This is a genomic window from Nocardiopsis sp. NPDC057823, from assembly GCF_042797335.1.
Taxonomy (GTDB): Bacteria; Actinomycetota; Actinomycetes; order Streptosporangiales; family Streptosporangiaceae; genus Nocardiopsis; species Nocardiopsis changdeensis.
Genome location: NZ_JBHVLR010000015.1, coordinates 4,021 through 60,869, shown reverse-complemented (window position 1 = coordinate 60,869; position 56,849 = coordinate 4,021). Strand labels below are relative to the sequence as shown.

Below are 56,849 nucleotides of genomic sequence, written 5' to 3'. Positions count from 1 at the left end.
TCTCCTCACCGGGCACGGGAAGGCGGCGCACCAGGTCCAGCCCCTCGAACGCCGACTCCAGCCAGGCCCCCGCCAGCGCGGGCGGCGCGAACCGGGCGACCGCGCCCATCGCCCCGCTGCCGCCGACGATCCCGCCGCCGGAGCGGTGCACCGCCCCGAAGATCCGGCGCGGCCCCGGCCACACGTGCGGGATCCGCTCACCGGAGGAGTCCCGGGTGGCGGTGACCACGGGGGTGCGGCTGCGCAGCTCGGCCGAGCGGACCGGCAGCGGCCCCCGCGGACCGGCCAGCAGCTCCCCGTAGCGCCGGTCGAAGGTGCGGGTCACCGACAGGGGTTCGAGCAGGTGGTCGCCGATCCGCTGGACCCGGCCCACCGCCTCCTCGGGGTCCGAGGGCGGCGGCACCTCGTCGTCCAGCCAGGTCAGCGTCCAGTGGTACAGCCGGTCGCCCAGCGGGGCGGGCCAGCCGTTCATCGCCCACCGCTTGGCCAGCGCGTGTTCCTCCGGAGGGTGGGGCCACCAGCGGTTGAGCAGGCCGTGGCAGTCCTCGGGACGGATCGGGCGCGCCGTGTCGGCCCGGTCGCGCAGGATCACGGTCCATCGTCTCGGCACCGGCACCACCGTCCATTCGGGGAACGCGCCGTGGTCTTCTCTCGGACAGATGTTTTCTCTCGGACAAGTATTTCGGCAGGGGTCAGGAGCGCGCCATCTCCGCGAGCCTGAGCACCGTCCGCCAGTTGCGCCCGGTGACGAACCCGTCGGCGTGCCGGGCCACCACGTCGGGCAGCCGCGCGAAGCGCAGGCCCTCCTCGTGGACGGTGTACGCCTCGGTCGCGGTCGCCGCGAGGCGCTCGCGCGGGTACTCCGCCGGGTCCAGCGCGGACAGCGCCGCGGTGTCCAGCGTCCCCGAGCAGAACAGGACGAGGAAACGGGAGGGGTCGACCACCTCCAGCGGATTGGCCTCCACCGCGGCGCCGAGCGCCTCCGCGGTGCGCACCACCACCGGCACCTCCAGCCCGAACCGCTCGCGCAGCCCCGCGCCCACCGCCGCGGCCACCGCCTCCGGCCCCTCGTCCCCCGAGGCGACCACGGCGTTCCCGCTCTGCAGGTGGGTGGCGGCGTCCCGGTAGCCCAGGTCGCCGAGCAGGCCCCGCAGGTCGGCCATGGCGATCCGGTTGTGCTTACCGACATTGACCCCGCGCAGCAACACCACGTAGACACCCATGGGGCCATTGTGCCGACCGGTACCGACGCCCCGGCCCGTACCCTGGGGAACGCCGCGCTGTTGCACCGAATCCCGGAGACGCCGTGACCCGCCTGAGCCATACGTTCGACCTCGCCCCCGCCGACCGGGGAACGGTGGACCGGATCGTCGCGGGCCTGTACGAGATGGCCGCGGCCTGCCGGTTCGACGGCCGCGGCTGGCTGCTGCCGCCCGCCGAGGAGGACCTCGCCCCGCTGGTCGAGCGCGCCGGGGAACTCGGGCTCGTCGACGTGCGCGAGCGCGCCGGGCGGCTGGCCCGGCGGGAGGCCGCCGCCGCGGAGCTGCGCGACGGCTCGCCCGACCCCGAGCGCCGGAAGGCGCTGGAGGCCCTGGCGGCCCGGTCGGGGCTCCAGCTCCAGACCGGCCGCCACCTCCAGGAGCGCGCCCACTACCTGGTCGCCGAGCTCTCCCCCGACGGGGTCCCCGTCGAACCCGGCGACGACGAGGACAAGGGGTGGAGCAGCACCGGGGTCACCGTCACCTCCTGGGACCCCTGGGGCCGCGCCTCCGTCGAGTACGCCATGCCCGACACCGCCGGCACCGGCGACGCCCCGGTGACCTGGGGCTCGGTGTCCCACGACGGGGCGGCCGGCACCCTGGACTGGACCCTGGACGTCCGGCTGCCCGGGCGCGGCCCCCGGCTGCGCTCGGCCTCGGCCTCCCTGCACCTGGACCTGGACGCCTGGTACGCCGCCCTGGAGGACGGTCCGGTGCCGCCGGTGCACCTGACCGCCACCCACGCCATGGCCCGGGTGGAGGGATGGGTCGAAGCGGCGGCGACCCCGGCGGGGCGCTGGTCGGTGAAGGTCGTCCTGGACGTGCGCGGCCGGGGCCTGTACCGGCCGTTCGTGGCCGCTGCCCTGTGGGCGACGCGCACCTCCTTCCGCAGGCGGGACGCCCGGATCCGCCGGGAGGGCGCCGACGAGCCGACCGTGGCCGACCGGCTGGAGCAGGCGGCCCGGGCCTGGGACGCCGCGGCGCGCTCCGCGCCGGAGATCCCCGCCCTGCTGGCCGACCTGGCCCGGGCCCTGGAGCGGGCGCGCCGCCCCTGACCCCCTCCCCGGGCCCGGCCCCGGGCGCCCCGCGGTCACTCCTGGTCGGCGCCCCAGCCGGTGAGGGAGCGCACCCGCAGCTCGGTGAACCGGGCGCTGTTGCGCTCGGGCGAGAGCAGGCTGCCCACCACCGCGCAGGCGAACCCGACGGGCACCGCGATCAGCGCCGGGTTCTCCAGGGGGAAGAAGCCGATGTCGACCCACGACGGCAGCACCGACAGGTTCTCCCCGGTGACCGGGTCGGTCTTGCCCGACATCACCGGCGAGAACAGCATGAGCAGCAGGGTGGACGCCAGACCGCCGTAGATGCCCCACTCCACGCCCTTGGTGTTGAACCGGCGCCAGAACATGGTGAGCACGATGACCGGGAGGTTGGCCGCGGCCGCGATGGCGAAGGCCAGGCCCACCAGGAACGCCACGTTCTGCTCCTGGGCCTGCACGGCCAGCGCGATGGCCACCGCGCCGATCAGGCACGCGGAGAACCGGGCCACCGCCACCTCCTGCGACTCGCGCGGGCGCCCCCACATGAGGATGTGCCCGAACAGGTCGTGGGCGATGGAGGAGGACGAGGCCAGGGTGAGGCTGGCGATGACCGCCAGGATGGTGGCCAGCGCCACCGCGGAGATCAGCGCGAGCAGCACCGCGGCGCCGACCGGCCCGGCGGTGAGCCGCCCCAGCTCCTCGGCGAGCATCGGCACCGCGCTGTTGCCGGAGGGGTCCAGGGCGAGGATGCGCTCGGAGCCCACCAGGGCGGCCGCACCGAACCCCAGGGCGAGGGTCATCAGGTAGAAGGCCCCGACCATGAGGATGGCGCGGTTGACCGAGGAGCGCGCCGAGCGCCCGTCGGGCACGGTGTAGAAGCGGATGAGGATGTGCGGCAGGGCGACCGTGCCCAGCACCAGTGCCAGCCCCAGGCTGATCAGGTCGAGCTTGTTGAACATGGTGGTCGCCGGCTCCCCCGGCACCTCCACGCCGAAGCCCAGCCCCGGCTCCAAAAACGCCGGCCCGTGGCCGCTGGCGTCGGCGGCGGCGCCCAGCAGGGCGCGCGGGTCGAACGAGAACATGGCCAGGACCAGGACGGTGAGCAGCCCGGTCGCGCCCAGCAGCACGACCGCCTTGATGATCTGGAGCCAGGTGGCGGCCTTCATGCCGCCGTACATGACGTAGACGATCATCAGCACCCCGACCAGCACGATCGCGCCGGTGCGGGCCTGGGCGGCGTCCACGCCCAGGAAGGTGCCGCCGTCGTGCAGCCCGAGCAGGACCGACACCAGCGCGCCGGCGCCGACCATCTGGGCGACCAGGTAGAACACGCACACGATGACGGTGGAGACCGTGCAGGCCAGCCGCACCCGCATCCGGCGCATCCGGAACGCGGGCAGGTCGGCCATGGTGAACCGGCCGGTGTTGCGCATCAGCTGGGCCATGGGCAGTACCAGCAGCCAGGCCACCAGGAAGCCGATGGAGTACAGGAACCCGTCGTACCCCTGGAGGGAGATCATCCCGGCGATGCCCAGGAACGAGGCGGCCGACAGGTAGTCGCCGGTGAGCGCCAGGCCGTTCTGGGTGCTGGAGAAGCCGCGCCCGCCCGCGTAGTAGTCGACGGCGCCCCTGGTGGTGCGCCGGGCCCGGATGGTGATGGCCAGGGTGACCAGGACGAACAGGGCGCACAGCCCGATGGTCCAGGCGTGCGCGACGCCGAACCGGCCGTCCAGCGCGGTGGGCGCGGCGAGGAGGTGGGCGGCGCCGTCCCCCGTGACGGCACCGATCACCCCGGGCGCGCCGGCCGCGGTCATGGGCGCACCGCCGCGCCGTCCGCCCCGTCCCGCGCGGCCGGGTACGGCCGGGCGCCGCCGGCGGCGCGGTCCCGGACCTGTGCGGCCAGGGGGTCGATCGCGCGTTCCGAGAAACGGCCGAACGCCCAGGCGAGCACGAAGGTGAGCAGGAACTGCCCTATTCCCATGACCAGGGCGACATTGACGGATTCGGCGATCCGGATGCTCATGAAATCGCGCGCGTAGGCCGACAGCAGCAGATAGGACATGTAACTGCCGAGGAAGGCGGCGACCAGCAGGCCCGCCTGAATCGCGAATCTCCTTCGTAGTCGAACGAAGCCCGGATCGACGGACATGCGTTCGCAGGCGTGGGCGATATCGGCCTGTGCGCGCCGCCGCGCCGCCGCCGACCTGCCCGGGGGCGCGTGGAGTTCCCCTCCGGGTTCCGGCACGCGCCTTCTGTAGACGCCCTCCATGTAATCGACCACGGCCCTCCCCCTGAATTCACCTTCTCCCGGGCACCGCTCCCCCGCGGCCCCGCCACCGCTCGGCGCGCCGTCCGCGGCGAACGTGTGCGAACCCCCGCACCCGCCGCGGGCGCCCCCCTATTTCCGAGCGGTACGGGCAACACCCTAGCCACGGTTTCCACCCCGTGTTCATCAAATGCGCAAATCGACTGGGGGAAATCACCGGACACCGTTTCAGGAACGGACGAAGAAGAAGTCGCGACTACAGGCGGCACCAAATCGCCGCACATCACGCGACCCGGATCACACGTGCGCGGAAGCGGGGAAGGCCCTGTTCAACGCGGGCACGCCGGAGCCGTCGGGCCGCAACGGTCCCCGGTCTTCGCTAGGCTTCGGGGCGACCCCGAACCCTTGCACGGCGAACCCGGTGAACATCCGGCCGTTTCGTTCGTACAGGTGTATGATCAGGGGGTCCTGCACTGTTCAACGCGATACCGAAGGGAAATCCCCGCCGTGGTCACCGAGGTCTTCACGCGCAAGTACTGCGATCCCCACGCCGTCCGCGAGGAGAAGGTCGAGGCGACTGAGGTCATCCAGTTCGCCTGGGACGGCACCGTCCGCGAGGTCGACGCCTGCGCCGACTGCTTCAAGGAGCACGAGGCCCGCTTCGAGCCGCTGGTCGACTACTCGCGCCCGGTCAAGAAGCGCCGCGCCACCAAGAAGTCCGCCGAGACCGCGGGCGCCGAGGCCGACGAGAGCGGCGAGTAACACCCGCGCCCGGTCCGGCACCGCCCGCGACCGCCCGCGCACCCGAGCACTCCTCCACGGACGAGCGCTCCCGTGCCCCAGGAGACGGCCTCGACGCGTCGAGCACGAACGGGGGTCGGCGACACCCCCGGTGCCGTCGGCCCCCGTTCCCGTGCGGACGGTCAGCCGCGGCCCATGAGGCGGGCCAGGCGGCCCTCCCGCTCCCCGGAGGGGCCGGACTGCAGGGCTTCGGCGACCGGGAGCCGCGCGTGCACGTAGGAGCCCTCCTGCACCCGCACCGAGGCGCCGGAGCGGCCCATGATCCGCAGCATCGCGGTGTTGGACAGGGTGGTCTCCGCCCGCACCTCCGCCAGCCCCCAGTCCGCGGCGACGACGGTCAGCGCCCGGGCCAGCGCGGTGCCCACACCGCGGCCCTGCCAGGCGTCCTCCACCAGGAACGCGATCTCCCCGACACCCGGGTCCAGGGTGTACATGAGGTGGCCCAGGGCCACCGGCTCCTCCTCCCCCTGCGGCCGCACCGCCAGCGTCAGGCCGCGTTCGGGGTCGCAGAACACGCGGAGCATCTGCGGGGTCGGCTCGGCCAGCCCCGCCAGGTAGCGACCGCGCACCGTCTCGGGGGTGCAGCGGCGGTGCAGGTCCACCACGGCGGGCGCGTCCGCCTCGCGCACCTGGCGCAACGACAGCGGGACGCCCTCTCCGGTACGGACGATCCGGTCGGTGGGCACCGGGCCGGCGGAGGGCATCACCGAGCGCACCAGGGCGTCGGCGCGGCTGGACTCGGTCCAGGTGAAGGGGCGGGAGGCGCGGCGCACCAGCACCCCGCGCAGCGGGCCGACCGGCACCAGCAGGGAGGTGCCCGGCTCCGGGCCGCCCGGGCCCTCGGCCCGGGTCAGGTTGGTCCAGCGGGCCCCGTCGGCCGCCAGCAGCTCGGCCAGCGCGTCGGGCAGCCGGTTGGGGTGGGCGCGCAGCCGCGCGGTGAGCAGCAGGGCCCGGGTCACGTCGTCGCCGACCTCGCGCCGGTGGGCGGGGACCGCCGTCACCGTCCCGGTCGGGCAGTGCTCCTGGAGCGCGCGCAGCGCCGCCCCGGGGTCGCCCGGGATCTCCGCCACGAACTCGTCCACCACGCCCGAGACGTCGGTGTGGATGGACAGCCCCACGATGTCGCCGCCGCACCCCGCGAGGGCTCCGACGAGTCCGGCCAGACCGCCGGGCCGGTCCTCGACCGCGGTCCTGATGCGCCACAGACCCACAGCGCCCCCTGGAGAAGATGTTCCCGCCGCCGCGGGGACGACGCTGTCCCCGCGGCGGCGGGACGCGCACCGACGTGATCCCAGGTTGGGGGACGCAGGTTTCCGGGACGTTAGGCGCCCGTTGAGTTCTGCGCCCCGCCGCTCCGAACGGGGCTCAGGGGCGGCCGTGGGCCAGGACGCCGTCCTTCCACACCGCGGCGACCAGGGGGACGCCCGGCCGGTAGGCCAGGTAGAGGTGGTTGGGCGCGTCCAGCAGCACCAGGTCGGCGCGGGCGCCCGGGGACAGCCGGCCCACGTCGGTGCGGCGCAGCGCCAGCGCCCCGCCCGCCGTGGCCGCCCACACGGCCTCGTCGGGGGTCATCCCCATGTCGCGGACCGCGACGGCGATGCAGAACGCCAGGCTGGAGGTGAAGCACGACCCCGGGTTGCAGTCGCTGGCCAGGGCCACGACCGCGCCCGCGTCGATGAGCGCCCGCGCGTCCGGGTAGCTCTGCCGGGTGGAGAAGTCCACCCCCGGCAGCAGGGTCGCCACGGTCGGCTCGGGCCGCCCGCCCGCCTGCGCCAGCGCGTCCACGTCCTCGGCGGACAGGTAGGTGCAGTGGTCCACCGACGCCGCGCCCACCTCCACCGCCAGGCGGACCCCCGGGCCCTCGCCCAGCTGGTTGCCGTGCACACGGGGCAGCAGCCCCCGCTCCATCCCGGCGGCCAGCACCCGGCGCGAGGCCTCCTCGTCGAAGGCGCCGCGCTCGCAGAACACGTCGATCCACCGCGCGTGGGGGGCGCACGCGTCCAGCATCGGGCCGGTGACCAGGTCCACGTACCCCTGCGGGTCGTCGGCGTACTCGGGCGCCACCACGTGCGCCCCCAGGAAGGTGACCTCGTCGGTCACCCGCCCCGCCACCCGCAGGGACCGCGCCTCGTCGGCGACGGTCAGCCCGTACCCGGACTTGACCTCCAGGGTGGTCGTGCCCTGGGCGCGCGCCTCGGCGACAAAGCCGCGCGCCCGCCCCAGCAGCTCGGCGTCCGAGGCCGCCCGGGTGGCCGCCACGGTGGTGCGGATGCCCCCGGCGGAATAGGGGGTCCCGCTCATCCGGGCGGCGAACTCGCGGCTGCGGTCGCCCGCGAACACGATGTGGGAGTGGGAGTCCACGAAACCGGGGAGGACGCACCTCCCGGCGGCGTCCACCCGCGCGTCGGCGGCCGGGGCCCGGCCGCGCGGACCGGCCCACGCCACCGTCCCGCCCTCGATGACCAGGGCGGCGTCCTCGACGGCGCCGACCGCCCCCTCCCCCAGCCCGGGGTCGTTGGTGACCAGGGTGGCGATGTCGTCGATGAGGATGCTCTCGGGCACGTCGGTCACTTGAGGGTCTCCTTGTTGGCTTCCTCCTCCTCGCGGGCGAGGAGGATTCCGACCGGGCCGTGCGGCCCGGTCGGCGCTGTCCGCCTCACGGCGGCAGCCGGTTCCTGCTTCACGGACATGGCATCCCAGAGGTCTCCGCAGGCTGGCACGGTTCACCCCGGTAAGGGGATTTCTGCCCATCCGCGCACAAGGGTGTTCTTGGCCGCGTTGACATCAGCGTTCTCCCGGTGCCCGCACACGGTGCACCGGAAGCTCGCTTGGCTCTCGCGAGACTTCGGGTCCACATGTCCGCACGGATGACAGGTCTGCGACGTGTACGCGGCATCGACCTCCACCACACGGGTCCCCGTGCGGCGGGCCTTGTTCTCACAGGCGAGCTTGAAACCGTGCCAGCCCTTGGAAAGGATCGCCTGGTTCAACCCCGCCTTCGCCCGCACGTTCCGCCCCGGCATCTCGACGGTGCCCTTGGCGGAGGCGGTCATGTTCGCGATGCGGAGTCTCTCCAGCACCACCACCGCGTTCTTCGCGCACAGCACGGCCGCGGTCTGCGCGCAGAAGTCGGCGCGGCGGGCGCGGACCCGCCCGGTAAGCGCCGACAGCGCGGCCTTGGTCCTGGCCCGGTTGCCGGATCCCCGGCACCGGCGGGACAGCCGACGGCGCAGGCGGCGCTCCCGCTCGTGCTCTTTCGGAGTCTGGAAGGTGCGGTCGAACAGGTCTCCGTCGCTGGTGGCCACCGCCACCGCCACCCCCCGGTCCACCCCCGCCGCGCTGCCCGGAACGGCATGGATCCCGGGAGTGTGCTCGCCGTCCTCGCACAGCAGCGACACGTACCAGTGTCGACCGTCCAAAGAGACGGTCGCCGAACGGATCGTGCCCTGCGGGGCACGGGACCACCGGAATCGCACCCACCCCAGCTTGGGCAGCTTCACCCGGCCGTGCTTGCGGCCCAAGCGCTCCACCGCGATCCGCGGCCCGTCCGGAAACCGGAACGACGGTTTCCACCGGCCCTTGGCACGCCAGCGCACCTTGAACGTGCCGTGGCGACGGCACGCGAAGTCCAGGTCCTTCAACGTCTGCTGGAGGATGTGCGACGGCGCGACCCTCAGCCACTCCTCTTCGGCCTTGGCCTCGACCAGTTGCGCGGCTTGCAGCCGGTAGCCGCAGAACGGGACATCCTGCCCGCGCCGCCACCGCCGGAGGACCTGACGGCGCTGGTCCAGAGCGGTGTTCCACACCGCACGACAGATCGCCCCGTACTCGACACACCGCTGTGCCTGCTCATCGGTCAGCGACAACCGGTACCGGTACGCGGTCAACATCGGCGGGAACACCCCCTCTCTCTTCAGAACCGAATCTTAGGAATCACCGATGACAATCCGTATTCGCTCGAATACCCGACAACCCGAGCAGGGGGCGCTCAAATCAGCGACTTGATCACCGTGTCGAGGTCGCGGGCGAGGTCGGGCATCCGGGTGTGGACGCCGTCGCGGACGGTCCAGCGCCCGTCGGCCATCACGTTGCGCACGTCGGAGGCGTCGGCGGCGAACACCACCGCGTCCACCCCGCGCGCCGGGTCCGCGCCGGCCAGCCGCACCCCCTCCAGGGGCACGTTGACCAGGTCGGCGCGGGACCCCGCGGCCAGCGCGCCCGCGTCGTCCCAGCCCAGGGTGGCGTGGGCGGTGGCCGCGCGCAGCAGGTCGCCCGCGCCCAGGGTGCCCCGCCGGTGGGTGCGCAGCCGCTCGTGCAGCTCCACGGCGCGCGCCTCCTCGAACATGTCGATCCGGGCGTGCTGGTCGCTGCCCAGGCTCAGCCTGCGGGCGTCCAGGTCGCCGGTGCGGGGCAGGCCGTCGGCCAGGTCCCGTTCGGTGGTGGGGCACAGGCACACCACCGAGCGGGACCCGCGGATCGCCGCGACGTCGCCGTCGGTGAGGTGGGTGGCGTGCACCAGGCTGGTGCGCTCCCCCAGCAGCCCGGCGTCGCCGAGCACTGCGGTGGGGGTGCGGCCGTGGGCGGCCAGGCAGGCCGCGTTCTCGGCGGGCTGCTCCGACAGGTGGACGTGCAGCGGGCCGCCGATCCCCGCGGCGGCGGCCGCCACCTCGGGCAGCTCCCGCACCGGGACCGCGCGCACCGAGTGGGCGGCCGCGCCCAGCAGGGCGTGACCGGGCAGCGGACCGAACGAGCGGACCCGCTCGGCCCAACCGGCGGCGTCGCCGTCGCCGAACCGCGTCTGGGGCCCGGCCAGCGGCCGGTACGTCCCGTCCGGCTCCAGCCCGCCCGCCAGGTAGCAGACGTCGAGCAGGGTCAGCCGCACCCCGGCGTCGGCGGCGGCCGCCACCAGCGCCCGCCCCATCTCGTTGGGGTCGGCGTAGCGGACCCCGCCCGGGGCGTGGTGCAGGTAGTGGAACTCGCCGACGCACGTCACCCCGGCCAGGGCCATCTCCGCGTAGACCGCGCGGGCCAGGCGCAGGTAGGTGTCCGGGTCGAGCCGGTCGGCCACCCGGTACATCACCTCGCGCCAGGTCCAGAACGAGCCGCCGTCGGCGTGGGTGCGCCCGCGCAGCGCCCGGTGGAAGGCGTGCGAGTGCGCGTCGGCCAGGCCCGGAAGGGTCACCCCGGGCAGCACCTCGGCGTCGGCGGGGGCCGCGGTACGGGCCGTGACCGCGGTGAACCGGCCGCCGGCGACCTCCAGCAGCACCCCCGGTTCGGGGGTGCCGTCGGCGGAGCCGGTCCAGGCCCATTCGCACCACAGGCGGGTCGGCGCGCTCATCGGACCGCCTCTCCGGTGAGCAGGTCGGCCAGGACGTCGGCCAGGGCCGCCACCCCGGCGTGGCAGTCGTCCGGGCGCGCCCACTCGTGCGGGGAGTGCGACACCCCGGTGGGGTTGCGCACGTACAGCATGGCGGTGGGGACGTGCGCGGCCAGCACCCCGGCGTCGTGCCCGGCGCCGGTGGGCAGCACCGGCACCGCCGGGCCGTCCCCGGCGAGCACCGCGCCGAGCCGGTCGCGCAGGCCCTCGGTGAAGGCCACCAGCGGGGTGCGGGACTCGGCGGTCACCGCCACCCCCACCCCGTGCTCCAGAGCTGCGCGCTCGGCGGCCCCGCGCACCCCGGCCACGACCGCCTCCAGGGCGGCCTCGTCGGCGGCCCGCGCGTCCAGCCAGGCGTTGACCAGCGACGGGATCGCGTTGGTGCCGTTGGGAATGACCCGGGCCTTGGCGACGGTGGCGCGGGCGCCGTGTGCGGCCGCCATCTCGCGGGCGGCCAGAATGGTGTGCGCGAACGGCAGCATGGGGTCGTTGCGGTCCTCCAGGCGGGTGGTCCCCGCGTGGTCGGCGCGGCCGGTGAAGTCCAGCCGCCACCGGCCGTGCGGCCAGATGGAGGAGCCCACGCCCACCGGGTGCGGGGTGTCCTCCAGCGCCCGGCCCTGCTCCACGTGCAGCTCCACGAACACGTCGAGCAGTCCCAGGGTCGCGGGGTCGGGGCCGGCGGCCGCCGGGTCCAGCCCGGCCCGCTCCATCGCCGCCGCCCAGGTCGTCCCGTCGGCGTCGGTCAGGCCCAGGGCCCGCTCCGGGGAGATCTCCCCGGTGCTCAGCCGGCTGCCCAGGCAGGGGACGCCGAACCGGCCGCCCTCCTCCTCGACGAACACCGCCAGGGCCAGCGGCCGCGCCGGGCGCACCCCGCGCCGGCGCAGCTCGTCCACCGCCGCCAGTGCGCTCACCACCCCCAGCGGGCCGTCGAAGGCCCCGCCCGAGGGCACCGAGTCCAGGTGCGAACCGGTGGCCACGGCGCCCGGCCCCGGCGCGCCCCACCAGGCCCACAGGTTGCCGTTGCGGTCGGTCCGCACGTCCAGTCCGCGGGCCTTCGCCTCCTGGACGAACCAGGCCCGGGCGTCGGTGTCGGCGCCCTCCCAGCTGAACCTGCGGTAGCCGCCGTCCGGGTCCCGGCCCACCGGGGCCAGGTCCGCCCACATCCGATCGAACGCCCCCGCGTCGGGGGCGGTGCCGTGCTGCGCCACCGGGACCCTACTCCCCCTCGCGCATCGGAACGCGGATGCCGTGGGCCCGGGCGACCTGCTCGGCCTGCTCGTACCCGGCGTCCACGTGGCGGATGACGCCCATGGCCGGGTCGTTGGTGAGCACCCGCTCCAGTTTGGCGGCGGCCAGGTCGGTGCCGTCGGCGACGCTGACCTGGCCGGCGTGCAGGGAGCGGCCCATGCCCACGCCGCCGCCGTGGTGGATGGACACCCAGGAGGCGCCCGAGGAGGTGTTGACCAGGGCGTTCAGCAGCGGCCAGTCGGCGATGGCGTCGGAGCCGTCCTTCATGCCCTCGGTCTCCCGGTAGGGGGAGGCCACCGAGCCGGTGTCCAGGTGGTCGCGGCCGATCGCCAGCGGGGCGGAGATCTCCCCGGCCGCCACGAGCTCGTTGAACCGCTGTCCGGCGGCGGCCCGCTCGCCCTGTCCCAGCCAGCAGATGCGGGCCGGGAGCCCCTGGAACGCCACCCGCTCGCCGGCCATGCGGATCCACCGGCCCAGGTGCTCGTTCTCGGGGAACAGGTCCAGGATCGCGCGGTCTGTGCGGGCGATGTCGGCGGGGTCGCCCGACAGCGCCGCCCACCGGAACGGCCCCTTGCCCTCGCAGAACAGCGGCCGGATGTAGGCGGGCACGAACCCGGGGAAGTCGAAGGCCCGGGTGAACCCGCCCTGGCGGGCCTCGTCGCGGATGGAGTTGCCGTAGTCGAACACCTCCGCCCCCGCGTCCAGGAACCCGACCATCGCCTCCACGTGCGCGGCCATCGACTCGCGGGCCCGCACCGTGAACTCCTCGGGCTTGGCGGCGGCCAGGCCCTTCCAGTCCTCGAACGCCACCCCGGCGGGCAGGTAGGCCAGCGGGTCGTGGGCGGAGGTCTGGTCGGTGACGATGTCGATGGGCGCCCCGCGCGAGAGCAGTTCCGGGAACACCTCGGCGGCGTTGCCCAGGACGCCGATGGACAGCGGGCGGCGCTGGTCGCGGGCGGCGGTCGCCAGCTCCAGGGCGTGGTCCAGGCCGTCGGCGCGCACGTCCAGGTAGCGGTGCTCGATGCGGCGGTCGATGCGGCTGGAGTCGCACTCCACCACGATCGCCACTCCGTCGTTCATGGTCACCGCGAGGGGCTGGGCGCCGCCCATGCCGCCCAGGCCGGCGGTCAGGGTGATGGTGCCGGCCAGCGTCCCGTTGAAGCGCTTGGCGGCGACCGCCGCGAACGTCTCGTAGGTGCCCTGGAGGATGCCCTGGGTGCCGATGTAGATCCACGAACCGGCGGTCATCTGCCCGTACATGGTCAGCCCCTGGGCCTCCAGGCGGCGGAACTCGGGCCAGTTCGCCCAGTCGCCCACCAGGTTGGAGTTGGCGATGAGGACGCGGGGCGCCCACTCGTGGGTGCGCATGATGCCGACCGGGCGGCCGGACTGCACGAGCAGGGTCTCGTCGCCCTCCAGGTCGCGCAGGGACGCGGTGATGCGGTCGAAGCTGCGCCAGTCGCGGGCGGCCTTGCCGGTGCCGCCGTAGACCACCAGCTCCTCGGGGTGCTCGGCGACCTCGGGGTCGAGGTTGTTGTGGAACATGCGCAGGGCGGCCTCCTGCTGCCAGCCCTTGGCCGACAGGGTGGTGCCGCGGGCGGCGCGGACGGTGCGCGGGGTGCTCATGGTGCCGTGTCCTCCTGGGGGTCTCACTGCAGCGGGGTGACGGATTCGGCGGCTGCGAGGACCGAGCCGTCGGTGATGAGTTCGCCGACCCGGGCGATCTCGGGGGCCAGGTAGCGGTCGGGGCCGGGGCCCTGGACGTGCTCGCGCAGGGCGCGCACGACGGCGCCGGTGGCCGGGCCCGGCTCCAGCGGCGAGCGCAGGTCCAGGGCGCGGGCGGCGGTCAGCAGCTCGACGGCCAGCACGCCGGTCAGGCCGTCGACGGCGCGGCGCAGCTTGCGGGCGGCCGACCAGCCCATGGACACGTGGTCCTCCTGCATCGCCGAGCTCGGGATGGAGTCGACGCTGGCGGGCACCGCCAGGCGCTTGAGCTCGGAGACGATGGCGGCCTGGGTGTACTGGGCGATCATGTGGCCGGAGTCGACGCCGGGGTCGTCGGCCAGGAAGGCGGGCAGCCCGTGCGAGCGGGACACGTCGAGCATGCGGTCGGTGCGGCGCTCGGCGATGGACGCCACGTCGGCGACCGCGATGGCCAGGAAGTCGAGCACGTAGGCCACCGGCGCGCCGTGGAAGTTGCCGTTGGACTCCACCCGGCCGTCGTCGAGCACCACCGGGTTGTCGATGACGCTGTCCAGTTCCCGGCCGGCGACGGTGAGCGCGTGGGCCAGGGTGTCGCGGGCGGCGCCGGCCACCTGGGGGGCGCAGCGCAGCGAGTAGGCGTCCTGGACCCGGCTGCAGTCGGGGCCGCGGTGGGAGGCGACGATCGGGGAGCCGGCGAGCAGGGCGCGCAGGTTGGCGGCGGAGGCGGCCTGCCCGGGGTGGGGGCGCATCCGCTGGAGGTCGTCGGCGAACACCCGGTCGGTGCCCAGCAGCGCCTCCACGCTCATGGCGGCGGTGATGTCGGCGACCTTGAGCAGCCGCTCCAGGTCCGTGCAGGCCAGGGCGAGCATGCCGAGCATGCCGTCGGTGCCGTTGATGAGCGCCAGGCCCTCCTTGGCGCCCAGCTCCACCGGCGTGATCCCGGCCTCGTGCAGGGCGGTGAAGGCGGGCTTGAGCTCCCCGGCGGAGTCGCGCACGTCGCCCTCCCCCATCAGGGCCAGCGCGACGTGCGACAGCGGGGCCAGGTCGCCGGAGCAGCCCAGGCTGCCGTACTCGTGCACGACGGGGGTGATCCCGGCGTTGAGCAGGGCGGCCAGGGTCTCGACGGTGGCCACCTCGACCCCGGTGTTGCCCGAGGCCAGCGTGCGCAGGCGCAGCAGCATCAGCGCGCGCACCACCTCGCGCTCCACCTCCGGGCCGGCGCCCGCGGCGTGCGAGCGGATGAGCGAGCGCTGCAGCCGCGCCCGCAGGTCGGGCGCGATGTGGCGGGTGGCCAGGGCGCCGAACCCGGTACTGACGCCGTACGCGGGGACCTCGCCGCGGGCCAGGGCCTCGACCCGCTCGCGGCCGTGCCGGACGGCCTTGCGGGCCTCCTCGGTGAGGGTGACGTGGGCGCCGTGGCGGGCGACGGCCAGGACTTGGGCCGGGGTGAGCGGGGCGCCGCCGACGGTGACGGGAGCAACTGCTGTGGACATGCCCCCATTCGACACCCCGCGCCACCACCGCCGCAGGCCCGACACGGCCATTGTGTCTGAGATACCGGACAGACGGCCTCCGGCTAGCGGATGACCCTCACCTCACAGCGCAGTCCCGGAGCCGCGGCGAGTCGGGCGTCCGCGGTGACCAGGGCGCAGTCCAGCGCTTCGGCGACCGCCGCGTAGGCGGCGTCATAGGCGCTGACGTTGTTGCGCAGCTCCCAGACGCGCTCGGCGATCGCCCCGACCACTTCGACGTAGCCGATGGTCTGCATCCCGTAGAGCTTGAGCGCGGCCTCCGCGTCGGGCAGGGGGATCTTGTGCCCCAGCACGAGCCCCCGCATCGAGCTCAGGAGTTCCACCGGCTGATGGCTCGGCGCGTACCACTCCGGGTCGCTGCCGAGGACTCTTTGCGCGACTCCGGAACCGTGTCCGGACACTCCGAGGTAGAGGTCGACGAGGGCCGAGGTGTCGACAACGATCACGCCACTTCACTTCCGGACTCGGGGGCGCCGTCTCCTCGGGCCTCGCGCACCGCGGCGACGATCTCCTCCACGGTCAGCTTGGCTCCGGGCAACGGCGTCTGCTCGACGATCGCGCGGTTGCGTGCGAAGCGGGCCTCTTTCTCCAAAAGAGCGAGCAAGTACGCCTGGAGCGATTTGCCCGACCTCTTGGCCTCCGCGGCCAGGGCCTCTCTGACCTCATCGGGGACGTCTTTGATCTGGATAGCGCTCATGGGGTCATCATAACCCCGGTTCAGCTGATTTGAAGTTATTTCAGCGCCACTATGGCGCCAATGCGTATGCAGGATTCCGTGGCAGACTCGGGGCATGAGCATCGTCCCGGCGGCGACCCGCGCCCTGCGGCTCCTGCGGTTCCTGGCGACGCGCCCGGGGCCGGTGTCGGCGGCGGCCGCCGCCGCGGAGCTGGGCATCCCGCGTTCCAGCGTCTACCAGCTGCTGGAGGCGATGGCCGAGGAGGGGTTCGTGACCCACCTGCCGGAGGAGCGGAGGTGGGGGCTGGGCGTGGCCGCCTTCGAGATCGGCTCGGCCTACCTGCGCCACGACGGTATGGAACGGCTGGCCCGGCCGCTGCTGGCGCGCCTCACCGAGGCCACCGGAGCCACCTCGCACCTGGGGGTGCTGCACGGCGCCGACACGCTCTACCTGCTCAAGGAGCAGCCGCCGCACGCGCCGTCGCTGATCACCGGGGTGGGGGTGCGCCTGCCCGCGCACCTGACCGCGTCCGGGCGCGCCATGCTGGCGCTGCTGCCGCGCGCCCAGGTGCGCGCCCTGTACCCCGGGGCGGCGGCGTTCACCGACCGCACCGGGCGCGGCCCGGGCGACCCCGCCGAGCTGCGCCGGGTGCTGGCCGAGGAGGCGCGGCAGGGCTGGTCCATGGAGGACGGCCAGGTGACGGAGGGGTTCGTGTCGGTGGCCGCCGCGGCACTGGACCACAACGGGCGCCCCGCGGCGGCGATCAGCCTGACCGTGCCCAGCGCCCGGCCGGTCACCCCCCAGGCGCTGGCCGGCCGGGTGCGCGACGCGGCCGCCGAGCTGACGCGCAGGCTCGGCGGCCGCACCCCCTAGGCCGCCTTGGGGCGGACGCGCTGGACGATCCCGGGGAAGGGCGCGGTGTTCTCGATCATGCGCAGGATCTTCTCCTCCAGGTCCTTGGGCACCTGGACGTAGAACTGGGTGGCCGCCTCGGGGTCCTCCTCCAGGCCCAGGGCGCCGGCGCTCTCGGCCCAGGAGGGCAGTTCGGCGTCGGTGCGGGGGGTGTCCAGCGAGAACTCGATGAAGTAGGTGGTCCGGTGGGCCACCACGGTCTCCTCGCGGATGCGCCGGATCTCGGGCCAGGCGATGAAGGTGCCCTCGCCCGGGAACCACCACTTGCGCTCCTGGAGCACCGTGACGCCGTCGCTGTCGGCGCTGATCCCCTGCCGGGTGATGCGCTGGGGCAGGCCGCGCAGCACGAACACGTTGCTCACCGGGCCGATGAACATCATCGTCAGCGACGCCGAGACCCACAGGGCCACCGACCCGACCGTCGTCTCGTCGTTGAGCACGTGCCAGAACGTGGAGCCCAGGACCACGAGGAAGCCGAGGGTCAGGGTGGCCGAGAAGTAGGCCACGGCGATCCACATCCGGGCGTTGGGTCCGCGCAGGCTGACGTATCTGCGCAGGTGGGAGACTCCGGTGGGCGGATGGGTCAGGTCCGAGGGGACGCCCCGTGTCACAGGGACGTCCGAGGGGTCGGGGGAAGCCATGGGTCCATTGTCCCCCTCCCCCGCCGTGCTCGGTGCGTCCGACATGCCCGCTTCTGCCGCTATATAGGCGGTTCGGTACCGAACGGACCGGAACGATACGGTGAAATCCCGGGTGGGGAGGGGAGCGGGCCGTTAGAGTCCGACCCATGAATCCCAACACGAGACCGGGCGCGAGCGAGTACGACACCGAACTGAGGGCCGGTGGCCGGGTCGTCTCCCTGGACGGGATGGTCTACCAGGGGCGCACCGTCCTGGTGGAGGGCCCGGAGATGTTCGAGCCCCTGGAGCGCTGGGCCAAGGGGGTGGCCGAGGCGCTGGGCGAGCCGGTGACCTGGCGGGCCACGGACCGCAAGGGGGAGCTCGCCGGACGCGGCACCGTCCAGCCGGGCCCCGCCGCTCAGAACCTGCGGGCGCTCTGAGCACCGCACTTGGCGCACTGGAACTTGCGGTCGTCGCCGAGAATCCAGTCGTGGTCCCCGCCGGTAGGGCATGCGGACATGGACACCAACTCCTTGGGAGGGGGCTGCGAGGGGTCTGCGCTGCTCACTGTACGTCCCACGCACCACACCAGTCCCGAGAATGAGGAAATTCCACTCTTCGCTCACCTTTGCCACGACGTGCGCGAACGCCGACGGGGCCCGTCGCACAGGCGACGGGCCCCGGGCAGGTTCGAAGCGAAGGGGGTGTGCGTCAGTTGCGGGCGGCGCGCATGTGGGCCTCGACCGCGGCACGGTCGGCGCGCAGCTTGGCCAGGGCCTCGTCGAGGATGAGCTTGCCCTCCTCCGCGCTGCGCCGCTCCTTCACGTACGCCAGGTGGGTCTTGTAGGGCTCGGTGCGCGGCGGCGACGGGGGGTTCGCCTTGTCCTTGCCCGCGGGGAACCCGCAGCGGGGGCAGTCCCACTCGTCGGGGACGAGCGCCTCACTGGCGAAACTGGGCACGACCTCGTGCAGGTTCGCACAGTAGAACGGGACCCGGATGCGCGGGGCGGCCTCGCCGCGCTCCGCCTCGCCCATGGGACCGGCTCCGACCCGGCTGCCACGGATGGCACTGCCACTACCCACGAAAAACTCCTTCGGCGAACACGCTCACCGGCGACTCTGGCGAGCTTGACTGTGGAGGGTGAGCACCCGCTGGGTCGCGGGTCACATCCCCCGGTTGATCAGCAGGCCGAGGACGACACCGGCGATGATCCAGAGGACGGCGACGATGATGGTCATCCGGTCGAGGTTGCGCTCGACCACCGACGATCCACCGAGCGAGGAGGTGACACCGCCGCCGAACATGTCGGAGAGGCCGCCGCCCTTGCCCTTGTGCAGCAGCACGAGGAGGACCAGCAGCACGCTGAGAAGCATCACGAAGATGGACAGACCGAGGATCACACGCTCACCCGTAGCTCGACCCCGCAGCGGGGGGATGGACACCTCGATCCCCCGCTTCCCTCCCGTCCCGTCGGTGCCGTCGCGGCACCGGCCCGGTTCAGGGGGAGGAGGAGATCGGGGACGATTTCGGATTTTACCGTGCCCTGAGTGACACGGGTGGGGAAACGGCAAGGGACGCAGGAACCCCACAGCGAAGTGTAGCCCGACCTGGAGACCCGTCGGGCGCCCCGCCCGTCACCGTTGCGCAACGGAGTGCGACGATGGCGGACGGGGCGGGAGGGGTCAGCCGTTCTCCGCGAAGCGGATGATCTTGACGAACTCCTCGGCCTTCAGGCAGGCGCCGCCCACCAGGGCGCCGTCCACGTCCTTCTCGGCCATGATGCCGGGGGCGTTGTCGCCCTTGACCGAGCCGCCGTAGAGCACTCGCACCTTGTCGGCCAGGTCGGCCGAGTACAGCTCGGCCAGGCGGCCGCGGATCGCCGAGCACACCTCCTGGGCGTCGGCCGGGGTGGCGACCTCGCCGGTGCCGATGGCCCACACCGGCTCGTAGGCGATCACCAGGCGCTCGGCCTGTTCGGCCGGGATCTCCTTGAGGGCGCCGTCGACCTGGGACAGCACGTGCTCGACCTGGCCGCCGGCCTTGCGCACGTCCAGGCCCTCGCCCACGCACAGCAGCGGCACGATGTCGTTCTTGAACGCGGCCTTGATCTTGGCGTTGACCAGCGCGTCGTCCTCGTTGTGGTACTCGCGGCGCTCGGAGTGGCCCACCAGGACGTAGGCGCAGTCCAGCTTGGCCAGCATGGCGCCGGAGATCTCGCCGGTGTAGGCGCCCTTGTCGTGGGCGGAGATGTCCTGGGCCCCGTACCCGATGCGCAGCCGGTCGCCGTCCACCAGCGTCTGCACGCTGCGGATGTCGGTGAACGGCGGCAGGACGACGACCTCGGCGGCCTCGTAGTCCTTGTCCTCCAGGGAGAAGGCCAGCTTCTGGACGAGCGCGATGGCCTCCAGGTGGTTGTTGTTCATCTTCCAGTTGCCCGCGATGAGCGGCAGCCGCTGGGTCATACGGATCACTTCCTCGGAAAGTCTCGGGGGTTCGCGTCAGCGCAGGGCGTCGATGCCGGGCAGGTCCTTGCCCTCCAGGTACTCCAGGCTGGCACCGCCGCCGGTGGAGATGTGGCCGAAGGCCGCCTCGTCGAAGCCGAGGGCGCGCACGGCCGCGGCCGAGTCGCCGCCGCCGACCACGGTGAAGGCGTCGGAGTCGATGAGGGCCTGGGCCAGGGCGCGGGTGCCCCCGGCGTAGGGCTCCATCTCGAACACGCCCATGGGGCCGTTCCAGAACACGGTCCTGGCGTCGGCGAGCTTCTCCGCGAACAGGGCGCGGCTGCGGGGGCCGATGTCCAGGCCCATCCGGTCGGCCGGGATGGCGTCCACGTCCACGTCGGCGTGCGCGGCGTCGGCGGCGAACTTCTCGGCGGCCACCACGTCCACCGGCAGGACGATCTCCACGCCCTCGCGCTCGGCCCGCTCCAGGTAGCCCCGGACGGTGTCGAGCTGGTCGGTCTCCAGCAGGCTGGTGCCGACCTCGTGGCCCTGGGCCCGCAGGAAGGTGAACACCATGCCGCCGCCGATGAGGATGCGGTCGGCGGTGCCCAGCAGGTTGTCGATGACGCCGAGCTTGTCGGAGACCTTGGAGCCGCCCAGGACCACGGCGTAGGGGCGCTGCGGGTCGGTGGTGAGCTTCTTGAGGACCTCGACCTCGGTCAGGACCAGGCCGCCGACGGCGTGCGGGAGCCTGCCGGGCAGGTCGTACACGCTGGCGTGCCTGCGGTGCACCGCGCCGAACGCGTCGCCCACGTACAGGTCGGCGAGCTGCGCGAACCGGTCGGCCAGCTCGCCGCGCTCGGCGTCGTCCTTGCTGGTCTCGCCGGGCTCGAAGCGCACGTTCTCCAGCAGCGCCACCTCGCCGTCGGCCAGCCCGTCGCAGACGGCGCGGGCGGACTCGCCGGCGGTGTCGGCGGCGAAGGCCACCTCGGTGCCGAGCAGCTCGCCCAGGCGGGCCGCCACCGGGCGCAGGGAGTAGCGGGGGTCCGGGGCGCCCTTGGGGCGGCCCAGGTGGGCTGCGACGATGACGCGGGCGCCGCGCTCGCGGAGCGCTTCGATGGTCGGCAGGGCCGCACGGATGCGCCCGTCGTCGGTGATCCGCTCGCCGTCCAGGGGCACGTTCAGGTCGGCCCGGACGAACACGCGCTTGCCGGAGACGTCGAGGTCGTCGATCGTCCGCATGCTGGTCTCCTCGTGACGAATATCGGGTCTTGCCGCCCCTGGTCGCAGGGGCCGGAAAGGGGCGCGCTCACGACGGCACCCCTCCGCGCGCAGTGCGGGCGGAGGGGTGCCGTGTCACGCGCCGGAGGCCGCGGGGGCCGGGGCGTCCTACAGACCGGAGCCGACCAGCTTGGCCAGGTCGACCAGGCGGTTGGAGTAGCCCCACTCGTTGTCGTACCAGCCGACGATCTTGACCTGCTTGCCGAAGGCCATGGTCAGGCTGGAGTCGAAGGTGCAGGAGGGCGAGGTGCCGACGATGTCGGAGGAGACGATCGCGTCCTCGGTGTAGACCAGCACGTCCTTGAGCGGCCCCTCGGCGGCGGCCTTGAACGCGGCGTTGACCTCTTCCTTGGTGACCTCGCGGGTCAGGGTGACGACGAGGTCGGTGACCGAGCCGTCCGGCACCGGGACGCGCATGGCCATGCCGTCCAGCTTGCCCTTGAGCTCGGGGATGACCAGGGCGGTGGCCTTGGCGGCACCGGTCGTGGTCGGGATGATGTTCTGCGCGGCGGCGCGGGCGCGGCGCAGGTCCGAGTGCGGGAAGTCCAGGATGACCTGGTCGTTGGTGTACGCGTGCACCGTGGTCATCAGGCCCTGCTCGATGCCGAAGGCGTCGAGCAGCACCTTCGCCATGGGCGCCACGCAGTTGGTGGTGCAGGAGGCGTTGGAGATGACGTGGTGGGCGGCCGGGTCGTACTTGTCGTCGTTGACGCCCATGACGACGGTGAGGTCCTCGCCCTTGGCCGGGGCGGAGATGATGACCTTCTTGGCGCCGGCGGCCAGGTGCTTCTTGGCGTCCTCGGCCTTGGTGAAGCGGCCGGTCGACTCGATGACGACGTCGACGTTCAGCTCGCCCCAGGGCAGCAGGGCCGGGTCGCGCTCGGCCAGGACCTTGATGTTCTTGTCGCCGACGCGGATGAAGTCCTCGCCCACCTCGACGTCGCCCGCGAGGGTGCCGAGCACGGTGTCGTACTTGAGCAGGTGCGCGAGCGTCTTGGTGTCGGTGAGGTCGTTGACCGCGACGATTTCGATGTCGCCGCCGCCCGCTGCGACCGCACGCCAGAAATTGCGGCCGATCCGGCCGAAGCCGTTGACGCCTACACGGATGGTCACGGAACCAATCCCCTCATATATCGCACTTCATTTACACCCGTGCATTGCCGACCGGCTCGCGCCCGGACCGCGGTGTACTCCGCACGGACGGCTGTGAACAGGTGTTACGCCGCATCGGGTGTTCACAAAGAGCCTAGCGGAGGACGTGCGGGGGTCGGTTACCGACCCATGCCGACCGCGCTCCGAACGGCTCGTGGATTCGCGACCATCCTGGCACCGCAAAGCGAAGAGGTCTATACCATTTGCCGAAGTTATCGGCGAGTTCTCGCAGTTAACAAAGCCGAACATCGGTGTTACGCGCGCGCTGCGGCCCGGACGGCGGCGTCCCAGGTCAGGGCACCAGCATGTCCGGAGTGAGGTTCGCCTCGGTCCCCTCGATGCCCAGGTCGGCCGCACGCTTGTCGGCCATGGCCAGCAGCCTGCGGATGCGTCCGGCGATGGCGTCCTTGGTCAGCGGCGGCACCGACAGCTGGCCCAGCTCCTCCAGGGACGCCTGCTTGTGCGCCAGTCGCAGCTTGCCCGCCGCCACCAGGTGCTCGGGGGCGTCCTCGCCCAGGATCTCCAGCGCCCGCTCCACCCGCGCCCCGGCCGCCACGGCCGCCCGGGCGCTGCGCCGCAGGTTCGCGTCGTCGAAGTTCGCCAGCCGGTTCGCGGTCGCCCGCACCTCCCGGCGCATCCGGCGCTCCTCCCAGGCCAGAACACTCTGGTGGGCGCCCAGCAGGGTGAGCAGCGCTCCGATGGAGTCGCCGTCGCGGACCACCACGCGGTCCACCCCGCGCACCTCGCGCGCCTTGGCGTGCACCTTCAGCCGCCGCGCCGCGCCGACCAGTGCCAGGGCCGCCTCCGGGCCCGGGCAGGTCACCTCCAGCGACATCGACCGGCCGGGCTCGGTGAGCGAGCCGTGCGCGATGAAGGCGCCCCGCCACGCCGACTCGGCGTCGCAGGCCCCGCCCGCCACCACGTGCCGGGGCAGGCCGCGCACCGGGCGCCCGTTGTTGTCGACCAGCCCCGTCTGCCGGGCCAGCGACTCGCCCTCCTTGATCACCCGCACCACGTACCGGTTGCCCTTGCGCAGGCCGCTCGGGGAGAGCACGACCACCTCGGACTCGTGTCCGAACACCTCGGAGATGTCCTTGCGCAGGCGGCGCGCGGCGGCACCGGTGTCCAGCTCGGCCTCGATCACGATCCGGCCGCCCACCAGGTGCAGGCCCCCGGTGAACCGCAGGATGGTGGACACCTCCGCCTTGCGGCAGCATGGCTTCAGAATGGCCAGACGGCTCAGTTCATCCTTCACCACGCCGGTCATCGCCATCGCTGCGATCCTCCCCTTGAAACGACCTTGACCGGTGCCGCGCGCCCGAACACCGGCGTGCCGCCGCGGCCCCGCCACGAGCGACTTTCTCCGAGGAGACTACGTTACGAGACGCCCGGTGCCGACCCTTGAACGGCGTGTTGCCCGCACGACGGCGCCGTCGGCGCCGCGGGGCACGGGGTTCGTGGCGGTGTGCGGTCAATTGCCCCCGACCTGCGATGACAACAGCTCCAGCAGGTGGTCGCGCAGCACCACCGCCTGATTGTGCTCCTCGTCGCGCGCCGAGTACAGCAGCGTCACCGGCCCCCGGCGCGCGGCCTCCAGGATCGGCTCCAGCGCCCGGGGCCGGTCGGCCAGCTCCGCCCGGTAGCGGCGGGCGAACTCCTCGAACCTGGCCGGGTCGTGGCCGAACCAGGTGCGCAGCTCCGTGCTGGGACCCGCCTCCTTGACCCACGGCACGCCCTCCAGCGCGCTCTTGCGGACCCCGCGCGGCCAGAGCCGGTCGACCAGGAAGAGCGCACCCGGCGGCCGGTCCCCGCGCACCTCGTCGTAGACCCGTTCCACGGTGATGTCGTAGCCCATGGCGGCGGTGTTCCCCGGGGGCCGCCAGGGGGAACCCGTCAGTCGTTCAGGATCCGCTCGAAGGCCCGCGCCAGCAGCTCCGGGTCGTGCCGGGGGCTGCCGTCGCCCATCGCCAGGTCGGCCAGCTCCAACCGCCCGCCCAGGTCCCGCGCGGCCGCGGCCAGCGGCTCGGCCTCCTCCACCGTCCCCCGGTCGGCCAGCACCACGTCCACGCCCAGCTTCGGGGCGTGCTCGCGCAGCACCTCCAGGTAGGTCTCGGGCCGGAAGTCGTCGGTCTCCCCCCGCTGCGGGGACAGGTTGAGCGCCACCACCCGCCGGGCCCGCGTGGTGACCAGGGCGTGCGCCAGGTCCGGCACCAGCAGGTGCGGCAGCACGCTGGTGAACCACGACCCGGGGCCGAACACCACCCAGTCCGCCTCGCGCACCGCCTTGACGGCCTGCGGCTCCGCCGGGGGCTCCGCCGGGATCAGCGAGACGGAGCGCACCCGGCCGCCGGTGCTCGCGCACGCCACCTGGCCGCGGATCGTCGTCACCTCGTCGGGGCGCCCGGCGTCGGCGCCCACCACCTCGGCGGAGATGTCCAGCGGCACCGACGACATCGGCAGCACCCGGCCGTGGGCGCCCAGCAGCTGGCCCACCCAGTCCAGCCCGGCCACGGAGTCGCCCAGCAGCTCCCACAGCGCCACGATCAGCAGGTTGCCCACGGCGTGGCCGTGCAGCTCGCCCTCGGAGCGGAACCGGTGCTGGATCACGTTGCTCCAGGTGTGGCCCCACTCGTCGTCACCGCACAGCGCGGCCAGCGCCATCCGCAGGTCTCCCGGGGGCAGCACCCCCAGCTCGCGGCGCAGCCGCCCGCTGGAGCCGCCGTCGTCGGCGACCGTCACCACCGCGGTCACGTCGGTGGTCACCCGCCGCAGGGCCGACAGGGACGAGTACAGGCCGTGCCCGCCGCCCAACGCGACCACCCGGGGCGGACGTGTTCCGTCCCCGTCCGGTGCGGTGCTGTTCGCCATGGTCGTGGCCTGCCCCTCGTACCCGTGTGCAGCGACGGGCCGCCCCGCCGAGGACGGCGGACGCGCCCGACGTCCCCGAACCGCCGGAGCCCCCGCCCCACGGGGTATCGGCACCGACGGTGACCGAGTCAATCTAAGGGAAGACGGCCCGCTTGGCGATTCGGTTGACCCGGCCCCCGCTCACTCCCGTCCCACGTCCCGGTGCACCACGTGGACCTCCACGCCCTGGGTGCGCAGCCGCTCCGCGAACTGCTCGGCCATGGCCACGCTGCGGTGCTTGCCGCCCGTACAGCCCACCGCCAGCGTCATGTAGTGCTTGCCCTCGCGCTGGTAGCCCTCGATGGTGAGCTTGAGGACCTCGCTGTAGGCCTCCAGCATCTCCTTGGCCCCGTCCTGGGACAGCACGTAGTCGCGCACCGGCTCGTCGCGGCCGTTCATCGGCCGCAGCTCCGGGATCCAGTGGGGGTTGGGCAGGAACCGGCAGTCCAGCACCAGGTCGGCGTCCACCGGCAGCCCGTGCTTGAACCCGAAGGAGACCACGTTGGCGCGCGGGCGCGCCTCGTCGCTCTCCCCGAAGAACCCGATCACCCGCGCCTTGAGCTGGTGCACGTTGAGCTGGGAGGTGTCGATGACCAGGTCGGCCTCGCCGCGGATGGCGCGCAGGGTCTCGCGCTCGCGGGCGATGCCGTCGGTCAGCCGGCCGTCGCCCTGCAGGGGGTGGGGCCTGCGCACGCCCTCGAACCGGCGCACCAGGGCGTCGTCGCCCGCCTCCAGGTACAGCACCCGCGCCGTGATGTCGCGCTTGCGCAGCTCCTCCACCGTGGACAGCAGGTCCTCGGTGAACGCCAGCGACCGCACGTCCACGACCACCGCCACCCGCGGCACCGCGCCGTGGGTGCGCCCCGCCAGCTCGATCATCGTCGGCAGCAGGCCCGGCGGCAGGTTGTCCACCACGAACCAGTCCAGGTCCTCCAGCGCCCTGGCCGCCGTGCTCCGGCCCGCCCCGGACATCCCGGTGACGATGACCACCTCGGGCGGCAGCTCCCCGCCCAGTTCGACCGTCATGTGTCTCCTCCCCCGTCAGTGCTGTTCGGTACCGGTGCCCCGTCGGTCTCCCGTCCCGCGGGACTCCCGGAAAGGTGCGCGTGCACGGACTCGGCCAGCTTGGGCCCGATGCCCGGCACCGCGGCGATCTCCTCGACCGTGGCCCCCGCCAGCCGCTTGACCGAACCGAACGCCTTGATCAGGGCGGTGCGGCGGGCCGGGCCCAGGCCGGGCAGCTCGTCCAGGGCGCTCCCGGTGAGCGCCTTGGCCCGCTTCTGGCGGTGGTAGGCGATGGCGAACCGGTGCGCCTCGTCGCGCACCCGCTGCAGCAGGTACAGGCCCTCGCTGGTGCGCGGCAGGATGACCGGGTCCTCGTCGTCGGGCAACCACACCTCCTCCAAGCGCTTGGCCAGACCGCAGACGGCGATGTCGTCGATGCCCAGCTCGTCCAGGGCACGGCGCGCGGCCTGCGCCTGGGGGCGCGCCCCGTCCACCACCACCAGGTTAGGGGGGTAGGCGAACTTCCCGGGTTTCGGCTCGTCGTCGATCACGTGACCGTCCTGTGCGGCGGAGTCGCCGCCGGTCTCCCCCATCCGGGCGACCTCGCCGCTGCGGGCGCTCTCCTCCAGGTAGCGCCGGAACCGGCGCTTGACCACCTCGTACATCGCCGCGACGTCGTGCTGCTCGGCGCCGCCCTCGCCGCTGCCGCGCACCGAGAAGCGCCGGTACTCGGACTTGCGGGCCAGGCCGTCCTCGAACACCACCATGGACGCGACCACGTGCTCGCCCTGGAGGTTGGAGATGTCGAAGCACTCGATGCGCAGCGGCGCCTCCTGGAGCTCCAGGGCCTCCTGGAGCTCGTTGAGGGCTCGGCTCCGGGTGCTCAGGTCCCCGGCCCGGTGGGTCTTGTGCCGGGCCAGCGCCTCCGCGGCGTTCTTCTCCACGGTCTCCATCAGCGACCGCTTGTCCCCGCGCCGGGGGACCCGCAGGTCCACGTTGGCGCCCCGGTGCCCGGCCAGCCAGCCGGCCACCGCCTCCGGGTCGGCCGGCTCGTGGGAGACCAGCACCTCGCGCGGGACCGCGGTGCCGGTCCCCTCGCCCTCCTCGGTGCCCTCGGCGGAGCCGTACAGCTGGCCCAGGAACGTCGCCATCAGCTCGGCGGGGCCCGCGTCGTCCACCTTGTCCACCACGTAGCCGCGCTGGCCGCGGATGCGCCCGCCGCGCACGTGGAAGATCTGCACGGCCGCCTCCAGCTGGTCGTCGGCCAGGGCGATCACGTCGCAGTCGGTGGAGTCGGGCAGCACCACCGCCTGCTTCTCCAGTGCGGCGCGCAGGGCCTCGATGTCGTCGCGCAGCCGGGCCGCCCGCTCGTACTCCATCTCCTGGGCAGCGGCCCTCATCTCGCCCTCCAGGCGGCGGATGAAGCGGCCGGTGTCCCCGGCCAGGAAGGAGCAGAAGTCGTCGGCCAGGGCGCGGTGGTCCTCGGGGGAGATCTTCCCGGTGCACGGCGCCGTGCACTTGCCGATGTACCCCAGCAGGCAGGGGCGGCCGCTGGTGCGGGCCCCCCGGAACACCCCCGCCGAGCAGGTCCGCACCGGGAACACCCGCAGCAGCAGGTCCACGGTCTCGCGGATCGCCCAGGCGTGCGAGTACGGGCCGAAGTAGCGCACCCCCTTGCGCTTGGCACCGCGCATCACCTGGACGCGCGGGAACTCCTCGTTGAGGGTCACCGCCAGGTAGGGGTAGCTCTTGTCGTCGCGGTACTTGACGTTGAACCGCGGGTCGTACTCCTTGATCCAGGAGTACTCCAGCTGGAGCGCCTCCACTTCGGTGCCCACGATCGTCCAGTCCACGTCGGCGGCGGTGGAGACCATCTGCTGGGTGCGCGGGTGCAGCCCCGCGAAGTCCCGGAAGTACGACGACAGCCGCGAGCGCAGGTTCTTGGCCTTGCCGACGTAGATGACCCGGCCCGCACCGTCCCGGAAGCGGTAGACCCCCGGGGAGGTCGGGATGGAGCCGGGCGCGGGACGCAGGTGAGGTGTCGCAGGCATGCCCCCATTCTGGTGTGCGGCGGTGACATCCGGCCACTCGCGCCCCGGGCGTCCCCCTCCGGGGACGAGAGCCGCGTCACGAGCACCACGATCAGGTCGCCCGAACGTCACGATCGGGTATCCGCATGCTCTAGGTTGGGCGGGTAGATCGACCCTTTCCGACATGAACGACAAGGGGGCCTCGCGTCGTGGACATCGACGAATATTGGGCCTGGATCGCCCTCGGCATCGCCGTGGCCATCTCCCTGGGACTGGTGTTCGCCGCGCGCTGGGTGCTCAAGCACAAGCTCGCCAAGATGTGGAGCATCGCGAACTTCCTGGTGATCAGGACCCGCTACTCCGGGTACGCGGCGGGCGCGGTGGTGGGCGCCAACCTGGGCATGCCCAGTATCACCGACGTGGGCTGGTCCACCTACGGCACGCTCCGGCACGGCATGGTGATCCTGATGATCGGGTCGCTGACCGCCCTGGGCATCAGCCTCGCCTACGCCGTCACCGACACCATCCTGGCCCGCCTGTCCCACGCCAACGGGGACGCCGACCGCAAGGCGCGCCGCCTGCAGACGCAGGTGCGGCTGCTGCGCCGGGTCGTCACCTCGATCATCGTGGTCGTGGCGGTCTCCGCGATCCTGTTCACCTTCCCGCAGGTGCAGGCGCTGGGCGCCGGGCTGCTGGCCTCCGCGGGCATCATCGGCATCGTCGCCGGTGTGGCCGCCCAGTCCACCCTGGGCAACCTGTTCGCCGGATTGCAGCTGGCGTTCAGCGACGCCCTGCGCATCGGCGACGTCGTCGTGGTCGAGGGCGAGTGGGGCCGGGTCGAGGAGCTGTCCCTGGTCAACGTCACCATCAAGATCTGGGACGAGCGCCGGCTGGTGGTCCCGGTCGCGAACTTCACCACGACCAGCTTCGAGAACTGGACCAAGTCGGGCACGGCGATCACCGCCAAGGTGATGATGCCGCTGGACTGGGAGGTGCCGATCGCCGAGCTGCGCGAGGAGGCGGGCCGCCTCATCACCGCCAGCGAGTACTGGGACGGGCGCAGCTGGTCCTGCCAGGTGGTGGACATCACCGAGAACGGCGAGGTGATGGTGCGCGTCGTGGCGACCGCCGCCAACACCGGCGACCAGTGGAACATCGCCTGCGAGATCCGCGAGCACCTCATCGGCTGGCTGGTCGAGCACTACCCGCAGTCGCTGCCGCGCAACCGCACCGAGGTCGTGGCCGCCGAGGACGAGGACGCCTTCCGCGCCGCGGCCGCCTCCGCCGCGATCCGGCGCGCGGAGCGCGACGCCCCGGGCAGCCGGGAGGAAGTCCCCGAGGACGCCTGACCCCTCGTGTGAACGTGCGGAACGCCCGGGACCGTGTCGGTCCCGGGCGTTCCGCGTTGGGCGCCGCGGCGCTCAGTCCAGGATGATGTCGGTGCCGTCGACGGTGACCGTGAACTCCTCCAGGGCCACCTGCGCGGGGCCCGTCACGACCTCGCCGGTGGCGTAGTCGAACTCGCTGCCGTGGCACAGGCAGCGGATGACGCCGTCCTCCACCTGCTGGACGGTGCAGCCGCCGTGGGTGCAGGAGGCGGCGAAGGCCCGGTAGTCACCGGCCTCGGGCTGGGTGACCACCAGCTTGCTGTGGCTGAAGACGGCGCCGCCGCCCTCGGGGACGTCGGTGGTCTGGCCGACCACCTGGCCCCGCCGGGCGTCCTGCGGCTTGGGGGGCTCCCCGCCGCAGGCGCTCACCGCGGTGACGGCCCCGACGGCCGCGACCGCCCCGGCCGTCCCGAGCAGGCGCCGCCTGCTCACCCCGCATCCGCACGTCTTCTCGACCGCCACGACGAACCGCTCCTCACCTGCGCGTCCAAACCTACGACGCACTGTAGTAGGCGGTCCGGAGTGCTTCGCCCCGGGCCCCGCGAAAGCCCCCGTCGGCCACTGCCGCCGGGCCACCCGCCGTCGTCGTCGGGCAGCCGGTCGGCCCGCACGCCGCCGTCCGACCCCCGATGGTCACCGTCCGCGGAAGGGGGCCGTCCTCGGCCCCGTGCCGCGGGACGGTCCCAACGGTCACCGTCCGTGCAAGGGGTCCACCGCCGGGGCCGGGCGCCCGGTGGGACACCCGTGGGGGCGTTCCGAACGCCGCACGACCGTCCCCGGCCGGGGACGACGGCGGCCCGCCCCCGGAGGAAGGGTCCGGGGACGGGCCGCGCACCCGCGGGTGCGGCTCAGAGCAGCTTGGCGAGGAACCGCCCGGTGTAGGACTCGGCGACCGCCGCGACCTCCTCGGGGGTGCCCTGGGCGACCAGGGTGCCGCCGCCGGAGCCGCCCTCGGGGCCCATGTCGATGATGTGGTCGGCGGTCTTGATGACGTCCAGGTTGTGCTCGATGACGATCACCGTGTTGCCGGAGTCGGTGAGCCGGTTGAGCACCCCCAGCAGCTTGCGGATGTCCTCGAAGTGCAGGCCCGTGGTGGGCTCGTCCAGCACGTACACGGTGCGGCCGGTGGAACGGCGCTGCAGCTCGGCGGCGAGCTTGACCCGCTGCGCCTCGCCGCCCGACAGGGTGGTGGCGGGCTGGCCCAGGCGCACGTACCCCAGCCCCACGTCGGTGAGGGTCTGCAGGTGGCGGCGGATGGCGTTGACCGGCTCGAAGAACTCCAGCGCCTCCGAGATCGGCATGTCCAGGACCTCGGCGATGTTCCTGCCCTTGTACTTGACCTGGAGCGTCTCCCGGTTGTAGCGGGCGCCGTGGCACACCTCGCAGGGCACGTAGACGTCCGGCAGGAACTGCATCTCGATCTTGAGCGTGCCGTCGCCGGAGCAGGCCTCGCAGCGCCCGCCCTTGACGTTGAACGAGAACCGGCCCGGCTGGTAGCCGCGCGTCTTGGCGTCGGTGGTCTGCGCGAACAGCTTGCGGATGTGGTCGAAGACCCCCGAGTAGGTGGCCGGGTTGGACCTCGGCGTGCGCCCGATGGGGCTCTGGTCCACGTGCACGACCTTGTCGACCTTGTTCAGGCCGTTGACCCGCACGTGCCGGCCCGGGACGTCGCGCGCCCCGTTGAGCTCCTTGGCCAGCGCCTTGTACAGGATCTCGTTGACCAGCGTGGACTTGCCCGAGCCCGACACCCCGGTGACGGCGGTGAACACCCCCAGCGGGAAGGCCACGTCGATGTCGCGCAGGTTGTTCTCGCGGGCGCCCTTGACGACCAGCTCGTGCCCCTTGGTGAGCGGTCGGCGCACCGCCGGCAGGTCGATGGAGCGGCGCCCGGACAGGTAGTCGCCGGTGAGCGACGCCTCGTTGGTGAGCAGCTCGTCCACGATGCCCGACACCACCACGTGGCCGCCGTGCTCGCCCGCGCCGGGGCCGATGTCGACCACCCAGTCGGCGGCGCGGATGGTGTCCTCGTCGTGTTCCACGACGATGAGCGTGTTGCCGATGTCGCGCAGCCGCTGGAGGGTCTCCAGCAGGCGGGCGTTGTCGCGCTGGTGCAGGCCGATGGAGGGCTCGTCCAGCACGTAGAGCACGCCCACCAGGCCCGAGCCGATCTGGGTGGCCAGCCGGATGCGCTGGGCCTCGCCGCCCGAGAGCGAACCGGAGGAGCGGGCCAGGCTGAGGTAGTCCAGGCCCACGTCCAGCAGGAAGCCCAGCCGGGCGTTGATCTCCTTGAGGACCTGGGCGGCGATGACCGCGTCGCGGTCCGACAGCCGCAGGTCGGCCAGGAAGCGGGCGCTCTCGGCCAGCGACATCGAGGCCACCTCGGCGATGGACCGCCCGCCCACGGTCACCGCGAGCACCACCGGCTTGAGCCGGGTCCCCTCGCAGGCGGGGCAGGGCACGCTGCGCATGTAGCCCTCGAGGCGCTCGCGGCCGTAGTCGCTCTCGGTCTCGGTGTAGCGGCGCTTGACCCAGGGGATGACGCCCTCGAAGTCGGTGTAGTAGGACCGCTCGCGGTTGTACTTGGTGCGGTAGCTGACGTGGACCTGGGTGTCGTGCCCCTCCAGGATCGCCTTGCGGGCGCGCTTGGGCAGCTTCTCCCAGGGGGTGTCCAGGACGAAGCCGACCGACTCGCCCAGGGCGGTGAGCAGCCGCTCCCAGTACCCGCCGTTGGGGCCGCCCGACCAGGGGGCCAGGGCGCCCTCGGCCAGGGTCTTGGCCGGGTCGGGGACGATCAGCTCCGGGTCGACCTCCATGCGGGTGCCCAGGCCCGAGCACTCCGGGCAGGCGCCGTAGGGGGCGTTGAAGGAGAAGGAGCGCGGCTCCAACTGCTCGAAGGACAGGTCGTCGTAGGGGCAGTACAGGTGCTCGGAGAAGACCTTCTCGCGCTCGGGGTCGTCCTCGGCCAGGTCGACGAAGTCCAGCACAATGGTCCCGCCGGCCAGCTTGAGCGCGGTCTCCACCGAGTCGGTCAGCCGCCCGCGGGAGGACTCCTTGACGGAGAGCCGGTCCACGATCACCGAGATGTCGTGCTTGTCGTAGCGGCCCAGCTTGGGCGCCTCGTCCAGGCGCACCGGCCGGCCGTCCACGACCGCGCGGGTGTACCCCTTGGACTGCAGGTCCTTGAACAGTTCGAGGTACTCGCCCTTGCGGCCGCGCACCACCGGGGCCAGCACCTGGAAGCGGGTGCCCTCGGTCATCTCCAGCACCCGGTCCACGATCTGCTGCGGGCTCTGCCGGGAGATCTCGCGGCGGCACTGCGGGCAGTGCGGGACGCCGATGCGCGCCCACAGCAGCCGCAGGTAGTCGTACACCTCGGTGATGGTGCCGACGGTGGAGCGGGGGTTGCGGCTGGTGGACTTCTGGTCGATGGACACCGCCGGGGACAGCCCCTCGATGAAGTCCACGTCGGGCTTGTCCATCTGGCCCAGGAACTGGCGGGCGTACGCCGACAGGGATTCGACGTAGCGGCGCTGCCCCTCGGCGAAGATCGTGTCGAAGGCCAGCGAGGACTTGCCCGAACCGGACAGGCCGGTGAACACGATCATGGCGTCGCGGGGCAGGTCCAGCGACACGTCCTTGAGGTTGTGCTCCCGGGCACCCCGGACTACCAGTTGTTCGACCATCGAGTCAGACATCCTTCGGCTGTGGCACACAGGGCACCGGTCGGGCGTCGGCCTGCCGTGCGCGGTTCGTGTGTTCGGCGGTCGGGTCCCCCGGACGACCGCCCCGGCCCCGGATCCGGGCCGCTGAAGGGGGGTGGGGAGGGCGTGGGCCTCCCCGTCCGTCAAGACTAACGACCCCCGCCGACGGAATCTTCCGCAACGGAGAAGTGCCGTGTCCTGATGCCCGACGCCGATACGGGGTCCACTATAGACGAACGGGTGTTCGATGTCCGGGTTTTCACGCGGTCCGGAAAAGAAGAACCGGGGGCGGTCCCGGTGAACGGGACCGCCCCCGGGCGGGAGCGCGGGACGGCCGTCAGGAGCGGTCGGCCGCGGAGTCCCTCTCGCCCTCCTCCTCGACGGCGGGAGGGGCGTTGCGCTTGTCGGCCGCGGACTTGACCAGGCTGCCGGCGATCGTGATCACCATGACGCCGATGATCACCGTCAGGGACAGGGAGGTGCTGATCTCCGGGACGTGCACGCCGTTCTCGTGCAACGCGTGCAGGATCATCTTGATGCCGATGAACACCATGATCGCCGACAGGCCCCAGCTGATGTAGGCCAGGCGGTCCATCAGGCCGGCCAGCAGGAAGTACAGCTGGCGCAGGCCCAGCAGGGCGAAGGCGTTGGCGGTGAAGACGATGTAGGCGTCCTGGGTGAGGCCGAAGATCGCCGGGATCGAGTCGACCGCGAAGACCAGGTCGATGACGCCGATGGCCAGGATGACCAGCAGCATCGGGGTGATGTGGCGCTTGCCGTCGAGCTTCACCGTCAGGTGCGCGCCGTGGTAGCCGTCGGTGACCGGCCAGAACCGCTTGACCAGGCGCACGACCGGCGTCTGGGTGAAGTCCTTCTCCTCCTCGTCGCCCTTCATGTGGTCCCGGACGATCTTGTACCCGGTGTAGATGAGGAAGGCGCCGAACAGGTAGAAGACCTCGCTCCAGGCGTTGATGACCTGGGCGCCGAGGATGATGAAGATACCGCGCATGATCAGCGCGATGACGATGCCGATGAGCAGCACCTCGTGCTGGTACTTCTTGGGCACCGCGAAGGAGCCCATCAGCAGGTAGAAGACGAAGAGGTTGTCGACGCTCAGGCTCTTCTCGGTGACGAACCCGGCGAAGTACTCCGCGCCGGCGGTCGCACCGCCGTAGTACCACACACCGAAGCCGAAGATGATGGCGATGCCGATGTAGAAGGCGGCCCACCAGGCCGCCTGCTTGACCCCGAACTCCTGGGGGCCCTTCTTCTTGCTCCACGGGTGGTCCACGATGGCGAGGTCGATGACCAGGATCGCGATCATGGCGCCGATCGTGGCGACCCAGACCCACAAGGGTACGTTCACTGTCGTTAACTCCTCCGGTCAGTGCGCGCGGGCTGTTTGCACGCACGTCGAACTGCCGGAGGTCTCTCCCGCTCGCCTCGGAATCCGGGGCGAACCGACGGTACCGGGAACACGCCCTTGTGTTCCGTGATGACGACACCGCCGCGACAGGGATACTCCCCTCACATGCCAGGCCAGGATACCGGCCGCACGATGTGACCGTGCACGCCCGACCTGTGACCACGATGCCACATCCGCCCTCTCCGCAGAAGTAGCGCAGAGGACGAAGTAGCACGACCCCCAGGACACATCATCCGCTCCTGGGAGATATCTGGCGAACGAACAGGGGATCCGGGTATATAAGGCGCAAAACGCCCCCGAAATTCCCTTTTCCCGTGTCACCGGCTTTTCCCGTGCCGCCTTTCCCGGGTCACCGCCCCAGTACCGACTTGTACACCGCGCACGCCGCCGCCACCGCGTCCTCCTCGCCGGGCAGCGAGCGCGCCGCCGCGGCGGACCGCGCCCGCAGGTCCGCGGCGAGGGCCGGATCGTCCAGCACCCGCCCCACCGCCGCCGCGAACGCCTGCGGGTCGCCCGGCGGCACCATGAGCACCGTCCCCGAGTACAGGTCCGGGATGCCGCCCACGCGGGTGGACACCACCGGCAGCCCCGCCCGCAGCGCCTCCATGATCACCAGCGACGGCCCCTCCCACTGGCTGGTCAGGCAGAACACGTCGGCGGCCGCCAGCAGGTCGGCCACGTCCGTGCGGTGCCCCAGCATCCGCACGTCGGCCCCCAGTTCCGCGGCGGTGTCGTGCAGGGTCCCCCACAGCGGCCCGTCCCCCGCGATCGCGATGACCGGCTCCGGGTGCCGGTCGGCGATCCGCGGGGCCGCCTCCAGCAGCATGTCCAGGCCCTTCTGCTCGGCCAGCCGGGCGATGGTCAGCAGCAGCGGCCGCTCGGGCAGCACCGCCAGGTCCGACCGGGTCGCCTCCCGGCCCTTGACCGGGGGGCCGGTGTCGGGCGCCGCGACCACCGCCGGACGGGCGTCGCGCGCCCCCACCCGTTCCAGCCGCCGCACCAGGTCCCCCGACACCCCCAGCACCACGTCGGCGCGCAGCGCCACGATCCTCTCCAGCACCGGGTAGGCGGCCGCCTTCAGGCCGTCCACCGGCGGCGGGGCGTTGTGCGCCGTCACCACCAGGGGGCGCGCCCCCGCCAGCGCGCACAGCGCGCCGGCCCGCATCCCGTGGGCGTGCACCACGTCGGCGCCACCGAGCACCGACCGCAGCCGCAGGACCGTCGCGGGATCGGCGACCGAGGGGGCCGCCCCGATCCGCACCGGCGCGAACCGCATCCCGGCGTCGGTGAACGCGAACTCCCGCTCGGCCGAGGCCGGGCCGACCACCGCCACCCGGTACCCCCGCCGCACCAGCCCCTCGCCCAGGGACCGCACATGCCTGCCCGCCCCACCGGTGCTGGTCCCCAGCACCAACGCGATCCTGCCGTTCACCGGCTCCCCCTCCTGCGTTCGAACACGCTCCGGACCCGATCCAGGGCCGCCCGCGCCGACGGCCGGTCCACCACGGCCGCCACCAGGGCGAACACCACCACCGCCAGCACACCCGACACCAGGGCCGCCCCCGCCGAGGACCACACCCCGCCGCCCGCCAGCGCCACGGCCACCGGGCGGCCCGCGGCCCAGCCCAGCGCACCGCCCGCCGCCACCGCCGCGAGCGACCGCCCCGCCCCGGCCAGCGCCGCCGGGCCGTGCACCCGCCCCACGGCCACCGCGCAGGCCAGCGCCGCGCATGTCAGTCCCAGTGTCGTCGACCAGCCCAGGGCGGCGATCGCCCACCCGGGCGGCACCAGCGCCACCGACAGCGCCGAGCACGCCATCACCAGCAGCCAGCCCAGGGTCTGGGCGGCCGCCGCGGGCCTGCCGTGGTGGGAGGCGTACAGCGCCCGGCTGAACAGCGCCACCAGTCCGAACCCCACCACACCGGGCGCGTAGGCCGCCAGGGCCCGTTCCAACGCCACCGGGTCGTTGCGGGCGAACACCTCGGCCACCGGCGGCGCCGCGGCCGCCAGGGCGGTGCCCACCGCGGCGGTCAGCACCGCGGCGGCCCGCGCGGGCCCCGCCACCAGCTCCGCGTACGCGCCCCGGTCGCGGTCGGCGTGCGCCACCGCCAGCGCGGTGAAGGCGCTGGTGGCGATGGGGACCGCGATCACCCCGTAGGGCAGGGTGAACAGCGCCCACGCGTAGGAGTACAGCACCGATCCGCCCGCCCCGCCGCCGCGGTTGGCCAGCGCCACCGACAGCAGCAGGCACGCCTGCATCGCCACCAGCGGCACCAGGGACGCCGCCGCGAGGGACCGCACCCGCCGGCCCACACCGGGCGGGAAGACCAGTCGCGGACGCCAGCTCAGCCCCAGCCGCAGCGCCGGGCCCAGCACCGTCAGGAACAGGGCGACCACTCCGGCCGTCGTCCCCAGCGACAGCACCAGCTCCGCCCCCAGGGGCAGCCCGGCCGGGTCCTGCCGGTGAGCGCCGCCCAGCGGAACGAACAGCAGGTAGGAGCAGATGACCACCACGCTCGACACCAGCGGCGCCGCCGCCGGGGACAGGAACCGCCGGTGCGCCTGCAGCACCCCGTACAGCACCGCCGCCAGCCCGTAGAACACCACCTGCGGGGCGAACACCAGCAGCATCCGCACCGACAGCGCGGCCAGCACCCCGGGGTCGCAGCCCGTACCCGCTCCCAGCATCAGCGCCATCGCGTAGGGGGCGGACAGCGCGATCAGCCCGGCCAGCGGCACCGACAGCAGCAGCACCCAGGTCAGCAGCGCCGACGCAGTGTGCTCCACCTGCTCCCGCTCGCCCCGCCCGGCCGCGGCCGCCAGCACCGGGACCACCACCGCGGTCAGCGCTCCGCCGATGACGATCTCGAACAGCACCGCGGGCAGCTGGTTGGCGGTGATGTAGGCCGTGCCCAGGCAGGTGTCGCCCACCGTCTGGGAGAAGACCACCGTGCGCCCGAACCCCGCCACCCGGGCGCCGACGGTGACCGCGGCGATGAGCAGCGCGGCCCGGCCGACCCCCTGCGTCACCCCGGCGGCGAGGCGGGACACCCCGGGCCCCTCACGCGCACCGCCCCCAGCGGTCCAGTGCCCGCAGCGGCGGCACCCGGTCGATGACCCTGGAGAAACTCGTGACCTCGCTGGCCAGGGTCAGGGCAACGACCCCGCCCAGCAGCGCCAGCCGCACCGGGCGGGGGGCGCGGGCGGCCGCCGCCGCGCCCAGGGCGGCGCCCAGGGCGTTGGCTCCGGCGTCGCCGAGCATGGAGCGCTCGGCGAGGTCGTCGGGGAGCAGGGCCGCGCAGGCGCCGACAGTGGGCGCCAGCACCGGGGCCGCCGGGGAGGCCAGCCCGGGCAGGGCGGCCAGGAGGCCGAGTTTGACGGCGCGGCCCGGGCGCAGGTCGAAGAGGTTCACCAGGTTGGCGCCCGCGGCGATGAGCGCCCCGTCCACCAGGGTGTCGAGGGGGCCGCGGCGCAGCAGGGCGGCGGCGGCCAGGCCGGTGGCGCCGATCCCCGCCATCTTCACCGCCCCGGTGGTCACCCGCCCCCGGGCCAGGGCGCCCAGGTGGCCGCGCAGCCCGCGGGCGTCTGCGGATCCGGCCAGGTCGTCGTAGGCGCCGAACGCGGCCGCCCCCGCGGCGGCCAGCGCCGTCGCGGCCCGCACCCGGGGGTCCAGGCCGGGCGTGAGCAGGCTCGCCGCGCACACCCCCGAGGCCAGGGCCGGCCCCTCCTGGAGGGTCACCCGCCGCCCCCGGAAGTTGGTCCGCCACCAGGCGGCCGGGCCGGGTCCCCCGGCCGGAGCGGGTTCCGCCGCCGGAGCGGGTTCCGCCGCCGGAGGGGACTCCGCGGAGCCGTCACGATCGGCGGCGGCACGGGTGAGCAGGGTGTAGGCGGTACGGGCGGCCGCCGCCGCGACCGCGGCGCCGACCAGCCCCTGCACGGCGGACGCGGAGACGGGGGTCCGGCGGCGGCCGGCGCCCGGACGCTGGAAGGACGGGCCCATCACTCCTCCCCCCGGGCGGCCCTGCGGGCCTCGTCGGTGTCCGGGGACGGCGACGGGGACGGCGAAGGCGAGGCCGACGCCCGGGGCTCGGGCAGCGGGTCCGGCATGAACCCGCGCACCCCCTCGCCCACGCCGTAGGCGGCACCGTCGCCGTCGACGTCCTCGGCCAGCGCCAGCACCGCCACGATGTCGCCCATCGGGCGGCCCGCCATGTCCACGGTCGCGAAACCCGCCTCCGAGGCCCGGGCCCGGGCGAGCATCCCGTCCCCGTGCGAGGACGGCACGTCCCCCGCCAGCACCAGCCCCTCGACCCGGTCGTGCAGGGCCGAGGAGAACGAGGCCAGCACCGTGTTCTCGGCCTCCCGGTCATCGCGCCCGGCCTGCTCGGCCGAGGACGGGGCGACCACCACCACCGCGTCGGTCCCGCCCGCGGGCTCCCCGTGCACCGAGATCAGCCCGCCCTCGACGAACGTCTCCAGTGCGGCGGCCGGGTCGTGCCCGCCGTTCCGGCCGCCTTCCTCCCGGTCCTCCCCGTCGCCGTCGCGCTCGGAGGAGCGGGCCAGGGCACGGCCGATCTCGGTGCCCGCCTTCTCGTAGGTCCCCACGCCCTCCAGGGACGCCGGGTCGGCGGAGACCTGGAGCGCCAGCTCGTCGACGAACGCGGTGTTACTCGGATCGACGAACTCCGAGCGGACCTCGATCCGCCCGGAGACCGAGCCGCCCGCCTCCTTCACGCGGTCCTCCAGCGAGGCCGCCGTGTCGGCGTCGGCGCCCGGCGCCTGCACCAGCACCACGTCCAGGCCCCGCAGCCGGTCCTCCAGCAGGTCCCCGGCGGCGGCGTCGGCGAGCTCGTCGGCCCCGGCGTTGACCCGGTCGGCGACGTCGCGCTCGGCGCGCAGGTCCTCGGTCTGGCCCCGCAGCTCGGCGGTCTCGTCCTGCAACGTGTCGAGCAGCGGGTCCTGGAGCATGGTGGTGCCCAGGACGAGCCCCACCGTCAGCGCCAGGAACACCGCGATGATGGACACCAGGTGGTAGCGGAAATCGATCACGTGAACAGCCCCGTCAGCCAGTAGGAGAAGGCGTCCCAGCGCGCCGCGAGGAACGTGAGGTAGACCTGCCCGGCCGGTGAGCTGTAGGCGGCGACCACGATGGTCAGCAGGCTGGCCGCGACCAGCCCGAGCAGCGCCCAGGGGGAGATCCGCGAACGGTACAGGCGGCTCACGCCCTTGGCGTCCACGAGCTTGCCGCCCACCCGGAGCCGGGTGAGGAAGGTGCTGGCCATCCCCGACCGCCCCTTGTCGAGGAACTCCTCCAGGGTGGCGTGCGTGCCCACCGCCACGATGAGGGAGGCCCCGGCACCGTCGGCGAGCATCATCGCCACGTCCTCGCTGGTGCCGGTCGCGGGGAAGACCACGGCCGGGTAGCCCAGGTCGGTCAGGCGCTGGAGCCCGGGGGCCCGCCCGTCCCGGTAGGCGTGCACGACCAGCTCGGCGCCGCTGGCCAGTGCCCGGTCCGACACCGAGTCGAAGTCCCCGACGATGATGTCGGGCCGGTACCCGCCCTCCATGACCGCGTCGGCCCCGCCGTCCACGGCGATGATCACCGGCCGGAACTCGCGGATGTAGGGCCGCAGCGCGGCGATGTCCTCCCGGTAGTGGTAGCCGCGCACGACGATCAGGACGTGGCGGCCCTCCATCTCCGTGGAGATCTCGGGGATGCCGATGCCGTCCAGCAGCAGGTCGCGCTCGTGCTGGAGGTAGGCCATGGTGTTGGCCGCGAACGCCTCCAGCTGGGTGGCCAGCCCGGCGCGGGCCTCGGCCATGGCGGCGGCGACCGTCTCGGGGGTCTGCACGGTCCCCTTGGCTACGGGTTCCCCGCCCCGGTAGAGCACCCCGCCCTCCAGGCGCAGCGGCTCGCCGTCGCGGACCCGGGTGAACACCTCGGGGTCGACGTCGTCGACCAGCGGGATGCCCGCCTGGGTGATGAGTTCCGGGCCCTGGTTGGGATAGCGGCCCGAGATGCTCCGGGCGACGTTGAGGACCGCCGACACCCCGCACCCGACCAGCGCCTCGGCACTGACGCGGTCCAGGTCGACGTGGTCGATGACCGCGATGTCGCCGGGGCGCAGGCGCTTGGTCAGGTTCTTGGTGCGCCGGTCCGAGCGCACGGGAGCGACCAGCCCGGAGGGAGAGTCCGCCCGGGTCCGGCGGAACCGCATGACTGTGGCGCTGAGCGCGTCCGATACCTTCATCGCTGGCATACTGTCAGAACTCGCCTACGCAGAGTCATAACAGCGTGGTGGTCGGCGTGTTCGGTCATCGGCGCCCATGGCGCCGCACTCCGGCACCTACCCGGCTCGGGGCGACTCACCCATCACATGCCACGGCGGACCCGCCGGGGAGACCCTCAGGCCGCCGGGTAGGCGCGCTCCGGATCGGCGTTGACCAGCAGTTCCTCGGCGTGCGCCCGGCCCAGCTCGGAATCCTCCAGACCCGCGAGCATCCGCGACAGCTCGCGCACCCGGCCGCCCCGGTCCAGGCGCAGCACACCGCTCTCGGTGACCAGCCCGTCGGTGGACTTCTCGACCACCAGGTGGGCGTCGGCGAACGCCGCCACCTGCGGCAGGTGGGTGACCACGATGACCTGGGACCGGCGCGCCAGGCGCGCCAGGCGGCGGCCGATCTCGACCGCGGCCTTGCCGCCCACACCCGCGTCGACCTCGTCGAACACGAAGGTCGGCACCGGGTCCGCGCCCGCGAACACGACCTCGATCGCCAGCATCACCCGGGACAGCTCACCGCCCGAGGCGCCCTTGTGCAGCGGCAGCGGCCGGGCGCTGGGGTGCGGTGCCAGCAGCAGCTCCACCTCGTCGCGCCCGTGGGACCCGAAGTCCTCCCCCGTGGTGATCCGCACGCTCACCCGCGCGTGCGGCATCGCCAGCGCGGTCAGCTCCTCGGTGACCGCCGCGCCGAACCGCTCGGCCGCCTCGGTGCGGATCCGGGTGAGCTCGCCCGCCCAGTGGTCCATCCGCCCGTACAGCTCCTCGGCCTCGGCCCGCAGCTCCTCGATGCGCTCGTCGTCGCCCTCCAGGGACGCCAGCCGCTTGGCCGCGTCCTCGGCCCAGGCCAGGATGTCGTCCGCGGTCTCGCCGTACTTGCGCGAGAGCGAGGTGAGCAGCGCCCGCCGCTCCTGCACGTGCGCCAGCCGGGCCGGGTCGGCGTCCACCGACTCGGCGTAGGAGGCCAGCTCCGTGGCCGCGTCGGTCAGGATGTAGGACGCCTCGTCCAGCCGCTCGCCGATCGCCGCCAGCTCCGGGTCGTGCTCGCGCACCGCCGCCACCGCCTGGCGGGCCGCCGACAGCAGCGCCGACACGTCCACCTCCACGTCGGAGGCCGGGTCGCCCACCAGCGCCTCGTGCGCGGTGGTGGCCGCCACCCGCAGCCCGTCGGCGTGCGCCAGCCGGGTCTCCTCCGCCAGCAGCTCGGCGTCCTCGCCCGAGACCGGCTGGGCCGCGGCGATCTCCTCCACCCCGAACCGGAGCATGTCCGCCTCCTGGGCGCGCTCGCGCGCCCGCTCGGTCAGCTCCATCAGCTCCTCCGACACCTCGCGGTGCCGCCGGTGGGCCGCCGTGTACTGCTTCAGGGCCTTGCCCAGCTCCTCGCCCGCGAACCGGTCCAGCGACGCGCGCTGGCGGTCGGTGCGCAGCAGCCGCTGCTGGTCGGACTGGCCGTGCACGGCCACCAGGTCGTCGGCCAGGTACGCCAGCAGGCTCACCGGCGCCGACCGGCCGCCCAGCGTCGCCCGGGAGCGGCCCTCGGCGGACACGGTGCGCGCCACGATCAGCACGTCGTCGTCGAGCTCGCCGCCGGCCTCCGAGACCCGCTCGGCCACCCGGCCCTCGCGCGGGACCGTCAGCCGGCCCTCGACCAGCGCCCGGTCGGCGCCGGGCCGGACCCGCTGGGGGTCGGCGCGACCGCCGAAGAGCAGTCCCAGCCCGGTGACGACCATGGTCTTACCCGCGCCGGTCTCACCGGTGACGACCGTCAACCCCGGTGACAACTCCAACACGGCGTCGTCGATGACCCCGAGTCCCTGGATGCGGACTTCTTCGAGCACCGAACCCTCTCCTGATCGTCGGCCACACTGTCTTGACGTTCTCCCGCGCCTCCCGGACGGCGCACCCGCGCGGGTGCGCACGCGGTCAGCGGCCCTGCTCCCGGCGGCCGCGCCACCCCGCCACGGGGAGGCCGAACTTGGCCACCAGCCGGTCGGTGAACGGCGCCCGGTGCAGCCGGGCCAACCGGACCGGCGTATCGGCACGGGTGATCTCGATCCGTGCCCCGGCGGGCAATTCGACCATACGCCGTCCATCGCACCAGAGCACGCCCGGCGCCGTGTCCGGCAGCACCTCCAGCGCCACCGTCGCCCGCGGGCCCACCACCAGCGGCCGGGCGAACAGCGCGTGCGCGCTCAACGGCACCACCAGCAGGGCTTCCACATCCGGCCACACCACCGGGCCGCCCGCGGAGAAGGCGTGCGCCGTCGACCCCGTCGGTGTGGCGCACACCACCCCGTCGCACGCCCACCGCGACAGCGGGCGGCCGTCGACCTCCAGGACCGCCTCGACGATCCGCCGCGACTCGCCCTTCTCCAAGGTGGCGTCGTTGAGCGCCCACGTGCGCACCGAGGGGACCCCGTCGGCACGGCCGCCGTTGAACACGGCCACGTCCAGGGTCATCCGCTCCTCGACGTCGTAGTTGTGCTCCACGACGCTGCGGACGGTCGCGCCCAGGTCCTCGCGCTCGGCCTCGGCCAGGAACCCGACGTGCCCCAGGTTCACGCCCAGCAGCGGGGCGCCCGCGGGCCGGGCCAGCTCGGCCGCCCGCAGCAGCGTGCCGTCGCCGCCCAGCACCATGACCAGCTCCACGCCCTCGGCCGCGGACTCCGGTTCGACGACCTCGATCGGGGACAGGACACAGCCCGCCTCGGCGAGCTCGTCCACCTCGTCCTTGAGCATGCGCACGGTCAGCCCGGCGCTGCTGAGGCTCTCGTGGACCAGCCGTGCGCTGCGCACCGCCGCGGGCCGACCGGTGTGGGCCAGCAGGAGAACGCCGCGTCCGCCGGTCCTGGTCATCGTCGTCCCCTTACGTCCACTCCCCGAAGGGGAGTTCGAATGCGGGCCGGGGAGCCTGTGCGCCCACCCGGCCGGGTCACGTTACCGGACCCGTGCGACAGGGTGCCACGCCCTAGGCCGGCCCCTCCGCCACCGCCCGCTCCAGCCGGGCCGCGTCCAGCGCCGGGGCGCCCGAGCGCAGCCACAGGAAGTACTCGACGTTGCCCGAGGGACCGGGCAGAGGGCTGGCCGCCACGTCGACCGTGCCCAGGCCCAGGGTGAGGGCGTGGGCGGCCACGTCGGCCACGGCCTCGGCGCGCAGCTCGGGCTCGCGCACCACGCCGCCCGCGCCCACCCGGTCCTTGCCGACCTCGAACTGGGGCTTGACCATCATGGCGAAGTCGGCCCCGGGGGCGACCGCGTCCCGCAGCGGCCCCAGCACCAGCTTCAGGGAGATGAACGACAGGTCGCCCACCACCAGGTCCGGGCGCGGCTCGCCGACCATCTCCGGGGTGAGCTCGCGGACGTTGACCCGCTCCATGACCCGCACCCGGTCGTTGCTGCGCAGCGACCACGCCAGCTGGCCGTAGCCCACGTCCACGGCGGTCACGTGGGCCGCGCCCCGGCGCAGCAGCACGTCGGTGAACCCGCCGGTGGAGGCGCCCGCGTCCAGGGCCCGCCGGTCGGCCACGTCCAGGGAGAACGCGTCGAGGGCCCCGATGAGCTTGTGCGCCCCGCGGGACACGTAGGGGGGCTCGTCGGAAGGAGTGCGCACCACGATGGGCTGGTCCTGTCCGACCTGGGTGGCCGGCTTGGAGGCCACGATCCCGGCCACCTTGACCAGGCCCCCCTCGATGATCTCGGCCGCGTGGCCGCGTGAGCGTGCGTGCCCGCGGCGGACCAGTTCCGCGTCGAGCCGAGTACGTTTCGCCATGATCACCTAGGATACCGGCGGCTGCGGCGCCGGCCCCTGGTCCAGGGCCCCCAGCACCGCCGACAGCTCGCGATGCAGGGAGTCGAAGACCTCCACGTGCTCGGCGGTGGGCAGGCCCGACAGCCCCTCCAGGCGCTCCCGGGTGCCCTCCAGGGTCCGGGCGGCCAGCTCCTCGGCCTGTTCCTTGGGATTCATCGCCCCTCCGGTATCGACGGTCCGCGGCGGCCCCGACTTCTGGGCGGCCCTACTTCTTGGTGGCGCTGCGGGACTTGGTGGTGCGCTTGGCCGCGCCCGCCCGCGTCCGGCCGCCCTTGGCCGCGGGCTTGGCCGCCCCGGCCTTGGCGGCGGGCTTCTTCGCGGCGGCCGCCCCGGCCTCCTCCGCGTCCTCGTCAGCGCCCTCGTCCGTGCCGTCCTCCCGGGCGGGCTCGGCCGCCGCGGCCCCGTCGGGGGACTCGGCGGCCACGGGGCTCTCGGGGGCCTCGGGGGCCTCCGGGGCGTCCTGTCCGGCGGCCCCGTCCGGGGCGGGATCCGCCACGGCGGCCGCCACCGCGGCGACGGCGGCCGCGGGCACCTCCTCGACCTCCACGGCCCGCACCTCCACCGCCGGGACCGAGGGCACCCGCTCCCGACCCGACCGGGCCGCCAGCCGCCGCTCCAGCTCCGCCACGCGGCGCACCAGGCGCTCGTGCTCGGAGCGCGGCACCACGTCCATCCGCTCCAGGCGGTGCTCCACCTCCGAGCGCACCAGCTCCGCCAGCGCCTCCCGGTTGGCCCGGCTGGTCTCCAGCAGCTCCCCCGCCAGCGCCTGGATGGTCCGCCCCACCCGCGGCGGGGTGCCGCCCGGCTCCTGCTCCGCCGCCGGCGCGCCCGCCCCGCCCGCCCGCAGCAGGACCTTGGCCGCGGCCACCGCCTCCTTGCGGGACAGCTCGGTGAGACCACTGGCGGCATCCAGATACGTGCGCACCGCGTCGACGACCATGATTCGCGTACTCCTTGACGGACAGAACACCGGAAGGGGGAACGGCACCGGAAAACGGAAGGGCACCGTGGGCGGGGGGTTGCGCGCACAACGCTACCCGGGCGGCACGGCCCCTGCCACGCGAAACCGGGAGGTCGTCCCCTTCGTCCCTTTGCCCGGACGGCGCCGCCGCCCCGGCGCCCCGTGCCGCATACGGCATCATGTGCCCATGAACAGCATCGACGCATGCCTGGAGGGCATCGAGAAGCTCAACGAGCGGATCCTCGCCGAACCCGAGGCCGAACGCCGCCGGGTCATCGTCGAGCGCTCTGTCAGCGTGCTCGTCCCCGACCTGGGCACCGTGTTCGACATGCGGCTGACCGCCGACGGCCTCAGCGACATCACCCACCGCCCCCAGGACGCCCCGGCGCCCCGGGCCCAGGTGCACATCACCGTCGGCAGCGACGACCTCGTCGACCTCGCCGACGGGCGGCTGGACCCGGCCCGCGCCCTCCTGACCCGCCGGGTCAGGGTCGACGCCAGCATGGGCGACCTGCTGCGCATGCGCAAACTCCTGTGACCGGGCGGTACCTTGCTGGGATGCCACGCCAACCTCTCGGGCTGGAACCCTTCCGCGGTCTGCGCTACACCGACAGAGACCTCGACCGGTTCATCGACGGGGGATTCGACCTCGCCCGTCTGCTGGCCCCGCCCTACGACGTGCCCGACGCCGAGGAGGCGCGGGCCCTGCAACGGTCCGACCCGCACAACGCCGCCCGGGTCACCCTGCCCTTCGAGCTCAGCCGCGCCAGCGCCGACGGCACCGAAGGGGCGATCCCCCGCCGGTACCGCGCTGCCGCCGCGCTGCTGCACGACTGGGTCGCCACCGGCGTGCTCTCCCCCGACCCCCGCCCGGCCCTGTACGTGTACGAGCAGGTCACCGCGGACGGCCGCCGCCAGCGCGGGCTGATCGGCAACCTGCGCCTGCCCGACGAGGGCTCCGAATCCGCCGTCCTGCCCCACGAGGACGTGGCCGACGCGCCCGTGCACGACCGGTTCACCCTCATGGGGGTCGCCCGGGCCAACCTCGAACCCATCTTCCTGCTGTACCGCGGCGCGGGCGGCGCCGCCTCCGCCGTCACCGAGGCCGTCGCCGACCCGCCCCTGGTGGAGGCCCGCACCCGCGACGGCTCCGAGCACCGCCTGTGGGCGGTCACCGACCCCGTCGACCACGCCCGGGTGTCCGCCGACCTGGCCGGCCGGTCCGCGCTCATCGCCGACGGCCACCACCGCTACGCCGCCTACCGCCGCCTGCACGCCGCCCACGGCGACCCCGGCTGGCGGTACGGGCTGGCCCTGCTCGTGGACAGCGACACCCACCCGCCCCGCCTGGGCGCCATCCACCGGGTCCTGCCGGGCCTGCGCCCGGAGGAGGCCGTGGCGGCCGCCCGCTCCGTCGCCGCGGTCGAGGCCGTGGACGGGGTGTCCGCCCGCGTGTACGAGGGGGTGGAGGGCCCCGCGCTGGTGCTGGCCTCCCCCGACGGCGAGGCCCACCTGGTGCACGGCTTCGACGACGACGCCCTGGCCCGGGCCATGCCCGGCCGCTCCGAGCAGTGGCGGCGCCTGCCCACCGCGGCCCTGCACGAGGTCCTGCTGCCGCTGTGGGGCGTCTCCGAGGAGGCGGTGCGCATGGTCCACGACGACCCCGGCGAGGCGGTGGCCGCCGCCCACCACGAGAAGGGCACCGCGGTGATCGTGCCCGCCCTGGACGTCCACCTGGTCTACGAGATCGCCGGGCAGGGCGAGCTCACCCCGCGCAAGTCCACCTCGTTCGGGCCCAAGCCGCGCACCGGGCTGGTCATGCGCCTGGTCGAGCCGTCGCCCCGGTACCGCTGAGCTCCCGCTCCGGGTCCTGGCCGCGGTGCGCCGCCAGGGCCCGCAGGCGCACCGCCCACACCACGGCGAGCGCCGTCGCCGCCGCGACCAGCAGCACCACCACGGACGGCACCGTGTACAGGGTCTGCACCCACGTGGCGTCGCGACCGCCCGCCAGCGGCGAGATCAGCCGGTGCGGGGCCAGGGCCGCGGCCACCACAGCGGCCGACCCCACCGCCCCGAGCACGCGCCGCCACCGGCGCCCGTCCCGCACCCACACCCCGGCCCGGCGCACCCCGCGCACCGCCCCGGCGGCCACGGCCGCCACCGCGGCGACGCACACCAGGTCCAGCGCCAGCAGCCACGGCGCCGAGGAGCCGGTCGGCCCCTCCCCCTCGGCCAGGGCCACCAGGTTCCACAGCAGGGCGGAGGCGTCGCCCGCGCCCAGGCCGGTGTTGGCCATCACCGCGATCCCCACCCCGCTCTCCGGCAGCAGGGCCTGGTGGGCGGTGTAGGTGAACTGGATGCCGCCGTGCACCAGCAGCGGCGCGCCCCCGCCGGTCTCCTCCACCTGCCAGCCCAGGCCGGAGTCGGCCGCCGGGCCCGTGCCGCCCGCGGCGGCGTGCGTCAGCGCCACCGCGTCCGCGGGCACCCCCGCGCCCCCGTCGGCGGTACGGCCGCCGGTGTTCTGGGAGACCAGCCACCTCGCCATGTCGTCGGCCGTGGACACCATGCCGCCGCTGCCGTTGAAGTAGCCCTGCGGCTCCGGCAGGGCCCGGGCGCCGCCCAGCACCGCCACGTGCCCGGGGGCGACCCCGGCCGCGAACACGTCCCGCGCGGTGTCCACCGTGACCGTGTCGGCCATCCCCAGCGGGAGCAGCACCCGCTCGCGCAGCACGTCCGCGAACGGCTCGCCCTCCATCACCTCCACCATGCGGGCCGCGACGTGGTAGTTCGGGTTGTGGTAGTTGCGCTCGGCCCCGGGGTCGGCCACCATCCCGGCGCCGGCCAGCCGCGCCACCGCGCCCTCCAGGTCCGCCGGGGTCGGCTCGCTCTTCTCCCGGAACCCGCGGTCGGACATGCCGGAGGTGTGCGTGAGCAGCTGCCGCACGGTGATCCGCGCACCGCGCGGGTCGTCCACCGCGAACTCCGGCAGGTGCTCGACCACGGGGTCGTCCAGGTCCAGCCTCCCCTCCTCCACCAGCGACGCCACCACGAGGGCGGTGAACGCCTTGCTCACCGACGCCATCCCCATCGGGGTGTCGGCGCCCACCGGCTCCCCGCGGGAATCGACCCCGTACCCGGCCGCCCGCACCACCTCGCTCCCCCGCGTCACCGCGACCGCCACCCCGGGCAGCGGCGCGTCCTCCAGGTAGGCCTCCACCCGTGCGTCCACCGCAGCGGCCGTGAGACCATCCACGGGCGCGGCCGCCGCCGCGGGCGCCGCCCACGACAGGACTGCCGCCACCGCCAGAGCCGCCGCCGACATCGTTCTCATCACCATGGCGCCATGCTCCCGGCCGGCCCGCTCCGCGCACCACGGTGCCGACCGCACACCCACCCTGCGGTACACCCCACCCCGAGGAGGAGACCCGCCCCATGACCTCCGCTCCCGAACCCGCGCAGGACGCGCCGCGCACCCGCGCCTCCCTCGCCCGCGACCTGGCCGGCCTGGGGCTGCGTCCCGGGGAGACCGTCCTGCTCCACTCCTCCCTCTCCGCCCTGGGCTGGGTGTGCGGCGGCGCCCAGGCCGTCGTCCGGGCGCTCCTGGACACCCTGGGTCCCACCGGCACCCTCGTGGTGCCCACCCAGACGATGGACAACAGCGACCCGTCCCAGTGGCGCAACCCGCCGGTGCCCGAGTCCTGGTGGCCGACCATCCGCGACCACACGCCGGGCTTCGACCCGCACGCCACCCCCAGCGCGCACATGGGACGAATCCCCGAGCTGGTGCGCACCCTCCCGGGGGCCGTGCGCAGCCCGCACCCGCAGACCTCCTTCGCCGCCGTGGGCCCGCGCGCCCACGCCCTGCTGGACCACCACCCCCTCGCCTGCCGCCTGGGCGACGAGTCGCCGCTGGGCCGCCTGCTGGACGCCCGCGTCCTGCTGCTGGGCACCGGCTACGACTCGTGCACCGCCTTCCATCTCGCCGAGTGCCGGGTGCCCGCGCCCCGCACCGAACCGGTGGGCTGCGCGGTCGCCACCCCCGACGGCGGCCGCGCCTGGGCCGCCTTCACCGACACCGCCCTGGACTCCGACGACTTCCCCGCCCTGGGCGAGGCGTTCGAGGCCACCGGAGCCGTCACCACGGGCCCGGCCGGCTCGGCCACCGCACGCCTCTTCCGGGTCGCCGACGCCGTCGCCTTCGCCACCTCCTGGCTCACCGCCCACCGCCCCATCGCCTGACACCCCCGCCCGCCGCCGCACGTCCTCCGCCGCCCCGAAGACGCCCCGGCCTCCGGTCGACGGGCCCCTGCCAGGCCGGCGAGCACCCGCCCCCGGCCGCCCCCCGACTCGCACCTCCGTCCCAAGGGCCGCAACGACCGGGAACGGCCCGCCCCCGCCCAGCAGGCCCCACCGAGCCGGTACAGGCGCGGCGCCCCGACCGACCACCGGTCCGGCACCCCGGCTCCGGGACCGGGAACGCCCCGCCCTCCGGCCGACGGGCCCCGGCCAGGGCGGCGAGGGCGCGGCATCTCAGCGGGCCCCGGAGGCGGTGTCTCCGGGGTGGGGCCGGTCCGGGGCGCTGCGACGGACGGCACACCGGGTGGGGAGGCCCGCGGCCCCACCGGCCGGGGACCGCGTCATACCCTGGAGGGCGTCCGCCACCGCCGCAAGGAACGGGTCCGCCATGCCCCTGCTCGCCGCCGAGCGCCCCCTGAGCACGATCCACGACGCGATGCTCTTGGACCTGGACGGGGTCGTCTACATCGGCCCGAGCGCGGTGCCGGCCGCCCCCGAGGCGATCGACAAGGCACGGGCCGCGGGGGCGCGGGTGGCCTACGTGACCAACAACGCCGGACGCACCCCGGCCCGCATCGCCGAACACCTCACCCACCTGGGCATCAACGCCACCCCGCAGGACGTGGTGACCTCCGCCGAGGCGGCCGCCCGGCTGGTCGCCGAACGCCACCCGGCCGGCTCGGAGGTCCTGGTGGTCGGCGACACCGGGCTGCGCCAGGCGGTGCGCCGCATGGGGCTCGTCCCGGTCACCATCGCCACCGACTCCGTGGTCGCCGTGGTGCAGGGCTACTCCCGCTCCGTGACCCGGGACCTCCTCGACCAGGGCACGCTGGCGGTGTCGCGCGGCGCCCTCTACGTCGCCAGCAACGCCGACGCCACCGCCCCCACCGAATGGGGCGTCACCCCGGCCAACGGGTCCTTCGTCCGGGTGATCGCGCACGCCACCGGAGTGGAGCCGATCATCGCGGGCAAGCCCATGCGCCCCCTCCACGAGGAGGGCATCCGGCGCACGGGGGCCCGCGACCCGCTCATCGTCGGCGACCGCCTGGACACCGACATCGAGGGCGCGATCGTGCACGGCGCCGCGGGCCTGCTGGTGCTGTCGGGGGTGACCACCCCGCTGGACCTGCTCGCCGCCCCGGAGCACCGGCGGCCCAACTACCTGTCCTGGGACGTGTCGGGCATGAACGACACCCACCCGGGCGTCGACGCCTTCCACGGCGGCACCCGCTGCGGGGGCTGGACGGCGACCCACACCCCCGACGGCCCGCTCCTGGAGGGCTCCGGCGACCGCCTCGACGGCCTGCGCGCCCTGTGCGAGGCCGTGTGGGCGAACCCGGCGGTGGACCCGGCCGGCCCGGCCGCACGCGCCGCCCTGGCCGCCCTGGGCTGGTGAACCGGGCCGGGGCACCGCCCACCCGGGCCTGAACGCCTCCCCGTACGGCGACCTCCGCGGCACCCTCGCGCACCCCCGCCCGCCGTACCGGGCCGGGGCGCCGGACAGGACTCCCGCCGCACGGACCGCTCCCGTCCCGGGTCCGTGGACGCGGGCCGCGGCGGCACACGGGACCCCGCCCCCGGGCCGGGCGCCCACCGCCCCCGGCCCCGCCCCGGCGAGGCGGTCCGCTCCCGTACCGGACACGCCGGGTCCATGCCGGACCGGCGCCGCACCCGGCGTCCGGGGTCCGGCACGGCCGCCGACACCGGCCGCGGTGCGGGCCAGGGGGCGAGCCAGGGCGGCGAGGACCCGTACCAGCACCGCTCCGAGGAGACGCACCGGGCGGCGCGCCGCGCGGGCGGTCATCGCCCGGCCCCTTTCCCCGTCGCGCGCGGGAACGCGGCGGCGGGGAGGTCCCCGTCGGCCGGCCGCGAGCGGCGCACCAGCGCCACGGTCCGCGCCTCCACCTCGCACGTACTGCGCTCCTCCGCCCGCCCGTGCCAGAACCGGCGGCGCAGCGCCCCCGTCACCCGGACGACGTCGCCCAGCCGCCATTCCCCCAGCTCCGGATGCAGCCCGGGGTCGAAGCCGACACAGTAGACCGCGTCGGAGCGGCGCCCCGACACTCCCTCGCGCGGGGGCCTGGCCATGCACATCCGCCAGCTGGCCAGGCGGTTCCCGTTCGCCATCTCCCGGAACACCGGCTCGGCGGTGATGCGCCCCACCAGCAGCACCTCGTTGCGGTGCCCGCCGTCCCGGCCGGGGTCCTCCCCCGGGTCCGTGCCCCGCGCCGCCCGTGCTCCCCGCCCCGCGCTCCGCAGACCGTTCTCCCGCATGCGTCGTCCTTCCCGAAGACCCTGTGACACCGGCGTGGACCAGCGGGCGGCACGACGGCCGGCACGTATGCCCCCACCTTCAGGATCACCGGGGCCGACCGGCGGCGAAAGGGCTTCGCCCCGCCTGTGGACAACCCTCCGGAACGGGGTCGTCCGATGATCCCGCCCCCGGTCGGGACGCACACCGCCCCCGTGTCCTAGAGTCGGATTCGGATGCGGTTCCTCCCGGAACCCACGACGACCACAGGGAACAGGGGTGCCTGCCGTGCACGACGACGTGGACGTGAGCCGCCTGCCCGAGGGGGTCACCCCCCTGGGCGACGACATCTTCGCCATCGACACGATGCTCGCCGGATATCCGGGCATCGTGTCCAGCTACCTCATCCGCTCCGAGCGCCCCTGCATCGTCGAGGTCGGCACCGCCGGTTCGGCCCGGGTCCTGCACGACGCCGTCACCGCCATGGGCCTGGCCCCCGCCGACCTGGCCACCATCGTCGTCACCCACATCCACCTCGACCACGCGGGCGGCACCGGCGACATGGCCGCCCTCTTCCCCAACGCCGAGATCGTCGTCCACGAGCGCGGCGCCCGCCACCTCGCCGACCCCAGCCGCCTCATGCGCAGCGCCGCCATGGTCTGGGGCGACCGCCTCGACACCCTGTTCGGGCAGATGCACCCCACCGAGGCGCGGCGCATCCGCTCCGTCGCCGAGACCGGCGAGATCGACCTGGGCGGCGGCCGCAGGCTCGTCACCCACTACGCCCCCGGGCACGCCAAGCACCACATGGGCCTGGTCGACACCCTCACCGGCGACCTGTACGTCGGCGACGCCCTGGGCGTCTACAACCAGCTCACCGGCGACGTCCGCCCGGCCACCCCGCCGCCGGACTTCGACATGCAGGCGTGCCTGAGCACCCTGCGGCTGTTCTCCGACATCGACGCCCAGCGCCTGATGTTCTCCCACTTCGGAGCGGTCGACACGGTCGCCGAGACCATCGACCGCGCCCGGTCCGAGCTGCACCTGTGGGTGGAGACGGTCCGCGAGTCGCACGGTTCGGCCGGCGACCTCGACCACGCCATCGCCATGGTGCGCGACAAGGTCATCAGCCGGTACAAGCCGCTGCCCCCGGACGCCTCCCCGGAGTCCGCCGCCGTCCTGGACATCCTCAGCGGCGCCGAGGCCAACGTGTCGGGCATCGTGCACTGGCTCGACCGGCTCGAACAGGAACGCGCCGAGGCCGAGCGCAAGGAACGCGAAGAACAGGGCTGAGCGCGCCGGGGCCGGCTCGGTGCGACGGCACGGCGGTGTAAGGGGCGGGGATGGCGGGGGTCCGCCCCCTCACACGGCCCCTGCACCGTGGCGCCCGGACGGGTGACGGCACGTCACGGGCCGGAGCGGGAGAAGTCACGGGGAACGGTGACGCGTCCACGGACGCGTTCACACCGGCGGAGAGGGTCCGGGCCGGCTCCGGCGGGGAGCGCGGAAAGGCCCGGAAAACCATGTGCGGGGGTGACCCGGGCCACCTAGGCTCACCGCATGACGCTCCAGATCCGGCCGATGGAAACCGAGGACGTCCCCGCCGTCCTCCCGTTCCTGCGCGCCCACCACCCCTACCGTGTCCTCACGGAGAAGGCCGTGCGCTGGCGCATGGCGAACCCCACCCCCCATTCGACGGACTTCCCGATCGTGGCGACCGACGGCGACGGCGGGATCGTGGGGTTCACCCGGTCCCTGCTCACCCGCCCGGAGGGACGCGACCCGCACGGCCTGACCTTCCTCACCGCGGTCGCGGAGCGGTACCGCGGCGGCGACCTGGCCGCCCGCCTCCTCACCGCGTCCGAGGAGTCACTGGTGGAACGGGGCGCCCGCACCCTGCGCACCGAGGTCGCCGAGGAGCCGGTCCAGGCGGGCGGCCCGCTGCTCCACGGGGTCGCCCTCGACCACGGGTACGCGGAGGAGGAGACCCACCACATCCTGGGCCTGGACCTGTCCCTGCTGCCCCCGGCGCCGGAACCGCCCGCGGGCGTGGAACTGCGGACGTTCCGGGAGTACGCCGACGACCCCCGGCCGGTCTACGAGCTCGACCGGCTGGCCAGCGAGGACGAACCCGGTGCCGTGCCGAGCGTCGGCTTCATGACCTTCGAGGACTGGGTGAACGGGCCCTGGAACCACCCGCTCACCGACCTCGACCTGAGCCTGGTCTTCCTGCACGAGGGCACCCCCGCGGGCATCACCTGCTACGCCTCCGACCGCAGGAGCCGCATGGAGTCGTCGATGACGGGGACCCTGCGCGAGTACCGGGGGCGCGGGCTGGCCGGATACGCCAAGCATGTCGCCCTGCTGCGGGCGCGCGAACAGGGGTTCACCCACGCCGCCACCGGAAACCACGAGAACAACGCGCCCATGCTGGCCATCAACGCCCGGCTCGGCTACGCGCTGCTGGGCAAGGAGACCGGCTACGTCAAACCCGTCGTCTGACCGGCCCCCTCAGGGGCGGGCGCCGGGCAGGTCCAGCGCCCGCAGCAGGTGGGCGTAGAGGCCGTCGGCCCACGACAGGCTCTCCTCCGGGGGCAGGACGTCGAACTCCCGCACCTCGACCGTCTCGAACTCGCCGCTGAGAAGGGCCGTCTCCAGGACGGGGGCATGGGTGACGACCGTGACGTGCCCGTCGGCGAGCACGTAGTACCCGGCGACCTCCACCGCGCCCAGGGTCGCCCCGGCCTCCTCTGCCGCCTCCCGCCGGGCGGTGTCCACGACGCCCTCCCCGGCCTCGGCGTGCCCGCCGGGGAACTCCCACGCGCGCCGCCGGTTGCGCACCATCAGCGCCCGGCCGCCCCGGTGGGTCAGGCACACCACTGAGTCGTACGCCGGGGGAAGGACTCCCAGACGCACGACGGCGCCGCCGAGCGGTCCACGACCGCCCGGCGGCGCCAGGGGATCCGGGGTCAGTCGCGCTCCCGGTCCCGCGGGGCGTCGGCCCCGTCGTCCTTCACTGCCTCGGGCGCGGCGTCGGACTCGTCGGCGGAGTCGTCCTCGGGCTCGTCGGCGTCGCGGACACCGTCCTCGAAATCCCCGTCCTCGTCCTCGAAGTCCTCAGGCTCGCCGGCCCGGGAGTCGTCCTCGGCCTCGTCCTCGTCTTCGAGGGCGGGATCGGCCGGACGGGCCTCCCGCGGGGCCTGCGGCTCCGCGAAGTCCTGTTCCTCGAAGTCCTGCTCCTCGGCGTCGGTCCAGATGATGCCGTCCTCCGGGTCGACGTCGACCAGCTCGACACCCTCCAGCACGGCCAGGCGCTCATCGGCGTCGGTCACCCCGTCGCTGTCCACGGCGGAGGCGCGCGAGAAGTACTCGCGGGCGTCCTCCTCGCGGCCCAGCTCCTCCAGGACGTCGGCGTAGGCGTAGAACAGGCGCGCGATCCACGGCCGGGCGCGGCGCTCCTTCAGCTCGGGAACCTGGAGCTCGGCCAGGGCGCCCTTGATGTCGCCCATGTCCCGCCGGGCGCCGGCGGCCACGATGCGCAGCTCGATGCGCTCGGCGGCGTCCAGCTGCTCGCCGGCCGGGTCCCCGGTGATCTCCAGAGCCCGCTCGGGGCGGCCCAGGCCGCGCTCGCAGTCGGCCATGATCGCCAGGAAGTTGTCACGGCCGCTCATGCGGCGCGCGGCACGCAGGTCGGAGAGGGCCTCCTGCCACTTGCCCACCGTGTAGGCGGCGACACCGGAGGCCTCCCGGACACCGGGGACCCGGGACGCCTTGCGCCGGGCGTAGGCGGCGTGGGCGTAGGCGCGCTCGGGGTCCTCGTCCACGAGGAGGCCGGCCGCCACGATGTGCTTGCCGACCAGCTCCGCCAGGGACTTGGGCAGCGAGCTGAGGTCGCGCCTGGTGTCGGCGTCGAGCTGGTCGTAGGTCGCCTCTTCGGGAAGCTGGGGAGCGATGTCCGCAGGGTCGCGGTCCTCACGGGGACCGCGACGGTCGTCGCGCCCGCGGTACCCGCCCCGGTCGTCCCGGCGGCCACCCCGGTACCCGCCGCCCCGCCGGTCGTCACGGCGGTCGCCCCCGCGGTATCCGCCGCGGTCCTCGCCACCGCGGTACCCACCACGGTCATCGCGCCGGTCGCGGTCGCCGCGGTAGCCGCCACGGTCGTCGCCGCCACGGTAACCACCACGGTCGTCACGACGGTCCCGGTCACCGCCGCGGTAGCCGCCACGGTCGTCCCGGAAACCACCCTCACGACGGTCACCGCCACGGTAGCCACCACGGTCGTCACGGCGGTCGTCGCGGCCGCGGTACCCGCCCTCACGGCGGTCGCCCCCGCGGTAGCCGCCGCGGTCCTCGCCACCGCGGTACCCACCACGGTCATCGCGCCGGTCCCGGTCTCCGCGGTAGCCGCCACGGTCGTCGCCGCCACGGTAACCACCACGGTCGTCACGACGGTCCCGGTCACCGCCGCGGTAGCCGCCACGGTCGTCCCG

General features: G+C 73.9%; 53 protein-coding genes (1 of these 53 running past the window's edge). 12 read left to right on the top strand and 41 right to left on the bottom strand.

Translation table 11 applies throughout. The features are described from left to right. Positions 1-619, bottom strand: the 5' portion of a protein-coding gene (gene cas6, locus ACFVNO_RS22440) for a CRISPR system precrRNA processing endoribonuclease RAMP protein Cas6 (protein ID WP_355269302.1). 332 nt of this gene lie to the left of the window's left edge; the window shows 619 of its 951 coding nt (coding positions 1-619); its start codon is at positions 617-619; its stop codon lies off the left edge, out of view. Positions 620-692: 73 nt separating this feature from the next. Beyond that, positions 693-1,223, bottom strand: coding sequence for a DUF1697 domain-containing protein (locus tag ACFVNO_RS22435; RefSeq protein WP_355269300.1), 531 nt, complete (start codon positions 1,221-1,223; stop codon positions 693-695). A gap of 83 nt (positions 1,224-1,306) precedes the next feature. Here ACFVNO_RS22435 and ACFVNO_RS22430 point away from each other — a divergent pair, with 83 nt between their 5' ends. After that, positions 1,307-2,314: a hypothetical protein gene (locus ACFVNO_RS22430; protein WP_355269298.1), complete on the top strand. Its 1,008-nt coding sequence runs from the start codon at positions 1,307-1,309 to the stop codon at positions 2,312-2,314. Positions 2,315-2,349: 35 nt separating this feature from the next. Here the strand turns inward: ACFVNO_RS22430 and ACFVNO_RS22425 are convergent, their stop codons facing one another. Both ACFVNO_RS22425 and ACFVNO_RS22420 read right to left on the bottom strand, forming a co-directional pair. After that, complete coding sequence (locus tag ACFVNO_RS22425) at positions 2,350-4,110, bottom strand: cation acetate symporter (RefSeq protein ID WP_355269296.1); 1,761 nt, start codon at positions 4,108-4,110, stop codon at positions 2,350-2,352. After that, on the bottom strand, positions 4,107-4,577 hold the full coding sequence (locus tag ACFVNO_RS22420) for a DUF485 domain-containing protein (RefSeq protein WP_355269294.1): 471 nt from the start codon (positions 4,575-4,577) through the stop codon (positions 4,107-4,109). The genes ACFVNO_RS22425 and ACFVNO_RS22420 overlap by 4 nt, the downstream gene beginning before the upstream one ends. A 492-nt stretch (positions 4,578-5,069) precedes the next feature. On the opposite strand from ACFVNO_RS22420, the gene ACFVNO_RS22415 reads away from it, so the two are divergent. Further along, positions 5,070-5,324: a hypothetical protein gene (locus ACFVNO_RS22415; RefSeq protein WP_355269292.1), complete on the top strand. Its 255-nt coding sequence runs from the start codon at positions 5,070-5,072 to the stop codon at positions 5,322-5,324. A gap of 161 nt (positions 5,325-5,485) precedes the next feature. On the opposite strand, the gene ACFVNO_RS22410 is transcribed toward ACFVNO_RS22415, so the two are convergent. The 9 genes from ACFVNO_RS22410 to ACFVNO_RS22370 form a co-directional block, all read right to left on the bottom strand. Further along, entirely contained in the window at positions 5,486-6,574 is a 1,089-nt protein-coding gene (locus ACFVNO_RS22410; protein ID WP_355269290.1) for a GNAT family N-acetyltransferase, read from the bottom strand. Between the two features lie 154 nt (positions 6,575-6,728). Beyond that, entirely contained in the window at positions 6,729-7,934 is a 1,206-nt protein-coding gene (gene hutI / locus ACFVNO_RS22405; protein WP_355269288.1) for an imidazolonepropionase, read from the bottom strand. Positions 7,935-8,086: 152 nt separating this feature from the next. Next, positions 8,087-9,265, bottom strand: a complete 1,179-nt coding sequence (locus ACFVNO_RS22400) for an RNA-guided endonuclease InsQ/TnpB family protein (protein ID WP_378895484.1) — start codon at positions 9,263-9,265, stop codon at positions 8,087-8,089. Positions 9,266-9,351: 86 nt separating this feature from the next. Continuing rightward, positions 9,352-10,701, bottom strand: a complete 1,350-nt coding sequence (locus ACFVNO_RS22395) for a formimidoylglutamate deiminase (RefSeq protein WP_378895482.1) — start codon at positions 10,699-10,701, stop codon at positions 9,352-9,354. Further along, positions 10,698-11,903, bottom strand: a complete 1,206-nt coding sequence (locus ACFVNO_RS22390; protein ID WP_378895558.1) for an allantoate amidohydrolase — start codon at positions 11,901-11,903, stop codon at positions 10,698-10,700. Before ACFVNO_RS22390 ends, ACFVNO_RS22395 begins: the two co-directional genes overlap by 4 nt. 52 nt (positions 11,904-11,955) lie before the next feature. Beyond that, the gene (gene hutU, locus ACFVNO_RS22385) at positions 11,956-13,614 is read right to left on the bottom strand and encodes a urocanate hydratase (protein WP_378895480.1); all 1,659 of its coding nucleotides are present in this window, start codon (positions 13,612-13,614) and stop codon (positions 11,956-11,958) included. A 23-nt stretch (positions 13,615-13,637) separates the two neighbouring features. Further along, entirely contained in the window at positions 13,638-15,185 is a 1,548-nt protein-coding gene (hutH, locus tag ACFVNO_RS22380; RefSeq protein ID WP_220560026.1) for a histidine ammonia-lyase, read from the bottom strand. An 83-nt stretch (positions 15,186-15,268) separates the two neighbouring features. Then, complete coding sequence (locus ACFVNO_RS22375) at positions 15,269-15,670, bottom strand: type II toxin-antitoxin system VapC family toxin (RefSeq protein WP_220560025.1); 402 nt, start codon at positions 15,668-15,670, stop codon at positions 15,269-15,271. After that, positions 15,667-15,921 carry a hypothetical protein gene (locus ACFVNO_RS22370; protein WP_378895477.1) on the bottom strand — a complete coding sequence of 85 codons (255 nt, stop codon included), beginning with the start codon at positions 15,919-15,921 and terminating at the stop codon, positions 15,667-15,669. Before ACFVNO_RS22370 ends, ACFVNO_RS22375 begins: the two co-directional genes overlap by 4 nt. A 94-nt stretch (positions 15,922-16,015) precedes the next feature. On the opposite strand from ACFVNO_RS22370, the gene ACFVNO_RS22365 reads away from it, so the two are divergent. Beyond that, positions 16,016-16,774, top strand: a complete 759-nt coding sequence (locus ACFVNO_RS22365) for an IclR family transcriptional regulator (protein ID WP_355269278.1) — start codon at positions 16,016-16,018, stop codon at positions 16,772-16,774. On the opposite strand, the gene ACFVNO_RS22360 is transcribed toward ACFVNO_RS22365, so the two are convergent. Then, positions 16,771-17,454: a hypothetical protein gene (locus ACFVNO_RS22360; RefSeq protein WP_355269276.1), complete on the bottom strand. Its 684-nt coding sequence runs from the start codon at positions 17,452-17,454 to the stop codon at positions 16,771-16,773. The genes ACFVNO_RS22365 and ACFVNO_RS22360 overlap by 4 nt on opposite strands. A gap of 146 nt (positions 17,455-17,600) precedes the next feature. On the opposite strand from ACFVNO_RS22360, the gene ACFVNO_RS22355 reads away from it, so the two are divergent. Further along, a complete protein-coding gene (locus ACFVNO_RS22355; protein WP_220560021.1) occupies positions 17,601-17,873 on the top strand; it encodes a hypothetical protein in 273 nt (90 codons plus the stop codon). Positions 17,874-18,144: 271 nt separating this feature from the next. Here ACFVNO_RS22355 and ACFVNO_RS22350 read toward each other — a convergent pair whose 3' ends face one another. The 10 genes from ACFVNO_RS22350 to uvrC all read right to left on the bottom strand — a co-directional run bounded on the left by ACFVNO_RS22350 (position 18,145) and on the right by uvrC (position 28,271). Next, positions 18,145-18,516: an RNA polymerase-binding protein RbpA gene (locus ACFVNO_RS22350; RefSeq protein WP_073381179.1), complete on the bottom strand. Its 372-nt coding sequence runs from the start codon at positions 18,514-18,516 to the stop codon at positions 18,145-18,147. A gap of 81 nt (positions 18,517-18,597) precedes the next feature. Continuing rightward, positions 18,598-18,834 carry a preprotein translocase subunit SecG gene (secG, locus tag ACFVNO_RS22345; RefSeq protein ID WP_220560020.1) on the bottom strand — a complete coding sequence of 79 codons (237 nt, stop codon included), beginning with the start codon at positions 18,832-18,834 and terminating at the stop codon, positions 18,598-18,600. A gap of 282 nt (positions 18,835-19,116) precedes the next feature. After that, positions 19,117-19,896 carry a triose-phosphate isomerase gene (gene tpiA / locus ACFVNO_RS22340; protein WP_220560019.1) on the bottom strand — a complete coding sequence of 260 codons (780 nt, stop codon included), beginning with the start codon at positions 19,894-19,896 and terminating at the stop codon, positions 19,117-19,119. Positions 19,897-19,932: 36 nt separating this feature from the next. Beyond that, complete coding sequence (locus ACFVNO_RS22335; RefSeq protein ID WP_355269273.1) at positions 19,933-21,117, bottom strand: phosphoglycerate kinase; 1,185 nt, start codon at positions 21,115-21,117, stop codon at positions 19,933-19,935. Positions 21,118-21,264: 147 nt separating this feature from the next. Next, on the bottom strand, positions 21,265-22,269 hold the full coding sequence (gene gap / locus ACFVNO_RS22330) for a type I glyceraldehyde-3-phosphate dehydrogenase (RefSeq protein WP_220560017.1): 1,005 nt from the start codon (positions 22,267-22,269) through the stop codon (positions 21,265-21,267). A 331-nt stretch (positions 22,270-22,600) separates the two neighbouring features. Next, complete coding sequence (whiA, locus tag ACFVNO_RS22325; RefSeq protein ID WP_220560016.1) at positions 22,601-23,581, bottom strand: DNA-binding protein WhiA; 981 nt, start codon at positions 23,579-23,581, stop codon at positions 22,601-22,603. 198 nt (positions 23,582-23,779) lie between these two features. Beyond that, a complete protein-coding gene (locus ACFVNO_RS22320) occupies positions 23,780-24,163 on the bottom strand; it encodes a DUF488 family protein (RefSeq protein ID WP_355269270.1) in 384 nt (127 codons plus the stop codon). A gap of 38 nt (positions 24,164-24,201) precedes the next feature. Next, positions 24,202-25,176: a uridine diphosphate-N-acetylglucosamine-binding protein YvcK gene (gene yvcK / locus ACFVNO_RS22315; RefSeq protein ID WP_220560014.1), complete on the bottom strand. Its 975-nt coding sequence runs from the start codon at positions 25,174-25,176 to the stop codon at positions 24,202-24,204. 180 nt (positions 25,177-25,356) lie between these two features. Then, positions 25,357-26,241, bottom strand: coding sequence for an RNase adapter RapZ (rapZ, locus tag ACFVNO_RS22310; protein ID WP_355269268.1), 885 nt, complete (start codon positions 26,239-26,241; stop codon positions 25,357-25,359). After that, positions 26,238-28,271 carry an excinuclease ABC subunit UvrC gene (gene uvrC / locus ACFVNO_RS22305; RefSeq protein WP_355269266.1) on the bottom strand — a complete coding sequence of 678 codons (2,034 nt, stop codon included), beginning with the start codon at positions 28,269-28,271 and terminating at the stop codon, positions 26,238-26,240. The genes rapZ and uvrC overlap by 4 nt, the downstream gene beginning before the upstream one ends. A gap of 188 nt (positions 28,272-28,459) precedes the next feature. On the opposite strand from uvrC, the gene ACFVNO_RS22300 reads away from it, so the two are divergent. Then, positions 28,460-29,599 (top strand): mechanosensitive ion channel domain-containing protein, encoded by a 1,140-nt coding sequence (locus tag ACFVNO_RS22300; protein WP_355269264.1) that lies wholly within the window; start codon positions 28,460-28,462, stop codon positions 29,597-29,599. 72 nt (positions 29,600-29,671) lie between these two features. Here ACFVNO_RS22300 and ACFVNO_RS22295 read toward each other — a convergent pair whose 3' ends face one another. The 13 genes from ACFVNO_RS22295 to ACFVNO_RS22235 all read right to left on the bottom strand — a co-directional run bounded on the left by ACFVNO_RS22295 (position 29,672) and on the right by ACFVNO_RS22235 (position 45,791). Beyond that, on the bottom strand, positions 29,672-30,070 hold the full coding sequence (locus ACFVNO_RS22295; protein ID WP_220565655.1) for a Rieske (2Fe-2S) protein: 399 nt from the start codon (positions 30,068-30,070) through the stop codon (positions 29,672-29,674). A 416-nt stretch (positions 30,071-30,486) separates the two neighbouring features. After that, entirely contained in the window at positions 30,487-33,321 is a 2,835-nt protein-coding gene (gene uvrA / locus ACFVNO_RS22290; protein WP_355269262.1) for an excinuclease ABC subunit UvrA, read from the bottom strand. A gap of 355 nt (positions 33,322-33,676) precedes the next feature. Continuing rightward, positions 33,677-34,705, bottom strand: coding sequence for a TerC family protein (locus ACFVNO_RS22285; protein ID WP_355269260.1), 1,029 nt, complete (start codon positions 34,703-34,705; stop codon positions 33,677-33,679). A 409-nt stretch (positions 34,706-35,114) separates the two neighbouring features. Next, entirely contained in the window at positions 35,115-36,197 is a 1,083-nt protein-coding gene (locus ACFVNO_RS22280; protein WP_355269258.1) for a glycosyltransferase family 4 protein, read from the bottom strand. Continuing rightward, positions 36,194-37,816 (bottom strand): murein biosynthesis integral membrane protein MurJ, encoded by a 1,623-nt coding sequence (murJ, locus tag ACFVNO_RS22275; RefSeq protein WP_378895469.1) that lies wholly within the window; start codon positions 37,814-37,816, stop codon positions 36,194-36,196. The genes ACFVNO_RS22280 and murJ overlap by 4 nt, the downstream gene beginning before the upstream one ends. A 10-nt stretch (positions 37,817-37,826) precedes the next feature. Then, positions 37,827-38,765, bottom strand: a complete 939-nt coding sequence (locus tag ACFVNO_RS22270; RefSeq protein ID WP_378895467.1) for a hypothetical protein — start codon at positions 38,763-38,765, stop codon at positions 37,827-37,829. Next, complete coding sequence (locus ACFVNO_RS22265; protein ID WP_378895465.1) at positions 38,765-39,814, bottom strand: copper transporter; 1,050 nt, start codon at positions 39,812-39,814, stop codon at positions 38,765-38,767. Before ACFVNO_RS22265 ends, ACFVNO_RS22270 begins: the two co-directional genes overlap by 1 nt. Beyond that, on the bottom strand, positions 39,811-40,983 hold the full coding sequence (gene steA, locus ACFVNO_RS22260) for a putative cytokinetic ring protein SteA (protein ID WP_220565654.1): 1,173 nt from the start codon (positions 40,981-40,983) through the stop codon (positions 39,811-39,813). Before steA ends, ACFVNO_RS22265 begins: the two co-directional genes overlap by 4 nt. 188 nt (positions 40,984-41,171) lie before the next feature. Next, a complete protein-coding gene (gene recN, locus ACFVNO_RS22255) occupies positions 41,172-42,881 on the bottom strand; it encodes a DNA repair protein RecN (protein ID WP_355269250.1) in 1,710 nt (569 codons plus the stop codon). A gap of 85 nt (positions 42,882-42,966) precedes the next feature. Further along, a complete protein-coding gene (locus tag ACFVNO_RS22250; protein ID WP_355269248.1) occupies positions 42,967-43,899 on the bottom strand; it encodes an NAD kinase in 933 nt (310 codons plus the stop codon). Positions 43,900-44,011: 112 nt separating this feature from the next. After that, entirely contained in the window at positions 44,012-44,812 is an 801-nt protein-coding gene (locus tag ACFVNO_RS22245; RefSeq protein ID WP_355269246.1) for a TlyA family RNA methyltransferase, read from the bottom strand. 6 nt (positions 44,813-44,818) lie between these two features. Beyond that, positions 44,819-45,007: a hypothetical protein gene (locus tag ACFVNO_RS22240; RefSeq protein WP_378895462.1), complete on the bottom strand. Its 189-nt coding sequence runs from the start codon at positions 45,005-45,007 to the stop codon at positions 44,819-44,821. A 49-nt stretch (positions 45,008-45,056) separates the two neighbouring features. After that, positions 45,057-45,791 (bottom strand): membrane fusogenic activity family protein, encoded by a 735-nt coding sequence (locus tag ACFVNO_RS22235; RefSeq protein ID WP_355269242.1) that lies wholly within the window; start codon positions 45,789-45,791, stop codon positions 45,057-45,059. A gap of 208 nt (positions 45,792-45,999) precedes the next feature. On the opposite strand from ACFVNO_RS22235, the gene ACFVNO_RS22230 reads away from it, so the two are divergent. Then, positions 46,000-46,350: an SCP2 sterol-binding domain-containing protein gene (locus ACFVNO_RS22230; RefSeq protein WP_355269240.1), complete on the top strand. Its 351-nt coding sequence runs from the start codon at positions 46,000-46,002 to the stop codon at positions 46,348-46,350. Positions 46,351-46,370: 20 nt separating this feature from the next. Next, positions 46,371-47,666 (top strand): DUF1015 domain-containing protein, encoded by a 1,296-nt coding sequence (locus tag ACFVNO_RS22225; protein WP_378895459.1) that lies wholly within the window; start codon positions 46,371-46,373, stop codon positions 47,664-47,666. On the opposite strand, the gene ACFVNO_RS22220 is transcribed toward ACFVNO_RS22225, so the two are convergent. Further along, a complete protein-coding gene (locus tag ACFVNO_RS22220) occupies positions 47,629-49,149 on the bottom strand; it encodes a serine hydrolase domain-containing protein (RefSeq protein ID WP_378895457.1) in 1,521 nt (506 codons plus the stop codon). The genes ACFVNO_RS22225 and ACFVNO_RS22220 overlap by 38 nt on opposite strands. A gap of 95 nt (positions 49,150-49,244) precedes the next feature. On the opposite strand from ACFVNO_RS22220, the gene ACFVNO_RS22215 reads away from it, so the two are divergent. Further along, positions 49,245-50,051, top strand: coding sequence for an aminoglycoside N(3)-acetyltransferase (locus ACFVNO_RS22215; RefSeq protein WP_378895455.1), 807 nt, complete (start codon positions 49,245-49,247; stop codon positions 50,049-50,051). 445 nt (positions 50,052-50,496) lie between these two features. Continuing rightward, complete coding sequence (locus ACFVNO_RS22210; protein WP_355269232.1) at positions 50,497-51,504, top strand: HAD-IIA family hydrolase; 1,008 nt, start codon at positions 50,497-50,499, stop codon at positions 51,502-51,504. 404 nt (positions 51,505-51,908) lie between these two features. On the opposite strand, the gene ACFVNO_RS22205 is transcribed toward ACFVNO_RS22210, so the two are convergent. Further along, positions 51,909-52,382 (bottom strand): single-stranded DNA-binding protein, encoded by a 474-nt coding sequence (locus tag ACFVNO_RS22205; RefSeq protein WP_378895452.1) that lies wholly within the window; start codon positions 52,380-52,382, stop codon positions 51,909-51,911. Between the two features lie 265 nt (positions 52,383-52,647). Between ACFVNO_RS22205 and ACFVNO_RS22200 the strand changes: the two genes are divergently transcribed. Together ACFVNO_RS22200 and ACFVNO_RS22195 are read left to right on the top strand one after the other, a co-directional pair. Continuing rightward, a complete protein-coding gene (locus ACFVNO_RS22200; protein ID WP_355269316.1) occupies positions 52,648-53,652 on the top strand; it encodes an MBL fold metallo-hydrolase in 1,005 nt (334 codons plus the stop codon). Positions 53,653-53,919: 267 nt separating this feature from the next. After that, complete coding sequence (locus tag ACFVNO_RS22195; protein ID WP_378895450.1) at positions 53,920-54,861, top strand: GNAT family N-acetyltransferase; 942 nt, start codon at positions 53,920-53,922, stop codon at positions 54,859-54,861. Between the two features lie 9 nt (positions 54,862-54,870). Here the strand turns inward: ACFVNO_RS22195 and ACFVNO_RS22190 are convergent, their stop codons facing one another. Together ACFVNO_RS22190 and ACFVNO_RS22185 are read right to left on the bottom strand one after the other, a co-directional pair. After that, positions 54,871-55,275, bottom strand: a complete 405-nt coding sequence (locus ACFVNO_RS22190) for an NUDIX domain-containing protein (RefSeq protein ID WP_378895448.1) — start codon at positions 55,273-55,275, stop codon at positions 54,871-54,873. Between the two features lie 53 nt (positions 55,276-55,328). Further along, complete coding sequence (locus tag ACFVNO_RS22185) at positions 55,329-56,183, bottom strand: hypothetical protein (RefSeq protein WP_355269224.1); 855 nt, start codon at positions 56,181-56,183, stop codon at positions 55,329-55,331. On the opposite strand from ACFVNO_RS22185, the gene ACFVNO_RS22180 reads away from it, so the two are divergent. Beyond that, a partial coding sequence (locus ACFVNO_RS22180; RefSeq protein WP_378895446.1) for a hypothetical protein occupies positions 56,151-56,849 on the top strand: 699 nt, incomplete at its 3' end. The genes ACFVNO_RS22185 and ACFVNO_RS22180 overlap by 33 nt on opposite strands.

Coding starts and splice junctions, on each gene's coding strand:
- ACFVNO_RS22360 (WP_355269276.1), bottom strand. CDS start 17,454: ATGGCTTCCCCCGACCCCTCGGACGTCCCTGTGACACGGGGCGTCCCC.
- ACFVNO_RS22205 (WP_378895452.1), bottom strand. CDS start 52,382: ATGCGGGAGAACGGTCTGCGGAGCGCGGGGCGGGGAGCACGGGCGGCG.
- ACFVNO_RS22195 (WP_378895450.1), top strand. CDS start 53,920: ATGACGCTCCAGATCCGGCCGATGGAAACCGAGGACGTCCCCGCCGTC.
- hutU (WP_378895480.1), bottom strand. CDS start 13,614: ATGAGCACCCCGCGCACCGTCCGCGCCGCCCGCGGCACCACCCTGTCG.
- ACFVNO_RS22270 (WP_378895467.1), bottom strand. CDS start 38,765: ATGGGCCCGTCCTTCCAGCGTCCGGGCGCCGGCCGCCGCCGGACCCCC.
- yvcK (WP_220560014.1), bottom strand. CDS start 25,176: ATGGCGAACAGCACCGCACCGGACGGGGACGGAACACGTCCGCCCCGG.
- ACFVNO_RS22335 (WP_355269273.1), bottom strand. CDS start 21,117: ATGCGGACGATCGACGACCTCGACGTCTCCGGCAAGCGCGTGTTCGTC.
- steA (WP_220565654.1), bottom strand. CDS start 40,983: ATGCGGTTCCGCCGGACCCGGGCGGACTCTCCCTCCGGGCTGGTCGCT.
- ACFVNO_RS22390 (WP_378895558.1), bottom strand. CDS start 11,903: ATGTGGGCGGACCTGGCCCCGGTGGGCCGGGACCCGGACGGCGGCTAC.
- ACFVNO_RS22320 (WP_355269270.1), bottom strand. CDS start 24,163: ATGGGCTACGACATCACCGTGGAACGGGTCTACGACGAGGTGCGCGGG.
- ACFVNO_RS22395 (WP_378895482.1), bottom strand. CDS start 10,701: ATGAGCGCGCCGACCCGCCTGTGGTGCGAATGGGCCTGGACCGGCTCC.
- uvrC (WP_355269266.1), bottom strand. CDS start 28,271: ATGCCTGCGACACCTCACCTGCGTCCCGCGCCCGGCTCCATCCCGACC.
- ACFVNO_RS22365 (WP_355269278.1), top strand. CDS start 16,016: ATGAGCATCGTCCCGGCGGCGACCCGCGCCCTGCGGCTCCTGCGGTTC.
- ACFVNO_RS22220 (WP_378895457.1), bottom strand. CDS start 49,149: ATGGTGATGAGAACGATGTCGGCGGCGGCTCTGGCGGTGGCGGCAGTC.
- ACFVNO_RS22230 (WP_355269240.1), top strand. CDS start 46,000: ATGAACAGCATCGACGCATGCCTGGAGGGCATCGAGAAGCTCAACGAG.
- ACFVNO_RS22225 (WP_378895459.1), top strand. CDS start 46,371: ATGCCACGCCAACCTCTCGGGCTGGAACCCTTCCGCGGTCTGCGCTAC.
- ACFVNO_RS22235 (WP_355269242.1), bottom strand. CDS start 45,791: ATGGTCGTCGACGCGGTGCGCACGTATCTGGATGCCGCCAGTGGTCTC.
- ACFVNO_RS22425 (WP_355269296.1), bottom strand. CDS start 4,110: ATGACCGCGGCCGGCGCGCCCGGGGTGATCGGTGCCGTCACGGGGGAC.
- hutH (WP_220560026.1), bottom strand. CDS start 15,185: ATGTCCACAGCAGTTGCTCCCGTCACCGTCGGCGGCGCCCCGCTCACC.
- ACFVNO_RS22215 (WP_378895455.1), top strand. CDS start 49,245: ATGACCTCCGCTCCCGAACCCGCGCAGGACGCGCCGCGCACCCGCGCC.
- ACFVNO_RS22245 (WP_355269246.1), bottom strand. CDS start 44,812: ATGGCGAAACGTACTCGGCTCGACGCGGAACTGGTCCGCCGCGGGCAC.
- ACFVNO_RS22370 (WP_378895477.1), bottom strand. CDS start 15,921: ATGAGCGCTATCCAGATCAAAGACGTCCCCGATGAGGTCAGAGAGGCC.
- tpiA (WP_220560019.1), bottom strand. CDS start 19,896: ATGACCCAGCGGCTGCCGCTCATCGCGGGCAACTGGAAGATGAACAAC.
- ACFVNO_RS22435 (WP_355269300.1), bottom strand. CDS start 1,223: ATGGGTGTCTACGTGGTGTTGCTGCGCGGGGTCAATGTCGGTAAGCAC.
- ACFVNO_RS22250 (WP_355269248.1), bottom strand. CDS start 43,899: ATGACCAGGACCGGCGGACGCGGCGTTCTCCTGCTGGCCCACACCGGT.
- ACFVNO_RS22355 (WP_220560021.1), top strand. CDS start 17,601: ATGAATCCCAACACGAGACCGGGCGCGAGCGAGTACGACACCGAACTG.
- ACFVNO_RS22240 (WP_378895462.1), bottom strand. CDS start 45,007: ATGAATCCCAAGGAACAGGCCGAGGAGCTGGCCGCCCGGACCCTGGAG.
- uvrA (WP_355269262.1), bottom strand. CDS start 33,321: ATGGTCGAACAACTGGTAGTCCGGGGTGCCCGGGAGCACAACCTCAAG.
- rapZ (WP_355269268.1), bottom strand. CDS start 26,241: ATGACGGTCGAACTGGGCGGGGAGCTGCCGCCCGAGGTGGTCATCGTC.
- ACFVNO_RS22210 (WP_355269232.1), top strand. CDS start 50,497: ATGCCCCTGCTCGCCGCCGAGCGCCCCCTGAGCACGATCCACGACGCG.
- whiA (WP_220560016.1), bottom strand. CDS start 23,581: ATGGCGATGACCGGCGTGGTGAAGGATGAACTGAGCCGTCTGGCCATT.